The organism is Enterobacter sp. T1-1 (assembly GCF_000710795.1).
Lineage (GTDB): Bacteria > Pseudomonadota > Gammaproteobacteria > Enterobacterales > Enterobacteriaceae > Enterobacter > Enterobacter cloacae.
In genome coordinates, this window is sequence record NZ_JALW01000014.1 from 1 (window position 1) to 57671 (window position 57671).

The 57671-nt window shown below is 55.6% G+C and carries 57 protein-coding genes (1 of these 57 running past the window's edge); 22 read left to right on the forward strand and 35 right to left on the reverse strand.

The features are described from left to right. From AK59_RS0106495 to fpr, 4 genes are all read left to right on the forward strand, one after another. On the forward strand, positions 1-834 hold an 834-nt coding region (locus AK59_RS0106495; RefSeq protein WP_029882327.1), incomplete at its 5' end, for an MIP/aquaporin family protein. Between the two features lie 21 nt (positions 835-855). Beyond that, positions 856-2364 (forward strand): glycerol kinase GlpK, encoded by a 1509-nt coding sequence (gene glpK / locus AK59_RS0106500; protein WP_020686906.1) that lies wholly within the window; start codon positions 856-858, stop codon positions 2362-2364. A 165-nt stretch (positions 2365-2529) separates the two neighbouring features. Then, on the forward strand, positions 2530-3540 hold the full coding sequence (gene glpX, locus AK59_RS0106505; protein ID WP_029882328.1) for a class II fructose-bisphosphatase: 1011 nt from the start codon (positions 2530-2532) through the stop codon (positions 3538-3540). A gap of 96 nt (positions 3541-3636) precedes the next feature. Then, positions 3637-4383, forward strand: a complete 747-nt coding sequence (gene fpr, locus AK59_RS0106510; protein ID WP_013099320.1) for a ferredoxin--NADP(+) reductase — start codon at positions 3637-3639, stop codon at positions 4381-4383. Here fpr and AK59_RS0106515 read toward each other — a convergent pair whose 3' ends face one another. Further along, positions 4384-4803: a DUF805 domain-containing protein gene (locus AK59_RS0106515; RefSeq protein WP_020686904.1), complete on the reverse strand. Its 420-nt coding sequence runs from the start codon at positions 4801-4803 to the stop codon at positions 4384-4386. Between the two features lie 112 nt (positions 4804-4915). Between AK59_RS0106515 and AK59_RS0106520 the strand changes: the two genes are divergently transcribed. Together AK59_RS0106520 and tpiA are read left to right on the forward strand one after the other, a co-directional pair. Continuing rightward, positions 4916-5512, forward strand: coding sequence for a DUF1454 family protein (locus tag AK59_RS0106520; protein ID WP_029882329.1), 597 nt, complete (start codon positions 4916-4918; stop codon positions 5510-5512). Positions 5513-5623: 111 nt separating this feature from the next. Beyond that, the gene (gene tpiA, locus AK59_RS0106525) at positions 5624-6391 is read left to right on the forward strand and encodes a triose-phosphate isomerase (RefSeq protein WP_003862019.1); all 768 of its coding nucleotides are present in this window, start codon (positions 5624-5626) and stop codon (positions 6389-6391) included. Between the two features lie 47 nt (positions 6392-6438). On the opposite strand, the gene AK59_RS0106530 is transcribed toward tpiA, so the two are convergent. The 6 genes from AK59_RS0106530 to cpxP form a co-directional block, all read right to left on the reverse strand. Then, entirely contained in the window at positions 6439-7743 is a 1305-nt protein-coding gene (locus AK59_RS0106530) for an SLC13 family permease (RefSeq protein WP_029882330.1), read from the reverse strand. Positions 7744-7816: 73 nt separating this feature from the next. Beyond that, a complete protein-coding gene (locus tag AK59_RS0106535; protein ID WP_020686902.1) occupies positions 7817-8560 on the reverse strand; it encodes a CDP-diacylglycerol diphosphatase in 744 nt (247 codons plus the stop codon). Between the two features lie 110 nt (positions 8561-8670). After that, entirely contained in the window at positions 8671-9660 is a 990-nt protein-coding gene (locus tag AK59_RS0106540; RefSeq protein ID WP_013099326.1) for a sulfate ABC transporter substrate-binding protein, read from the reverse strand. Positions 9661-9895: 235 nt separating this feature from the next. Continuing rightward, on the reverse strand, positions 9896-10858 hold the full coding sequence (gene pfkA, locus AK59_RS0106545; protein ID WP_013099327.1) for a 6-phosphofructokinase: 963 nt from the start codon (positions 10856-10858) through the stop codon (positions 9896-9898). Between the two features lie 174 nt (positions 10859-11032). Beyond that, positions 11033-11926 (reverse strand): CDF family cation-efflux transporter FieF, encoded by an 894-nt coding sequence (gene fieF, locus AK59_RS0106550; RefSeq protein ID WP_013099328.1) that lies wholly within the window; start codon positions 11924-11926, stop codon positions 11033-11035. Between the two features lie 153 nt (positions 11927-12079). Next, entirely contained in the window at positions 12080-12586 is a 507-nt protein-coding gene (gene cpxP, locus AK59_RS0106555; protein WP_013099329.1) for a cell-envelope stress modulator CpxP, read from the reverse strand. A 150-nt stretch (positions 12587-12736) separates the two neighbouring features. Here cpxP and cpxR point away from each other — a divergent pair, with 150 nt between their 5' ends. Then, positions 12737-13435, forward strand: coding sequence for an envelope stress response regulator transcription factor CpxR (gene cpxR, locus AK59_RS0106560; protein WP_003862004.1), 699 nt, complete (start codon positions 12737-12739; stop codon positions 13433-13435). Beyond that, positions 13432-14805 carry an envelope stress sensor histidine kinase CpxA gene (gene cpxA / locus AK59_RS0106565; RefSeq protein WP_013099331.1) on the forward strand — a complete coding sequence of 458 codons (1374 nt, stop codon included), beginning with the start codon at positions 13432-13434 and terminating at the stop codon, positions 14803-14805. Before cpxR ends, cpxA begins: the two co-directional genes overlap by 4 nt. A 98-nt stretch (positions 14806-14903) precedes the next feature. On the opposite strand, the gene yiiM is transcribed toward cpxA, so the two are convergent. Together yiiM and sodA are read right to left on the reverse strand one after the other, a co-directional pair. Continuing rightward, positions 14904-15578, reverse strand: a complete 675-nt coding sequence (gene yiiM, locus AK59_RS0106570) for a 6-hydroxyaminopurine reductase (protein WP_029882331.1) — start codon at positions 15576-15578, stop codon at positions 14904-14906. A gap of 66 nt (positions 15579-15644) precedes the next feature. Further along, the gene (gene sodA, locus AK59_RS0106575; protein WP_003861999.1) at positions 15645-16265 is read right to left on the reverse strand and encodes a superoxide dismutase [Mn]; all 621 of its coding nucleotides are present in this window, start codon (positions 16263-16265) and stop codon (positions 15645-15647) included. Between the two features lie 288 nt (positions 16266-16553). On the opposite strand from sodA, the gene rhaT reads away from it, so the two are divergent. Beyond that, complete coding sequence (gene rhaT, locus AK59_RS0106580) at positions 16554-17588, forward strand: L-rhamnose/proton symporter RhaT (RefSeq protein WP_013099333.1); 1035 nt, start codon at positions 16554-16556, stop codon at positions 17586-17588. On the opposite strand, the gene rhaR is transcribed toward rhaT, so the two are convergent. After that, on the reverse strand, positions 17589-18437 hold the full coding sequence (gene rhaR, locus AK59_RS0106585; protein ID WP_029882332.1) for an HTH-type transcriptional activator RhaR: 849 nt from the start codon (positions 18435-18437) through the stop codon (positions 17589-17591). A 73-nt stretch (positions 18438-18510) separates the two neighbouring features. Then, complete coding sequence (rhaS, locus tag AK59_RS0106590; RefSeq protein ID WP_029882333.1) at positions 18511-19347, reverse strand: HTH-type transcriptional activator RhaS; 837 nt, start codon at positions 19345-19347, stop codon at positions 18511-18513. Between the two features lie 301 nt (positions 19348-19648). Between rhaS and rhaB the strand changes: the two genes are divergently transcribed. The 5 genes from rhaB to rhaM all read left to right on the forward strand — a co-directional run bounded on the left by rhaB (position 19649) and on the right by rhaM (position 24827). Then, positions 19649-21118, forward strand: a complete 1470-nt coding sequence (gene rhaB / locus AK59_RS0106600) for a rhamnulokinase (protein ID WP_029882334.1) — start codon at positions 19649-19651, stop codon at positions 21116-21118. After that, on the forward strand, positions 21115-22374 hold the full coding sequence (gene rhaA / locus AK59_RS0106605; protein ID WP_029882335.1) for an L-rhamnose isomerase: 1260 nt from the start codon (positions 21115-21117) through the stop codon (positions 22372-22374). The genes rhaB and rhaA overlap by 4 nt, the downstream gene beginning before the upstream one ends. A 116-nt stretch (positions 22375-22490) precedes the next feature. Further along, positions 22491-23321 carry a rhamnulose-1-phosphate aldolase gene (gene rhaD / locus AK59_RS0106610; RefSeq protein WP_029882336.1) on the forward strand — a complete coding sequence of 277 codons (831 nt, stop codon included), beginning with the start codon at positions 22491-22493 and terminating at the stop codon, positions 23319-23321. 46 nt (positions 23322-23367) lie between these two features. Further along, a complete protein-coding gene (gene fucO / locus AK59_RS0106615) occupies positions 23368-24516 on the forward strand; it encodes a lactaldehyde reductase (RefSeq protein WP_029882337.1) in 1149 nt (382 codons plus the stop codon). Continuing rightward, positions 24513-24827: an L-rhamnose mutarotase gene (rhaM, locus tag AK59_RS0106620; RefSeq protein WP_023620508.1), complete on the forward strand. Its 315-nt coding sequence runs from the start codon at positions 24513-24515 to the stop codon at positions 24825-24827. The genes fucO and rhaM overlap by 4 nt, the downstream gene beginning before the upstream one ends. A gap of 15 nt (positions 24828-24842) precedes the next feature. Here rhaM and AK59_RS0106625 read toward each other — a convergent pair whose 3' ends face one another. The 9 genes from AK59_RS0106625 to AK59_RS0106665 all read right to left on the reverse strand — a co-directional run bounded on the left by AK59_RS0106625 (position 24843) and on the right by AK59_RS0106665 (position 36320). Then, positions 24843-25541, reverse strand: coding sequence for a fimbrial biogenesis chaperone (locus AK59_RS0106625; RefSeq protein WP_029882338.1), 699 nt, complete (start codon positions 25539-25541; stop codon positions 24843-24845). Next, positions 25538-26848, reverse strand: a complete 1311-nt coding sequence (locus AK59_RS0106630; RefSeq protein ID WP_029882339.1) for a fimbrial protein — start codon at positions 26846-26848, stop codon at positions 25538-25540. Before AK59_RS0106630 ends, AK59_RS0106625 begins: the two co-directional genes overlap by 4 nt. Positions 26849-26863: 15 nt before the next feature. Then, positions 26864-29368: a fimbria/pilus outer membrane usher protein gene (locus AK59_RS0106635; RefSeq protein WP_029882340.1), complete on the reverse strand. Its 2505-nt coding sequence runs from the start codon at positions 29366-29368 to the stop codon at positions 26864-26866. A 30-nt stretch (positions 29369-29398) separates the two neighbouring features. After that, positions 29399-30121: a fimbrial biogenesis chaperone gene (locus AK59_RS0106640; RefSeq protein WP_029882341.1), complete on the reverse strand. Its 723-nt coding sequence runs from the start codon at positions 30119-30121 to the stop codon at positions 29399-29401. 52 nt (positions 30122-30173) lie between these two features. Further along, entirely contained in the window at positions 30174-30716 is a 543-nt protein-coding gene (locus AK59_RS0106645) for a fimbrial protein (protein WP_029882342.1), read from the reverse strand. A 504-nt stretch (positions 30717-31220) separates the two neighbouring features. Then, a complete protein-coding gene (locus tag AK59_RS0106650) occupies positions 31221-32486 on the reverse strand; it encodes an MFS transporter (RefSeq protein WP_029882343.1) in 1266 nt (421 codons plus the stop codon). A 44-nt stretch (positions 32487-32530) separates the two neighbouring features. Beyond that, a complete protein-coding gene (locus tag AK59_RS0106655; protein WP_029882344.1) occupies positions 32531-34654 on the reverse strand; it encodes an alpha-galactosidase in 2124 nt (707 codons plus the stop codon). Between the two features lie 104 nt (positions 34655-34758). Next, positions 34759-35853 (reverse strand): LacI family DNA-binding transcriptional regulator, encoded by a 1095-nt coding sequence (locus tag AK59_RS0106660; RefSeq protein ID WP_257625402.1) that lies wholly within the window; start codon positions 35851-35853, stop codon positions 34759-34761. Beyond that, positions 35772-36320 carry a helix-turn-helix domain-containing protein gene (locus AK59_RS0106665; protein ID WP_013099345.1) on the reverse strand — a complete coding sequence of 183 codons (549 nt, stop codon included), beginning with the start codon at positions 36318-36320 and terminating at the stop codon, positions 35772-35774. The genes AK59_RS0106660 and AK59_RS0106665 overlap by 82 nt, the downstream gene beginning before the upstream one ends. Before the next feature lie 101 nt (positions 36321-36421). Between AK59_RS0106665 and AK59_RS0106670 the strand changes: the two genes are divergently transcribed. Continuing rightward, entirely contained in the window at positions 36422-37081 is a 660-nt protein-coding gene (locus AK59_RS0106670) for an AzlC family ABC transporter permease (protein ID WP_013099346.1), read from the forward strand. After that, positions 37081-37404, forward strand: a complete 324-nt coding sequence (locus AK59_RS0106675) for an AzlD domain-containing protein (protein ID WP_020686891.1) — start codon at positions 37081-37083, stop codon at positions 37402-37404. The genes AK59_RS0106670 and AK59_RS0106675 overlap by 1 nt, the downstream gene beginning before the upstream one ends. A 39-nt stretch (positions 37405-37443) precedes the next feature. Here the strand turns inward: AK59_RS0106675 and AK59_RS0106680 are convergent, their stop codons facing one another. The 7 genes from AK59_RS0106680 to fdhD form a co-directional block, all read right to left on the reverse strand. Beyond that, entirely contained in the window at positions 37444-38034 is a 591-nt protein-coding gene (locus tag AK59_RS0106680; protein WP_029882345.1) for a hypothetical protein, read from the reverse strand. Further along, positions 38025-40454 carry a fimbrial biogenesis outer membrane usher protein gene (locus AK59_RS0106685; RefSeq protein ID WP_029882346.1) on the reverse strand — a complete coding sequence of 810 codons (2430 nt, stop codon included), beginning with the start codon at positions 40452-40454 and terminating at the stop codon, positions 38025-38027. Before AK59_RS0106685 ends, AK59_RS0106680 begins: the two co-directional genes overlap by 10 nt. Positions 40455-40474: 20 nt before the next feature. Further along, positions 40475-41158: a fimbria/pilus chaperone family protein gene (locus AK59_RS0106690; protein ID WP_029882347.1), complete on the reverse strand. Its 684-nt coding sequence runs from the start codon at positions 41156-41158 to the stop codon at positions 40475-40477. 74 nt (positions 41159-41232) lie between these two features. Continuing rightward, on the reverse strand, positions 41233-41928 hold the full coding sequence (locus tag AK59_RS0106695; protein WP_029882348.1) for a DUF1120 domain-containing protein: 696 nt from the start codon (positions 41926-41928) through the stop codon (positions 41233-41235). Between the two features lie 81 nt (positions 41929-42009). After that, positions 42010-42708, reverse strand: coding sequence for a DUF1120 domain-containing protein (locus AK59_RS0106700; protein ID WP_029882349.1), 699 nt, complete (start codon positions 42706-42708; stop codon positions 42010-42012). A gap of 402 nt (positions 42709-43110) precedes the next feature. Beyond that, a complete protein-coding gene (locus tag AK59_RS0106705) occupies positions 43111-43323 on the reverse strand; it encodes a DUF1471 domain-containing protein (RefSeq protein ID WP_013099352.1) in 213 nt (70 codons plus the stop codon). A 114-nt stretch (positions 43324-43437) separates the two neighbouring features. Beyond that, positions 43438-44274: a formate dehydrogenase accessory sulfurtransferase FdhD gene (gene fdhD, locus AK59_RS0106710; protein WP_029882350.1), complete on the reverse strand. Its 837-nt coding sequence runs from the start codon at positions 44272-44274 to the stop codon at positions 43438-43440. A gap of 383 nt (positions 44275-44657) precedes the next feature. Between fdhD and fdnG the strand changes: the two genes are divergently transcribed. Genes fdnG through fdhE form a run of 4 tightly spaced genes read left to right on the forward strand, consistent with a single transcriptional unit; the run spans position 44658 to position 50181 of the window. Beyond that, a complete protein-coding gene (gene fdnG / locus AK59_RS0106720) occupies positions 44658-47708 on the forward strand; it encodes a formate dehydrogenase-N subunit alpha (RefSeq protein ID WP_086527976.1) in 3051 nt (1016 codons plus the stop codon). 12 nt (positions 47709-47720) lie between these two features. Then, positions 47721-48623, forward strand: coding sequence for a formate dehydrogenase subunit beta (gene fdxH / locus AK59_RS0106725; RefSeq protein ID WP_014833793.1), 903 nt, complete (start codon positions 47721-47723; stop codon positions 48621-48623). Then, positions 48620-49255 carry a formate dehydrogenase cytochrome b556 subunit gene (fdoI, locus tag AK59_RS0106730; protein WP_013099357.1) on the forward strand — a complete coding sequence of 212 codons (636 nt, stop codon included), beginning with the start codon at positions 48620-48622 and terminating at the stop codon, positions 49253-49255. Before fdxH ends, fdoI begins: the two co-directional genes overlap by 4 nt. Further along, positions 49252-50181 carry a formate dehydrogenase accessory protein FdhE gene (gene fdhE / locus AK59_RS0106735; RefSeq protein WP_029882351.1) on the forward strand — a complete coding sequence of 310 codons (930 nt, stop codon included), beginning with the start codon at positions 49252-49254 and terminating at the stop codon, positions 50179-50181. The genes fdoI and fdhE overlap by 4 nt, the downstream gene beginning before the upstream one ends. A 39-nt stretch (positions 50182-50220) precedes the next feature. On the opposite strand, the gene AK59_RS0106740 is transcribed toward fdhE, so the two are convergent. Further along, on the reverse strand, positions 50221-50592 hold the full coding sequence (locus AK59_RS0106740) for a type II toxin-antitoxin system VapC family toxin (RefSeq protein WP_080292722.1): 372 nt from the start codon (positions 50590-50592) through the stop codon (positions 50221-50223). 2 nt (positions 50593-50594) lie between these two features. Next, complete coding sequence (locus AK59_RS0106745) at positions 50595-50837, reverse strand: ribbon-helix-helix domain-containing protein (protein ID WP_020686881.1); 243 nt, start codon at positions 50835-50837, stop codon at positions 50595-50597. 199 nt (positions 50838-51036) lie between these two features. Here AK59_RS0106745 and AK59_RS0106750 point away from each other — a divergent pair, with 199 nt between their 5' ends. After that, the gene (locus tag AK59_RS0106750; RefSeq protein ID WP_029882353.1) at positions 51037-51954 is read left to right on the forward strand and encodes an alpha/beta hydrolase; all 918 of its coding nucleotides are present in this window, start codon (positions 51037-51039) and stop codon (positions 51952-51954) included. A gap of 12 nt (positions 51955-51966) precedes the next feature. On the opposite strand, the gene fabY is transcribed toward AK59_RS0106750, so the two are convergent. From fabY to AK59_RS0106780, 6 genes are all read right to left on the reverse strand, one after another. Beyond that, complete coding sequence (fabY, locus tag AK59_RS0106755) at positions 51967-52908, reverse strand: fatty acid biosynthesis protein FabY (RefSeq protein WP_013099362.1); 942 nt, start codon at positions 52906-52908, stop codon at positions 51967-51969. A 44-nt stretch (positions 52909-52952) separates the two neighbouring features. Then, positions 52953-53390 carry a D-aminoacyl-tRNA deacylase gene (dtd, locus tag AK59_RS0106760; protein ID WP_013099363.1) on the reverse strand — a complete coding sequence of 146 codons (438 nt, stop codon included), beginning with the start codon at positions 53388-53390 and terminating at the stop codon, positions 52953-52955. Continuing rightward, complete coding sequence (locus AK59_RS0106765) at positions 53387-54268, reverse strand: virulence factor BrkB family protein (RefSeq protein WP_029882354.1); 882 nt, start codon at positions 54266-54268, stop codon at positions 53387-53389. Before AK59_RS0106765 ends, dtd begins: the two co-directional genes overlap by 4 nt. After that, entirely contained in the window at positions 54262-54861 is a 600-nt protein-coding gene (yihX, locus tag AK59_RS0106770; protein WP_013099365.1) for a glucose-1-phosphatase, read from the reverse strand. The genes AK59_RS0106765 and yihX overlap by 7 nt, the downstream gene beginning before the upstream one ends. Positions 54862-54980: 119 nt before the next feature. Continuing rightward, positions 54981-55781 carry a DeoR/GlpR family DNA-binding transcription regulator gene (locus AK59_RS0106775; RefSeq protein ID WP_020686879.1) on the reverse strand — a complete coding sequence of 267 codons (801 nt, stop codon included), beginning with the start codon at positions 55779-55781 and terminating at the stop codon, positions 54981-54983. Positions 55782-55815: 34 nt separating this feature from the next. After that, positions 55816-56712 (reverse strand): sugar kinase, encoded by an 897-nt coding sequence (locus AK59_RS0106780; protein WP_029882355.1) that lies wholly within the window; start codon positions 56710-56712, stop codon positions 55816-55818. Between the two features lie 155 nt (positions 56713-56867). Here AK59_RS0106780 and yihU point away from each other — a divergent pair, with 155 nt between their 5' ends. After that, a protein-coding gene (gene yihU, locus AK59_RS0106785; protein WP_029882356.1) for a sulfolactaldehyde 3-reductase crosses the window boundary here: on the forward strand, positions 56868-57671 show its 5' portion. 87 nt of this gene lie beyond the right edge of the window; 804 of the gene's 891 nt are visible here — the first part of the coding sequence; the start codon lies at positions 56868-56870; its stop codon lies off the right edge, out of view.

A 57671-nucleotide genomic window follows, 5' to 3' on the forward strand; every position in this document is an offset into this window, starting at 1 on the left:
TCAACCTTAAAAGGCCAGTGCATTGCCGAGTTCCTTGGTACCGGGTTGTTGATATTCTTCGGAGTGGGCTGTGTTGCTGCACTGAAAGTGGCGGGTGCCAGTTTTGGTCAGTGGGAAATCAGTATTATCTGGGGTCTGGGTGTGGCGATGGCCATCTACCTGACTGCAGGGGTTTCTGGCGCACATCTTAACCCGGCGGTGACCATCGCACTGTGGCTGTTCGCGTGCTTCGACGGACGCAAAGTTGTTCCTTTCATTATTTCTCAATTTGCCGGCGCGTTTTGCGCAGCGGCGTTAGTTTACGGGCTTTATTACAATCTTTTCATCGACTTCGAACAGACGCATCATATGGTGCGCGGCAGCGTCGAAAGTCTGGATCTGGCAGGTATCTTCTCAACGTATCCAAACCCGCATATCAATTTTGTGCAGGCGTTCGCAGTTGAAATGGTGATTACCGCTATTCTGATGGGCGTTATCCTGGCGCTGACCGACGACGGAAACGGCATTCCGCGCGGCCCGCTGGCACCTCTGCTGATTGGCCTGCTGATTGCGGTGATCGGCGCATCCATGGGCCCGCTGACCGGCTTCGCGATGAACCCGGCGCGTGATATCGGACCAAAAGCGTTCGCCTTTATCGCAGGCTGGGGCGACGTGGCCTTCACCGGTGGCAAAGACATTCCTTACTTCCTGGTTCCGCTGTTTGCGCCGGTTGTCGGGGCTGCGCTGGGTGCGTTTAGCTATCGCAAATTAATTGGTCGCCACTTACCGTGCGACACCTGTGTGGACGAGGAGAAAGAGACGACTTCTACCGCACAACAAAAAGCTTCGCTGTAATCTGACTACGGGACTTACACCATGACCGAAAAAAAATATATCGTTGCGCTCGACCAGGGCACCACCAGCTCCCGCGCTGTCGTAATGGATCATGACGCGAACATTGTCAGCGTGTCACAGCGTGAATTTGAGCAAATCTATCCTCGTCCAGGCTGGGTAGAGCACGACCCGATGGAGATCTGGGCATCGCAAAGCTCCACGCTGGTCGAAGTGCTGGCGAAAGCCGATATCAGTTCTGACGAAATAGCCGCGATTGGTATTACCAACCAGCGTGAAACGACAATCGTCTGGGAACGTGAAACCGGCAAGCCAATTTATAACGCCATCGTCTGGCAGTGTCGTCGTACGTCAGAGATTTGCGAACAGCTGAAGCGCGACGGTATGGAAGAGTACGTCCGCAGCGCCACGGGCCTGGTGGTCGACCCGTATTTCTCGGGTACCAAAGTGAAGTGGATCCTTGACCACGTGGAAGGTTCACGTGAGCGTGCAAAACGCGGCGAACTGCTGTTCGGTACCGTCGATACCTGGCTTATCTGGAAGATGACCCAGGGTCGCGTCCACGTCACGGACTACACCAACGCCTCGCGCACCATGCTGTTCAACATCAACACGCTGGAGTGGGATGATAAGATGCTGGACGCGCTGGATATTCCACGCGCTATGCTGCCAGAAGTACGTAAATCTTCTGAAGTGTACGGTCAGACCAACATCGGTGGTAAAGGCGGCACGCGTATTCCTATCGCCGGTATCGCCGGTGACCAGCAGGCGGCGCTGTTCGGCCAGCTGTGTGTTAAAGAAGGGATGGCGAAAAACACCTACGGTACCGGCTGCTTTATGCTGATGAATACCGGCGAGAAAGCGGTGAAATCAGAAAACGGTCTGCTGACCACCATCGCCTGCGGCCCACGCGGTGAAGTGAACTATGCGCTGGAAGGTGCGGTGTTCATGGCGGGTGCATCCATCCAGTGGCTGCGCGACGAAATGAAGCTTATCAGCGATGCGTTCGACTCCGAGTACTTCGCCACCAAAGTGAAGGATACCAACGGTGTGTACGTGGTACCTGCATTTACCGGTCTGGGCGCACCGTACTGGGATCCGTATGCACGCGGCGCGATTTTCGGCCTGACGCGTGGCGTGAATTCTAACCACATTATTCGCGCCACCCTGGAATCTATCGCTTACCAGACGCGCGACGTACTGGAAGCGATGCAGGCTGACTCCGGCATCCGTCTGCACGCTCTGCGCGTGGACGGCGGTGCGGTCGCGAACAACTTCCTGATGCAGTTCCAGTCCGACATTCTGGGCACCCGCGTGGAACGCCCGGAAGTGCGCGAAGTGACCGCGCTGGGTGCGGCGTACCTTGCGGGTCTGGCGGTCGGCTTCTGGCAGAATCTGGACGAGCTGCAGGAAAAAGCGGTTATCGAACGTGAATTCCGCCCTGGCATCGAAACCACCGAGCGTAACTACCGCTACAGCGGCTGGAAGAAAGCGGTGAAACGCGCCCTGGCGTGGGAAGAGCACGACGAATAATACACAGTTCACCCCCTCACCCCGGCCCTCTCCCCAAAGGGGAGAGGGTGTTTTTAGTCCCCTCGCCCCTTTGGGGAGAGGGTTAGGGTGAGGGGCCATTCAGACCGCACCATCTCCACTCTGTGATAAACTTCGTGCAATTCCTTTTGATTGCACGAGTACCTCATGAAACGTGAACTTGCTATCGAGTTTTCCCGCGTTACCGAAGCCGCTGCCCTGGCAGGCTATAAATGGCTTGGCCGTGGCGACAAAAATACCGCCGACGGTGCGGCTGTCCATGCCATGCGCATTGTCCTCAATCAGGTCAATATTGACGGCACTATTGTGATCGGCGAAGGCGAGATCGACGAAGCGCCAATGCTCTACATCGGTGAAAAAGTGGGTACCGGCAAAGGCGATGCCGTGGATATCGCCGTCGACCCGATCGAAGGCACACGCATGACGGCGATGGGTCAGGCCAACGCGCTGGCCGTGCTGGCCGTGGGTGATAAAGGCTGCTTCCTCAACGCACCGGATATGTACATGGAAAAGCTGATTGTCGGTCCAGGCGCGAAAGGCGCCATCGACCTCAGCCTGCCGCTGGAAGAGAACCTGCGTAATGTCGCCAGCGCGCTGAACAAGTCGCTGAGCGAACTCACCGTCACCATTCTGGCGAAACCGCGTCACGACGCTACCATCGCGCAGATGCAAAAGCTGGGCGTACGCGTGTTTGCCATTCCGGATGGCGACGTGGCGGCCTCCATTCTGACCTGCATGCCAGACAGTGAAGTGGATGTCCTGTACGGGATTGGCGGCGCGCCGGAAGGCGTGGTCTCTGCTGCGGTGATCCGCGCGCTGGATGGCGACATGCAGGCCCGCCTGCTGCCTCGTCATGAGGTCAAAGGCGACAACGAAGAGAATCGCCGCATTGGCGAAGATGAGCTGGCGCGCTGTGAGGCAATGGGTATCGAAGCCAATAAAGTCCTCGCACTTCACGAAATGGCCCGCAGCGACAACGTTGTTTTCTCCGCGACCGGCATCACCAAAGGCGATCTGCTGGATGGCATCACCCGCAAAGGCAACATGGCGACCACGGAAACGCTGCTGATCCGCGGTAAATCGCGCACCATTCGTCGCATTCAGTCAATTCACTATCTCGATCGTAAAGACCCGGACGTACAGACGCACATTCTGTAAAACCGTTTGATCGATAGAGCTTTCCAGCCCGAATGGGCTGGATATCTTCATCACAAATACGGAAGATAGATCCGAGAAACAGCACAGGAGAAGATCATGGCGGACTGGGTAACAGGTAAAGTCACTAAGATAAAATTCTGGACCGATGCGCTATTTAGTCTCACCGTGCACGCCCCCATCCATCCGTTTACGGCCGGACAGTTTGCCAAACTGGGGCTGGATATCGACGGCGAACGCGTGCAGCGCGCTTACTCGTACGTCAACGCGCCCGATAATCCGGATCTCGAGTTTTATCTGGTTACCGTCCCGGACGGCAAACTTAGCCCGCGCCTGGCGGCGCTTAAACCCGGTGATGATGTCCAGATTGTGAGTGACGCAGCAGGTTTCTTTGTGCTGGACGAAATTCCGGACTGCGAAACCCTGTGGATGCTGGCAACCGGCACGGCCATCGGCCCCTATCTCTCCATTCTGCAGTACGGCAAAGACCTGGAGCGGTTTAAAAACATCGTGCTGGTGCATGCCGCGCGTTACGCCGCAGACTTAAGCTATCTGCCGCAGATGCAGGAGCTGGAGCGGCAGTATGCCGGAAAGCTGAAAATCCAGACCGTGGTAAGCCGCGAAACGGCAGCAGGTTCGCTGACCGGCCGCGTGCCGGCATTAATTGAGAGTGGAGCCCTGGAAGAGGCCGTTGGCTTGCCGATGCGTGCCGAAACCAGCCACGTGATGCTGTGTGGTAACCCGCAGATGGTACGGGACACTCAGCAGCTTCTGAAAGATACCCGGCAGATGACGAAACACCTTCGCCGCCGACCGGGTCATATGACCGCCGAACACTACTGGTGATCAGCGGTATTTCACCTCAAGGGTGTCTTTACCGTATTTGTTTTCGCTCTGGGTGCCGATGAACGCACCCAGATCGATAACCATCATCACAAAGATAATGGTCGGTAGCAGTCTGCCCACCACCCAGGGGAGGATGGACGGAAGTATTGACCAGTTCCCGGCGACCAGCATCCACGCCAGAATAATCAGAAAAGCCCATGCACCGGAACGACCGCGATCGTGCAGGCGTTTCACCACTACGGCTGCGGTTGGCCACAGTAAACAAACTAGCGCAAACGCCGCGGTTTGCGTGCTCAGCCATGCGTTATAGGCCACAAAAAACAGAAGCAGCATGGCGATAATCCACGTCGCCATCCAGATCCAGAAATCACGGCGTCCAATACGCCCTTTGAATGAAAACAACCACTGCTGTATGGTCATGTAAGGTTCCTTATTATCATATCGTGCGCATTTTACCCTGGAGTTGTGACCTTTTGACAAGCCGACCAGATATCGATTTAATCATGAGCACTTACGGCCAGGGACAATGTTGATGAAAAATTCGGCACACCTTCTTTTCCTGTGTTTCGCGATGCTGAGCGCCGGTCTCCCCCTGCACGCCGCCGAACCCCCTGCTCCGACAACCGCGCCCTACCTCCTGGCGGGTGCGCCATCGTTCGATCAGTCCATCAGTCAGTTTCGTGAAACGTTTAACAAAACCAATCCAACGCTGCCGCTGGATGAATTTCGCGCCATTGATGGCGCTCGCGATACTCCAAACCTGACCCGTGCCGCCAGCAAGATTAACGAAAACTTGTACGCTTCCACTGCGCTGGAGCGCGGTACGCTAAAAATCAAAAGTATGCAGATCACCTGGCTGCCGATTCAGGGGCCAGAGCAGAAAGCCGCCAAGGCGAAGGCGCTGGAGTACATGAGCGCGGTGCTGCAGGCATTTACGCCCGCACTGACAAAAAAACAGAGCCAACAAAAGCTGCAAAAACTGCTGGTTACGGGTAAAAACAAGCGCTATTACACCGAAACCGAAGGCGCGGTGCGCTATGTGGTGGCGGATAACGGCGAAAAAGGCCTGACCTTCGCTGTTGAACCGATTAAGCTGGCACTATCTGACGCACTCGGAGGGGCGAATTAATGACAAAAAGCAAAGCCTTTCGAGGGAAAATCTCTATACTGATTCACAGACCATGCTGCCCGTCAGGGTGGCCATATTCCTTAATTCGCTTATTTAGCGTGGAGAATTGAAATGCGACATCCTTTAGTGATGGGTAACTGGAAACTGAACGGCAGCCGCCACATGGTAAACGAACTGGTTGCGAACCTGCGTAAAGAGCTGGCTGGCGTGACTGGCTGCGCGGTTGCTATCGCTCCGCCGGATATGTACCTGGATCTGGCTAAACGTGCCGCTGACGGCAGCCACATCATTCTGGGCGCACAGAACGTTGACGTTAACCTGTCTGGCGCATTCACCGGTGAAACCTCCGCTGAAATGCTGAAAGATATCGGCGCCAAATACATCATCATCGGCCACTCTGAGCGTCGCACCTACCACAAAGAATCCGACGAGTTCATCGCGAAGAAATTTGCGGTGCTGAAAGAGCAGGGTCTGATCCCGGTTCTGTGCATCGGTGAAACCGAAGCAGAAAACGAAGCAGGCAAAACGGAAGAAGTGTGCGCACGTCAGATCGACGCTGTGCTGAAGACGCAGGGCGCGGCAGCATTCGAAGGCGCGGTTATCGCTTACGAGCCAGTCTGGGCGATCGGTACCGGCAAATCTGCAACCCCAGCGCAGGCTCAGGCGGTTCACAAATTCATCCGTGACCACATTGCGAAAGCCGACGCGAAAGTGGCAGAGCAGGTCATCATCCAGTACGGCGGTTCCGTAAATGCCTCTAACGCGGCAGAACTGTTCACCCAGCCAGACATCGATGGCGCGCTGGTTGGCGGTGCATCCCTGAAAGCTGACGCTTTCGCGGTGATCGTTAAAGCGGCAGAAGCGGCTAAACAGGCGTAATGCTGTTGTGGCGGGTGGCGCTTGCGCTTACCCGCCCTACAAAATCGCTACAAACGACCTAAAACGCTAAACCACAGATAATCCAGCGGCAGCAGCACCAGATACGTGGCAATTGCCAGCGCCAGACAGAGCACCATCCCCGCCCTTGCAGGCACCTTTCCTAAGCCCATCGCCACCACTATCGGCGACGCCTGATACGGCAGCAGCGGCGTGGAATAGCCCAGCACCTGAATCATGATGACAGACAGTAGCGGAAAGCCCGTCGCCTCTGAAAAATTCTGCGCCAGCGTGGTATAGAGCGCCGGAACACCGTTAGCCGTCATAATAAAGTTCAGTGCCGTGGTGATCCCGGTCAGCGCCAGGAAACTGGTGAACGGTCTGTCGGCGTCCAGCGGCATTATCTTCAGCAACGCCTCCCCCACCGCCGGACCGATACCGGTTTGCGTCACCACAATGGCCAAACCGAGGATGCCTGCCACATAAATACAGGTGCGCATATTCACCCCCGCCGAGAACTCTTCTCCGGTGATAAAACCTACGCGTGGCAGCATCACAATGACCGATGCCGCAAGTCCGGTCCATGCCGGCCCCACAGCGTGCCAGCTCTCCGTCACCCACATTCCCAATACCACCGCCAGCAGCCAGGCAAGGCGTTTTTCATCACGCCCCATCGGTTCAGCAGGTGCCAGATCCCTGGGCGGCTTCGGGCTACCGGGGAATAACCAGCAGATTAAACCAATCAGAATCAACCCTTTGAGAATACCGAGCACGGGCGTGTGCAGCAGCAGATAAGGCACGTAGTTCAGATGAATACCGTATGATCCCTCTGCCGCGCCGCTCATCACCAGATTGGGAACGTTGGCAGGCAGGATGGTGGCCGAAAGCTGGAAGGTGCCGAAACCAACGGCCAGCGCCAGGCCAAACCAGGCGCGCGACCCGTCGGCAATACCGGCACGTTTTGCCATCGCGGCCACGATGGGCATCAGCAGCGCGATACGCCCCATGTTCGACGGCATCACAAACGCCAGGGCATAACTCAGCAGAACCACGCTGGCCACCATTAGCACCCAGGAGTCGGTAAGCCGGGCGGAGAGCGCCCGTGCAGCCCTGTCAGCCAGACCGGTTTTCCGGATTGCCACACCAAGCACAAAGCCGCTGAACACCAGCCAGAAGGCAGACGAGGCAAAGCCGCCAAAAATGACCTCCGGCGGGGCAATTCTGGCGGTCATCGCTGCCGTGAAGAACAGCAGCGCGGTAATGAATTCCGGCAATAGCGACGTCGCCCATAACACAATGGTGACGCCGACGATCGCTGAGGGCACAAACAGAGGGTGGGTTAACCAGAGCGACATGCCTGTCTCCTGTCGTTTTTTTCAGCAAGTCTACGGCGACAGGCAGGACGAGTAAACGCTATTTATGGTGGGGTCACTTCAGGATATCGCATTGATGATCCTGCAATTCCTCAGCCGACGCGCGGTTAAGCATCAGCAGATTACGTTCGGTTGCCAGCAACACAAACGAGCCATCAGACTGCTGGGCCATCGCCAGCGCGAAGCGCCCCATATGGTCACGCGCTTCCGGCAGCTCTTCCGCCAGCATCATAAACGGACTCCGCTGCACCAGCTCGTTCTCCGTCACCCGGCGAGCGAGATATTCATGTCCTTCCAGTCCACCGGGAAGGGGCAGCCATTGGGTGCTGATTTGCCCCTGCGCGGCATTGAGCTTCTCGCGCACGTCCGGGCGCAGGCAGGAGATGTGGATATGGAAATGATTCTGCGTGCGGCCCGTGGGTGAGTTGATGGTCAATGAAATTGCGCTGTCTGGCACCTCGGATCCGTGCTTCATGCTCATAAAGCTACGGGCCTGCCATGCCAGCCAGAAGAAGTTCGGTGTTTGAGGCTTTGTCAGAAGTGGGCTTTCGGTGCCGTTGATGCGGTAGGTGGGCATCAATAAGTACTGCAGCGGACCGTTGCGATCCTTGAACACCACATAGCCCGCGTCAGGTTTCACCTGTGCACACGGCGCCGGATTGCGGTGCTGGATCTGATTCGGCACACACTGGTCCAGCACGATGTGACGCAACGCATTCGGATTACCTGCTTTCATCCAGTACACGCCACCCGCGGCAAGGGCGATAACAATCAGAATCAGTAAGATAATTTTTTTCACAATGCGTTCCCTGTTTTCGATAGAGGCCAAAGAGTAACGCAAAATGATGACCAAATAAAAAACCCGGCGGATTTCTCACACCGGGTCACCGTGTCGTTCGTTACAAAAGCCTAGCGTTTGCTGATCTGATCGAATGTACCGCCGTTAGAGAAGTGGTCTTTCTGGGCTTTTGTCCAGCCGCCAAACTCATCATCAATGGTGAAGAGCTTCAGTTTGGGGAAAACGCTGTCGTATTTCTTCGCAACCGCCGGATCGCGTGGGCGATAGAAGTTTTTCGCCGCAATTTCCTGGCCTTCTGGCGAATAGAGATACTTCAGGTAGGCTTCCGCCACCGCTTTGGTCCCTTTCTTATCGACCACTTTATCCACCACAGAAACGGTCGGCTCGGCGAGAATAGATTCGCTCGGGGTCACGATCTCGAATTTGTCTTTACCCAGTTCGTTGGTTGCCAGCAGGGCTTCGTTTTCCCAGGCAATCAGCACATCGCCAATGCCGCGCTCTACGAAGGTATTGGTGGCGCCACGTGCGCCGGAGTCGAGCACTTCAACGTTTTTATACAGCGCTTTGACGAACTCCTGAGCCTTGGCCTGATCGCCATTGTTGTGATGCAGGGCATAGCCCCAGGCTGCCAGGTAATTCCAGCGTGCGCCGCCGGAGCTTTTCGGGTTCGGCGTGATGACCGATACGCCAGGTTTAACCAGGTCGTTCCAGTCATGGATCTGTTTCGGGTTGCCTTTACGCACCAGGAAAACGATGGTCGAAGTATATGGCGCGGAGTTATCCGGCAGGCGTTTGATCCAGTTTTTGTCGATGCGGCCACGTTCGGCAATTGCGTCCACATCGTAGGCCAGCGCCAGAGTCACCACATCCGCTTCAATGCCGTTGATGACGGAGGTCGCCTGCTTACCAGAGCCGCCATGAGACTGGCGAACCACCACGTTGTCGCCCGTTTCCTGTTTCCAGTGTGCCGCAAAGGCTTTGTTGTACTGCTCGTACAGCTCACGCGTCGGGTCGTATGACACGTTCAGTAACTGGATGTCCTTAGCCAGAACGCTGGTCGATGCCAGCAATAATGTTAAACCCACGCCCCATTTATTCATCGCCCAGCTCTCATGTGTAGTGTTTTGATGAATGCAGCGTGCCAGAAACGGAATTGATGATTAAAGAATAAAAAAAGATTGGCTATAACTTTGAGGAATAAAAAAGTGGATGAGTGGCCTGATGCCCTCACCCCAACCCTCTCCCACGGGAGAGGGCGCAACCATAAAAAACGGTAACCCTGGGGTTACCGTTTTGCATTTACCTTGCCGCCACCCGGCACAATACAAACACCGATCAGTACAGTTTTTTCGCGCAGTCCAGCCAGTCACCTTTGAACGGACGCTTCATGTTTTCGATGGCGTCGATGATGTCATGGTGAACCAGTTTTTCGTTCTGAATACCGACGCAACGACCGCCGTGACCCTGCAGCAGCAGTTCAATGGCGTACGCACCCATGCGGGAAGCCAGGATACGGTCGTATGGACCCGGGGAACCACCACGCTGGATGTGACCCAGAACGGTCGCGCGGGTTTCGCGTTTGGTTTCTGCTTCGATGTACTTCGCCAGCTCATCAACATCACAGATATGCTCGGTGATCGCGACGATGGCGTGTTTCTTACCTTTAGCGATACCGGCTTTGATTTCTGCAACCAGATCTTCACGGCTGAATTCCACTTCCGGAACCACGACGAACTCACAACCGCCCGCGATAGCCGCAGCCAGGGTCAGGTCACCACAGTAACGGCCCATCACTTCAACGATGGAGATACGCTGGTGAGAAGAAGAGGTGTCACGCAGACGGTCAATCGCTTCCACAACGGTACCCAGGGCGGTGAAGTAACCGATGGTGTAGTCAGTACCTTTGATGTCGTTGTCGATGGTGCCAGGCAGACCGATGCACGGGAAGCCCATTTCAGTCAGACGTTTTGCACCCATGTACGAACCATCACCACCGATAACAACCAGTGCGTCGAGGCCGCGTTTTTTCATGTTCTCGATAGCCACTTCACGCACGTGTTCGTCGCGGAATTCCGGGAAGCGCGCAGAACCGAGGAAAGTACCACCGCGGTTAATCATGTCAGATACGCTGTAACGGTCGAGCTGAACCATACGGTCTTCATACAGACCCAGATAACCATCATAGATACCAAAAACTTCCAGACCTTCCGTCAGCGCTGCACGAACAACCCCACGAATTGCCGCGTTCATGCCCGGCGCATCACCGCCGCTTGTCAACACACCGATTTTCTTAATCATGACTACCTCTGAACTTAGGAATGCAAAATTGAAATCTGTTGCCGGAAGAAACTTGTCGACCAACGAATACTGCAAATAGTATATCAACCACTTCTAGCTGAATTGATTCAGGTCAGACCAAATGGCGGTAATTTATACACAAAATGCTGGCCTGGCTCACTTTTTTACAACGAATTACGAAAGCCCAACATAACCGGGTACAACCGAGCAGGGATCCTGGTGAATAATGACGTCTGACCCAGGAAAACGCTGCAAAATCGCCTGCTCCACCTGCTCAGCAATAACGTGAGCCTGAACCAATGGCAGGTTGTCTTCCATTTCTATGTGAATCTGAATAAAGCGGGTCGGCCCTGACTGCCGCGTACGAAGATCGTGAGCACCACTGACACCCGGCCAGGAGGTCACGATAGTATAAATTTCATCGCGTTCTGCGTCGGGGAGCGCACGGTCAAGAAGCGATTGCACCGCGTCATACCCCATCCGCAAAGCGCTGTATAAAATATAGATGCCAATCCCTAACGCAAATAACGCATCGGCCCGATGCCAGCCATACCAGGCCAGACCGAGCGCAATAAGAATAGCGCCATTCATCATAACATCAGACTGATAATGAAGCATATCCGCCCGTACAGCCTGACTTTGCGTTTTTCGAACCACCCAGCGCTGGAACGTTACAAGAACAAGGGTGCATATAAGTGCAGCCACAGTCACCACCACGCCCACGCCGGGATCGTTCATGGGTGATGGCGAAACAAGATGCTGAATGCCGGTTAAAAACAGAAACAGCGCAGAGCCGGAAATAAACATACTTTGCGCCAGCGCCGCCAGCGATTCGGCTTTGCCGTGCCCGAAGGTGTGCTCTTCATCCGCCGGTTGCAGCGAGTAACGTACCACCAGCAGGTTGGTCAGCGAGGCGGCAATATCCATCAGCGAGTCCACCAGCGCCGCCAGAATACTGACCGAGCCCGTGTACCACCACGCGAATATTTTGATGACCAGTAAGCTTGAGGCCACGACCGTCGCGGCAATGGCGGCCCGGCTGACCAGTCTTCCATAGGATTGATTCATAAATACTCCTGTCATGCCATGCCGCTAGTATAACGGAAGGTTACGGAGTCAAAGGATGAATAAACGGTTAACACATCAGAATGAAGGGCAAAAAAAACCCCCACATCATGTGGGGGAAGACAGGGATGGTGTCTATGGCAAGGAAAACAGGGTTTACTGGTTACTACGGGTACTGCTATTGCTACTGAAAAGCGTCGTTTCTGAGCTTCGCTGCATCCGTGCAACCTTACGCAATTGGTCCATACGTTGCTGATGTTTCTGGTTCAAAACCGCTTGCTGCTCGGGCGACAACAGGTGGAACATCTGGTTGCGAACCTTCGCCATCTCTACCTGGCGGGCAACCTGCTCCTGTGCCATTTTTTCTGCCTGAGCACGTACAGCGTTTTCGTCAAAATTTTCTGCGGTGACAAGGCGATGCATTGTCTCCATTTCGCTAACATTAACAGGGGGCTGATCGTGTCGTGCCCTCTGCATCAGATCTCGCATCTGTTGACGCTGATGTTCGGTTAAACTTATGCCGTCAAACATATGGCTTTGGCTGCTGTGCTGCGCGATGCCCTCTTGTGAGGACGCGTTATCGCCGATGATAGCTACAGCGGCCTGGCTAAACGCACTGAACGCCAGCGTTGAGGCCATGACGGCAGCGGTAACTTTGCGCATCACTTGCTCCCAAAATCTTTCATGTCGCGATTCAACGAGAGACAGTCTACGATTCAGGCTGCAAACATGCGTCAGGGGGTGTAAAACAACGTAAAGTCATGGATTAGATAGCCTTGATGTCGTAATTTCTGCCTCGGAGGTATTTAAACAATGAATAAAATCCTGTTAGTTGATGATGACCGAGAGCTCACATCTCTTTTAAAGGAGTTGCTCGACATGGAAGGTTTCAACGTTCTGGTCGCCCATGATGGCGAGCAGGCGCTGAGTCTCCTTGACGACAGCATCGATCTACTTTTGCTCGACGTCATGATGCCGAAGAAAAACGGCATTGATACGCTGAAAGAGCTTCGCCAGACACACCAGACCCCCGTTATCATGCTGACCGCACGCGGCAGCGAACTAGACCGTGTACTCGGCCTTGAGCTGGGTGCGGATGACTATCTACCGAAGCCGTTCAACGACCGCGAACTGGTCGCCCGTATTCGCGCTATCCTGCGTCGTTCCCACTGGAGCGAACAGCAGCAGAATACTGACAACAGTTCACCGACGCTGGAAGTGGACTCCCTGAGCCTCAATCCGGGTCGTCAGGAAGCGAGCTTTGACGGTGAAACGCTGGAGCTGACCGGTACCGAGTTCACGCTGCTGTATCTGCTGGCGCAGCACCTCGGCCAGGTGGTATCGCGTGAACACTTAAGCCAGGAAGTGCTGGGTAAACGCCTCACGCCGTTTGACCGCGCCATCGATATGCATATCTCGAACCTGCGCCGCAAACTGCCGGAGCGTAAAGACGGTCATCCGTGGTTTAAAACCCTGCGTGGTCGCGGCTATCTGATGGTTTCCGCTTCATGATAGGAAGCTTAACCGCCCGCATCTTCGCCATCTTCTGGCTGACGCTGGCACTGGTTTTAATGCTGGTTTTGATGTTGCCAAAACTCGACTCACGCCAGATGACGGAGCTTCTCGACAGCGAGCAACGTCAGGGCGTGATGATCGAGCAGCACGTAGAAGCCGAGCTGGCAAACGATCCGCCAAACGATTTGATGTGGTGGCGCAGGCTGTTTCGCGCTATCGACAAATGGGCACCTCCCGGACAACGCCTGCTGCTGGTGACCAGCGAAGGCCGAGTGATTGGCGCGGATCGCAATGAAATGCAGATCATCCGCAACTTTATTGGCCAGGCGGATAACGCCGATCATCCGCAGAAGAAAAAATATGGTCGGGTTGAGATGGTGGGCCCTTTCTCAGTCAGGGATGGGGAAGATAACTACCAGCTCTATCTGATTCGCCCGGCGAGCAATTCCCAGTCCGATTTTATCAACCTGCTGTTTGACCGTCCGCTTCTGCTGCTGATTGTGACGATGCTGGTCAGTTCTCCACTGCTGTTATGGCTGGCGTGGAGCCTGGCAAAACCGGCGCGTAAGCTGAAAAACGCCGCCGACGAAGTGGCGCAGGGTAACCTGCGACAGCACCCTGAGCTGGAAGCCGGACCGCAGGAGTTTCTTGCCGCCGGGGCCAGTTTCAACCAGATGATCACCGCTCTTGAGCGCATGATGACCACGCAGCAGCGGCTGCTGTCGGATATCTCGCACGAACTGCGTACGCCGCTCACGCGGCTCCAGCTGGGCACCGCACTGCTGCGTCGCCGCAGCGGTGAGAGCAAAGAGCTGGAACGTATCGAAACCGAAGCCCAGCGTCTGGACAGCATGATCAACGATCTGCTGGTGATGTCGCGCAATCAGCAGAAAAACGCGCTGGTGAGCGAAACGGTGAAAGCCAATCAGCTGTGGCATGAAGTGTTAGACAACGCGGCGTTCGAAGCGGAACAGATGGGTAAATCGTTCACCGTCAACTTCCCGCCGGGGCCATGGCCGCTGTACGGTAACCCCAACACGCTGGAGAGCGCGCTGGAGAATATCGTGCGTAACGCCCTGCGCTACTCGCATACGAAGATTGAGGTGGCCTTCTCGGTGGATAAAGACGGTATCACCATCATTGTGGATGACGATGGTCCTGGCGTAAGCCCGGAAGATCGCGAGCAGATTTTCCGTCCGTTCTACCGCACCGACGAGGCGCGGGACCGTGAATCTGGCGGTACCGGGCTGGGTCTGGCGATTGTTGAAACCGCTATGCAGCAGCATCGCGGCTGGGTGAAAGCCGACGACAGTCCGTTGGGCGGGCTGCGGTTAACGCTGTGGCTACCGTTGTATAAGCGCGCGTAATCCCCTCACCCTAACCCTCTCCCCAAAGGGGAGAGGGGACTGCTCGGTGCGGTTTTTTCACCCTCGCCCCTTTGGGGAGAGGGCCGGGGTGAGGGGCACTATTTACCCCACAATCTCCGCGAATTATCCTCAATCTGCCGACTAGTGCGGCGTTTCTGCATCGTTCTTGTCCAGCTGGTGGATAACCCTGCCGCCGACAGCAGCCGATGATATTGCTCGTCATCAAACGGCATATGCCAGGCAATGGCACAAGCGTCATACACCGACACATCGCTCAGGCGCGACACCAGCTCCAGCGGCGCATCCGCAGACACCTGCCCCGCCAGCACCACCCGGTACAACCAGCCGGTTTTGCCCGCGCTCTGCAGCCGTGCGGACATGTCGTTAATGCCGAAATGGAAGTTAAGCTTGAAGCATGGCGAGCGCGGTTGCGTTACCTGAATCAGGGCATCACCCCAGCGGAAAATATCACCGATGAAGACGTTCTTCTCCGTCAGCCCTTCGGTGGAGAGATTCTCACCGAACGCGGGGGCGACGAACAGGTCCGCCTGTTCAGGGAATTCGGTTATCCAGTATTGATAATGCTCGCGCGGATAGTGGCACAGCGCGCGTTCGGGCCCGCCGTGGATTTTCTTCTCGGCCTGCTCGTCGCCCGCAAGCCCGAGCTCGGTTAACGTCAGCTCTCCGTCGACCTGCACTTTGCCGATGGCGCTCGGGCGGCTGCCGTCGTATTCCCTTACCTTGCCTGTAAACACATTCACCGGGTAATGCATCTCTACTCCTTCAGATACAAAAAAAGCGAGTCAACAGACTCGCTTCTCACAGGCATCAATGCAACCTTATTTTTTCGCGGCGAAACGCGCTGCAGCTTCGTCCCAGTTCACCACATCCCAGAAGGCTTTGATGTAGTCCGGGCGACGGTTCTGGAACTTCAGGTAGTAAGCGTGTTCCCACACGTCCAGACCCAGAATTGGGAAACCAGATGCGCCAGAGATCGCTTCACCCATCAGCGGGGAGTCCTGGTTTGCGGTAGAAACGACCGCCAGTTTGTCACCTTTCAGAACCAGCCACGCCCAGCCGGAGCCGAAACGGGTTGCAGCCGCTTTTTCGAATTCCGCTTTGAAGTTATCAACAGAACCGAAGTCGCGCTCGATAGCCGCTTTCAGGTCGCCCTGCAGGGTGGTACCGGTTTTCAGGCCTTTCCAGAACAGGCTGTGGTTAGCGTGGCCGCCCGCGTTGTTACGCAGTACGGTTTTCTTGTCCGCTGGCAGCTGGTCCAGTTTGGTGATCAGCTCTTCAACAGGCAGGTTAGCGAACTCTGGCAGGCTTTCCAGCGCAGCATTCGCGTTGTTCACATAGGTCTGGTGGTGTTTAGTGTGATGGATTTCCATCGTCTGCTTGTCGAAATGCGGTTCCAGTGCGTCATAGGCATACGGCAGGGATGGCAGTGTATAACTCATAATCCTCTCCATTAGTGTCGGGCGGCACAGCTGTTAATGCCGCGTAAGCAGTTGGTTCATTATAGTTAATTAAATGATATTGAAAATGATTATCAATGCCGTAGTTTTTATAAGGTTATTCGGGTTTTGCCAAATGACAAAATTGTGAGTCTGCTCACCCGGTTAACGTGCTGATTGCCATTCAGAACCAAAGTGCGGCAACCTTCTGAAGGTTCCTGAACCGCCTAATTTTTACACTCATCAAGTCGGGGGGAAGCCACCGGCTATAAAAACGATGAGGACGTAAAAATGAATCATGCGATTACGATGGGTATCTTCTGGCATTTGATAGGCGCAGCCAGTGCAGCCTGTTTCTATGCCCCGTTCAAAAAGGTGAAAGGGTGGTCGTGGGAAACCATGTGGTCGGTTGGCGGTACCGTCTCCTGGCTGATTTTGCCGTGGACCATTAGCGCCATGCTGCTCCCGGATTTCTGGGGCTACTTCACCTCCTTCAGTGCCTCCACCCTGCTGCCGGTGTTTCTGTTCGGTGCGATGTGGGGCATCGGCAACATCAACTATGGCCTGACCATGCGCTACCTCGGGATGTCGATGGGTATCGGCATCGCAATTGGCATTACCCTGATCGTCGGCACGCTGATGACGCCCATTCTTAACGGCAATGTCGATGTGTTGCTCAACACCAAAGGCGGGCAGATGACGCTGCTGGGCGTGCTTGTCGCGGTGATCGGCGTGGGTATCGTCACCCGTGCGGGTCAGCTGAAAGAGCGCAAGATGGGCATCAAAGCCGAGGACTTTAACCTGAAGAAAGGGCTGCTGCTGGCAGTGATGTGCGGCATCTTCTCGGCGGGCATGTCGTTCGCCATGAACGCCGCAAAACCTATGCACGAAGCGGCCGCCGCGCTGGGCGTCGACCCGCTGTACGTGGCGCTACCAAGCTACGTAGTGATCATGGGCGGCGGCGCGCTGGTAAACCTCGGCTTCTGCTTCATTCGTCTGGCAAAAGTGAAGGATCTGTCGGTAAAAGCCGATTTCTCACTGGCAAAATCCTTAATCATCACCAATGTGCTGCTGTCGATGCTGGGCGGCCTCATGTGGTATCTGCAGTTCTTTTTCTACGCCTGGGGTCACGCCAGCATTCCACCGCAGTACGACTACATAAGCTGGATGCTGCACATGAGCTTCTACGTACTGTGTGGCGGACTGGTTGGGCTGGTACTGAAGGAGTGGAATAACGCCGGGCGTCGTCCGGTGGGCGTCCTGAGCCTGGGCTGCGTGGTGATCATCATTGCCGCTAACATTGTCGGCCTCGGCATGGCGAACTGATTACGCTGCCTTTCGACTGCGATGACGCCACTGAACCGGCGTCATCCCCACCTCGCGGTTAAATACCACCGAAAAGTAATTACTGTCCTCAAACCCGCAGCGCATCGCCACCTCACTGACCATCAGCTCCGTATGCTTCAACAGATACTGGGCGTGGCAGATGCGCAGCTGGCGCAGGTAGTGGTTCACCGTCATCCCCGTCTGGGTGCGGAACTGCTGGCGCAGCGCGCGCTCGCTGCACTGCTCCTGCTCGCAGAATTTTTCCAGCACAAAACTTTTGTTCAGGCTGCCCGCAAGCCGGGCGATCAGCTTGTCCAGCAGCGCTTCCTGAACGGTCGCGGAGGGGTTATCGGTAGCGTAACGATGGCGTTTGAGAGTCATGACCAGCTGGGCGAACAGCAGTTCCGCCATCGGGTTTGCGACCGGATCGTGCTTCTGGCTCTCCTGCTCCAGCTGGGAGATCGTCTGGCGCACCTGCGCCATACCGCTGCTGCTCAAGCGCCAGTGGGGTTCGCCTCTGGCATTGAGAAAACCGGGGATATGGGCCGCCCAGTCGACGTTCAGTTTGAGCCTGTCCGGGCAGTAGATCACGTTCTGCAACACCAGATCGTTAACCGAGGCGTAGGCGTGTTTGTCTTCGGCGCGAATGTAAAACAGATCGCCACGCGTAATGCGGTAGGGCCTGTCATTAAGGATGTGTAAGCCGTTGCCGCGCCACACCAGCACCAGCTCACAAAATTCGTGGGTATGCTCGGCAAAGACATTTTGCGGGTAGCGGTCGGCCACCGCGACGGCCTGACTCGCGGAGGCAAAAAAATCATCTTTGCGAAGAATTAACTGAGCGGCCACACCACAACCTCTACGGTGAATAACCGGACATTATTAGCCTTTTTGCGGCAATAAAACGGTGATTGCCTTCGCGTTACTGGAGTGAAGCATCCTTCCCCTGACGGATATCGCGCGGCGACCAGCTAAACTCGCGGCGAAAAAGGGTCGAAAAGTGATTACTGTCGCCGAAACCGCAGCGATAGGCGATATCCGTGACGCTTTCATCGGTATGACGTAAAAGATGACGCGCCTTAATCAGGCGCAGGCGATTGAGGTAGCGCTGGGGCGTCAGCCCGGTGTGTTGCTTGAGCTGACGATGAAGCGTGCGTAACGACAGCGAAAACTCATCCGCCAGCGCTTCCCAGCACACGTCCTCGGCGAAATGGTCCTCCAGCCAGGCCATCAGCTGGTTCAGCCGCGCGTCGTTATTTGCCAGCCCTTCCACCAGAGAGCTGCGACGCAGCAGCACCAGCAGCTGCATAAACAGCAGCTCGCGGGTGGCAATGGCATGGGTCTCCTGCCCGTCCTCGCTCTGCTCCAGTTGATTCACCAGCTGGCGCACCTGCTGCAACGTGGACTGATTCACCCGCCAGTGAGACGGGTAGTGCCCATCCTGCTCCTGAGGCAGGAGCTTGTTCAACCCCGACAGAAACTGGAACGCGTCCGGCGAACGATAGAGCACGTTGGTCAGGCACAGATTGTCGGTATGTTCATACAAATGCCTGTCGTGATCGCGCACGAAGCACACCATACCGCCGCTGATGGTGTACGGCTGGCCGTTAAAGACGTGAATGCCTGTCCCATGCTCGACAATCACAATTTCATGAAAATCATGATGATGTTCAGGAAACGCAGCCTGCGGGAGCCGTGGCTCAATCGCGACCGGAGACGTTCCCGACGGGAAAAAATCGACGCTGTGCAGTACGGTCATAACGGCCCCCACCAATGAGAAAAGTTCTCAAAATAGTAATTAAGGCCTTCCACACTCACCTTAAATTTTTGACAGCAAACATCGCAAAAGCTGTCCATTTTTCAAGAAACAGACGGAAAAATCGGGAAATGCGGTCAGCGTCACATTGCCCGAAAACCCCGCCCTGACTGGAAATTGTGAACTCCCTCACGTTCATCTTTGCTTTCTTGCCAGCGCGAGATTCGGGCTGTCAGTGACGAGAAGGTGGTCTTTTCTTCCCTTTTTTACACTCAGCACCAATGACTTAAGAAGGGACCTGACCATGACTTTTCGCCATTGTGTGGCTGTCGATTTAGGCGCATCCAGCGGCCGCGTAATGCTCGCCACCTGGGACTGCGGCAAGCGCACACTTACGCTTCGCGAAATGCACCGTTTCGCCAACTGCCTGCAAAAACAGGACGGTTTTGATACCTGGGATATTGATGCCCTGGAAGCGGAGATCCGCACCGGGCTGAACAACGTCTGCAACGACGGCATTCGCATCGACAGCATTGGCATTGATACCTGGGGGGTGGACTACGTTCTGCTCGACAGCCACGGCGACCGCGTCGGCCTGCCCGTCTCGTATCGCGACAGCCGCACCGACGGGCTGATGACACAGGCCATCGCGCAGCTTGGCAAGGACAACATCTATGGCCGCAGCGGCATTCAGTTTCTGCCCTTTAACACGCTGTATCAGCTGCGCGCGCTGGTTGAGCAGCAGCCGGAGCTGGTCAAAAAGGTGGCGCACGCGCTGCTGATCCCGGACTACTTAAGCTACCGGCTGACCGGCAACATGAACTGGGAATACACCAACGCCACCACCACGCAGTTGGTCAACATTAACACCGACAGCTGGGATGAAATCCTGCTGGCCTGGACCGGCGCTTCGCCTTCCTGGTTCGGCACGCCGACCCATCCGGGTAACGTAATCGGTTACTGGATTTGCCCGCAGGGGAATGAAATCCCGGTGGTCGCCGTCGCCAGTCACGACACCGCCAGCGCGGTGATTGCATCTCCGTTGGCCGGTAAAGACGCGGCCTATCTCTCTTCCGGCACCTGGTCGCTGATGGGCTTTGAGAGCAAAACGCCGTACACCAGCGACGCCGCGATGGCAGCAAACATCACTAACGAAGGCGGTGCCGAAGGCCGCTACCGCGTGCTGAAGAACATCATGGGGCTCTGGCTGCTCCAGAGGATGCTGAAAGAGCAGCACATTGCCGACCTGCCTGCGCTTATCGCAGAGACCGAAAAGCTGAAGGCCTGTACGTTCCTGATCAACCCGAACGACGACCGCTTTATTAACCCGGTGCATATGAGCGCCGAAATCCAGGCCGCCTGTTTCGAAGCCGGGCAGCCGGTGCCTTCCCGTCCTGCCGAGCTGGCGCGCTGCATTTTTGACAGCCTGGCCCTGCTCTACGCGGATGTTCTGAGCGAGCTGGCAAGCCTTCGCGGCAAACCGTTCAGCCAGCTGCATATCGTGGGCGGCGGCTGCCAGAACCAGCTGCTGAACCAGCTCTGCGCCGATGTCTGCGGCATCACCGTGGTGGCGGGTCCGGTGGAGGCCTCAACGCTCGGCAACATCGGTATTCAACTGATGACTCTGGACGAACTTTCAGACGTCGACGAATTCCGTTCGGTGGTCACCGCGAATACCCGCCTGACCACCTTTACCCCTAATCCCTGCCATGAAATTGCCCGCTACCGGGCGCAGTTTCAGCAAAAACGACTGACTAAGGAGCTTTGCGCATGACCACTCAACTTGAACAAGCCTGGGACCTGGCTAAACAGCGTTTCGCCGCCGTCGGCGTGGATGTCGACGCGGCGCTGCGCCAGCTCGACCGTCTGCCGGTCTCCATGCACTGCTGGCAGGGCGATGACGTCGCCGGCTTCGAGAACCCGGGCGGTTCTCTGACGGGTGGCATTCAGGCGACGGGTAACTACCCGGGCAAAGCGCGCAACGCCACCGAACTGCGTGCGGATCTGGAACTGGCGCTGAGCCTGATCCCGGGGCCCAAACGCCTGAACCTGCACGCGATCTATCTGGAGTCCGACGAGCCGGTGGCGCGTAACGCAATCAAACCGGAGCACTTTAAAAACTGGGTGGAATGGGCCAAAGCCAACAAGCTGGGTCTGGACTTTAACCCGTCCTGCTTCTCGCACCCGCTGAGTGCGGACGGGTTTACCCTTGCGCATGCCAACGACGAGATCCGTCAGTTCTGGATCGACCATGTTAAAGCTTGCCGCCGCGTCTCGGCCTGGTTTGGCGAGCAGCTTGGCACGCCGTCGGTGATGAACATCTGGATCCCGGACGGCATGAAAGACATCACCGTCGACCGTCTCGCCCCGCGTCAGCGCCTGCTGGCCGCGCTGGATGAGGCCATCAGCGAAAAACTCAACCCGGCGCACCACATCGATGCGGTGGAGAGCAAGCTGTTCGGCATTGGCGCGGAGAGCTATACCGTCGGCTCGAACGAGTTCTACATGGGTTACGCCACCAGCCGCCAGACCGCGTTGTGCCTGGACGCCGGTCACTTCCACCCCACAGAAGTGATCTCCGACAAAATCTCCGCCGCTATGCTCTTCGTGCCGCGCCTGCTGCTGCACGTCAGCCGTCCGGTGCGCTGGGACAGCGACCACGTGGTGCTGCTGGATGACGAAACCCAGGCGATTGCCAGCGAAATCATCCGTCATGACCTGTTTGACCGCGTGCACATTGGCCTCGACTTCTTTGACGCCTCCATCAACCGCATCGCGGCATGGGTGATCGGCACCCGCAATATGAAAAAAGCCCTGCTGCGCGCGCTGCTGGAGCCAACCGCAGCGCTGAAACAGCTGGAAGCAAACGGTGACTACACCGCGCGCCTGGCGCTACTGGAAGAGCAGAAATCCCTGCCGTGGCAGGCCGTGTGGGAGATGTACTGCCAGCGTAACGACACGCCGGCAGGCAGCCAGTGGCTGGAAAACGTGCGGGCGTATGAGAAAGACGTGTTAAGTCAGCGCGGGTAATTTTGCCCTCACCCTAACCCTCTCCCACAGGGAGAGGGAACTTTTACCCCCTCTCCCTGTGGGAGAGGGCTGGGGTGAGGGATTTCACCTCACCGCGATAACTGGAAAAGAAAACTATGCAGACCATCACCACCTCCTGGTTCGTCCAGGGCATGATCAAAGCCACCTCCGATGCCTGGCTGAAGGGCTGGGACGAGCGTAACGGCGGCAACCTGACGCTGCGCCTGGACGACGCGGATATCGAACCCTACACGGCCGATTTCCACCAGAAGCCGCGCTATATTGCCCTGAGCCAGCCCATGCCGCTGCTCGCCAATACGCCGTTTATCGTCACCGGTTCCGGCAAGTTCTTTCGCAACGTCCAGCTCGATCCAGAGGCCAACCTTGGCGTGGTGAAAGTGGACAGCGACGGCGCGGGCTACCACATCCTGTGGGGCCTGACCGATGAGGCGGTACCCACCTCTGAACTGCCGGCGCACTTCCTCTCGCACTGCGAGCGCATTAAGGCGACCAACGGCAAAGACCGCGTGATCATGCACTGCCACGCCACCAACCTGATCGCCCTGACCTACGTGCTGGAAAACAGCTCTGACTTCATCACCCGCAAGCTGTGGGAAGGCAGCACCGAGTGTCTGGTGGTCTTCCCGGACGGGGTCGGCATTCTGCCGTGGATGGTACCGGGCACCGACGAAATCGGCCAGGCGACCGCCAGAGATATGCAAAAACATTCGCTGGTGCTGTGGCCGTTCCACGGCGTCTTCGGCAGCGGCCCTACGCTTGATGAAACCTTCGGCCTGATCGACACCGCCGAGAAATCCGCTGAAGTGCTGGTAAAGGTTTATTCCATGGGCGGTATGAAGCAAACCATTACCCGTGAAGAACTTATTGCGCTCGGCAAGCGCTTCGGCGTAACCCCGCTCCGTTCAGCGCTGGAAATATATGCATAAACCCTCGCTGACCGAACGGTCCGGGCGATAGTTAAGGAGAATTATCATGAGCTTTATGTTGGCACTGCCAAAAATCAGCCTGCACGGCGCGGGCGCTATTGGCGACATGGTCAGGCTGGTGGCGAACAAACGGTGGGGCAAAGCGCTGATTGTCACCGACGGCCAGCTGGTGAAGCTGGGCCTGCTGGACAGTCTTTTTACCGCGCTGGATGCGCACCAGATGTCATATCAGCTGTTTGACGCGGTCTTTCCCAACCCGACGGAGGCGCTGGTGCAAAAAGGCTATGCAGCATACCGGGACGCGGAATGTGATTATCTTATCGCCTTTGGCGGCGGCAGCCCGATTGATACCGCCAAAGCGATTAAAATCCTCACCGCCAATCCGGGTCCGTCCACCGATTATTCCGGCGTCGGCAAGGTGAAAAACCCGGGCGTGCCGCTGGTGGCGATCAACACCACCGCAGGCACGGCGGCGGAGATGACCAGCAACGCGGTGATTATTGACTCCGCGCGTCAGGTGAAAGAGGTGATCATCGACCCGAACATCATTCCGGATATCGCCGTGGATGATGCCAGCGTGATGCTGGATATTCCTGCGTCCGTCACTGCCGCAACGGGAATGGATGCGTTAACGCACGCCATTGAAGCCTATGTGTCCGTTGGCGCGCACCCGCTGACCGATGCCAACGCGCTGGAAGCAATTCGCCTGATTAACCTGTGGCTGCCCAAAGCGGTCGACGACGGTCATAACCTGGAAGCACGCGAGCAGATGGCGTTTGGTCAGTATCTGGCGGGCATGGCGTTTAACAGTGCTGGCCTCGGCCTCGTGCATGCCCTGGCGCACCAGCCGGGCGCGACGCACAATCTGCCGCACGGCGTGTGTAACGCCATCCTGCTGCCGATCATCGAAAACTTTAACCGCCCGAACGCCGTAGCACGGTTTGCTCGCGTGGCGCAGGCGATGGGCGTCGACACGCGCGGCATGAGCGACGAAGCGGCCAGCATGTCAGCGATTCAGGCGATTCGCGACCTGAGCGCCCGCGTCGGCATTCCGTCCGGCTTCAGCCAGCTTGGTGTCACCAAAGCCGATATCGAAGGCTGGCTGGATAAAGCCCTCGCCGACCCGTGCGCGCCATGCAACCCGCGCACCGCCAGCCGCGACGAGGTGCGCGAGCTGTATCTGGAGGCATTATGATCCGCAAAGCCTTTGTGATGCAGGTAAACCCGGACGCGCACGAGGAGTACGCGCGTCGCCACAACCCCATCTGGCCCGAACTGGAAGCGGTGCTGAAGGACCACGGCGCGCACCACTACGCCATTTATCTCGACCGGGAACGTAACCTGCTGTTTGCCACCGTAGAGATTGAATCGGAGGAGCGCTGGAACGCGGTCGCAAATACCGACGTCTGCCAGCGCTGGTGGAAACACATGCGTGATGTAATGCCGTCGAACCCGGACAACAGCCCGGTGAGTACCGGGCTGGAAGAGGTGTTTTATCTGGCGTGATAGCTTCGCCACTGTTTACTGCACGGGATAGCGATGTATTTCGCGATTCCCGTTGTCGTCGATGATGTCCACCTGCACCCTTTCAGCCTGATGGTGCGTTCCCGGCTCCAGCGGATAACGTTTCTCGCTAAACGGGGCAACCATCATATCGGGCTGTTGCCGCGCGCGAAGCAGCGAACCTGAAGAGTCCAGCGCAAGTTCAGCAAACGAGACAAAATAGGGCGAGGCGTTATGACAGAGAAGATCGCCACCCTCCAGGCGAAACGTTAGCTGTTTTAACGCCGTGTCCGGCTGCCCTAACCCGCGCGGGCGCCAGAAAATTTTCATTTGTGTGTTCATGGTTAGCACCATGCTTTGCTCCTGCTGCGTAACCGGAGGGATTTCATACAAATTGAGCCAAAAGACGGACTCCCTGTCAGCAGGTAACGGCATGTTATTGTAGACCAGCCGCAGCCCCTGCCCGCCATCCGGAGACAGGCGAAACACCGCCGGAATAGCAACAAAGGGAGTTTTTACGCTGCCCGGCGCGGCGTTAACATCGCCGTGATCTACCCAGCTTTGCACCACCACAGGCCAGGCATTAGCGTTCACCAGCATCAGGCTCTTTTGCGTTTCCCCTTCTTTAAAAATGACCCGCGTAGCGGCGGCCACCAGCCCCGCAGAAGCAGAGGCGGACAGGCAAAGGCAAAACATCAGGAGGAGAATCCGCATCATTGCACTTTTACCCAGACGTAAGCACGCGCATCCACCCGGCCAGGCGTAACCTGCATTGCCGGTAAACGCGTCAGAAAGGCATTGAAATTAATCAGATATTCACTCACGCCATCACGGTTCGATACCAGAGTGGCACCGGCGCGTACCGGGTACCAGCCGCCGCTGTTGCCCGTGGCGCATCCACCGGCCGTTGAACAGCGATCCCAGCCCAGAAACTGGCGGAGCACGCCGTCGCTGGCATTGGCGATCTGAATACCGACCCCGCTGGCGATATCGCTCTGCCCGTAATTCTCGGACAGCAGATGACTCACTCCGCCGCTGCTGTTCACCAGCCCCAGCGATTGCGCGGCCTGATAGCTGGCATATGAAACCTGTAGCCCAAGCGCCGTTTGCGAGGTGGCGACACCGCTCACCGCCGCGTTTTCACACCGCACACTCACGGTAAACGGCGAGCGGGCCTGTTGACCGTTTTCCAGTTCCGCCCGTGAAATCGTCGGGAAAACAACTACCGGTGTAACATTTTTTGCCACGCAGGTGGCTGTAGTGGTAAGCGTGGAAGCAGGCGCCGTGCCCATGTTCATCGCCATCCAGTTATCGTACCACCAGCCGGTATAGATAAACGCCGAGTCGCCGGTATCACAATAAGCAATGTTTCCACTGCCAGGCGAACAAAAGGCGACATAACCATTGGGCTGATTACAGGCGGAATAGCTGCCGCTGCTTTTCGGCGTCCCGCAGTAGCTGCTCGGTGCGCCCGAAGCAGGGGTAATGGCGCTGACGCGAATTGCATCAGCACGGATCGGGCTAAAATCTTTAACCCGAATATTTATCTTTTTACCGTCTGCCGATACGGCATAACGGGTCATTGGGATCCGCTGATAGTTGCGGGTGAACACCGTCCCGGAATTGACGTGAGTTAAACGCAGGCCAACGTAGTTAAACCATGTGCCGTACACATTGGGATTACCGTCAGCCATTCCCATATCCCAGTATCCCCCGCTGCGATCGTCACCATTGGTCATGATAACTTCATAGATGTTATTCGCATCGGTGATATCACACACATACAAGACGCTGTCGGGTCCTTTATAGAGCGCGTTATCTGAGAAATTAAACACCGTGCTCGCCAGCACCGTGCCCACTGGCTGAATATCAACAGACGTGAGATTGATATTGCCAAGACCAATCCCGACGCCCTGGGCGTCGTTTGTTGTTTTCACGAAGTCGGGGCCTTTTTGACAGACCGCGCTGGCCCCGGCGCTCAGCAGGCACAATCCCGCAGCCAGTAATATACGAATCTTTCCCATCAGTTCCTCCGGACGTTAACGGCAGGGCAGACTTAAAACAGATAACGGCTCCGACGTGGTGGGACGTTGCCACTGGATCTGACAACGCTCCTGTACGCTATCGCCCCATCTGACCTGCAGTCGTCCTTTTTCATCGGCCGCACGAAAATAGATTTGGTTAGCCTGTCCGACCATCCCCACGCTGTTGTCGTATTCGTCATACACCGCTGCGCCCATCGGTATTGCGCTACCGTCAGGACGTTGAGCCGCAATCAGCATCGCCTGCCCCTGCAACGTCACGAAGCGTAGCCGCACCATTGCCCCGGCATAGGGCGCAACACGCTGCGTGGACGTTTGCAGTTCCGCATCGTCACTCATCTCCTGAGGATCTAATCCAACCGTATTGAACTGGTAAGGCACCAGCGCTGGTGCCAGCGCGTAACCAAACGCATTCACCCGTGCTCCCTGGCCGCCCATAACCTGTGCCCCCGTTGCGCCAGGCGCCTCAACCAACGCAAACGTGTCCCCAAGATATGGACCGGGCGTGATACCGCCGCGATGCGCCACCAGCGCCCCCTGAACGGAGGCCGATGCCTGCCAGTACGTACTGGAGGTTGACCACGAGGCACCGCCGTTGGCCCACGGGAAGTTTTTACGCACGTTCGCCCCCCAGACGGCGCGATCGCCGTGTTCATCAGCGGCATAGTTCAGGCTATAGCTCAGCGGATCGCGCTCGCCGTACATCCCACTCAGGGTGGATTGGTAACCACCGCTTTCATCGTCAGCGCGGTTGGCGCTCAGCGACAGCGTTGGTGAATAGCGGTTATGGCCCAGAGGAATGGAAAAGGAGAGTGACCAGAGGGTTTGAGTGTCAGCCTGCCAGCCGGTGTCGGCAAAAAGGCTGCCGCTGGCAGGAGAGACGCGTCGCGTGCGAGCGGCGGTAACGTTCACCGAAATGCCCCCGTCGAAGGTCTTGTTCCAGCTCGCCTGCATCTGCTTGTCGCGGCTTTTGCCATCACGATAATCCTGTGATGAGAGCGATATGGCCAGATTCCCCAGCGCGTTGAGGGACTGGTTAGCCGACAGTTCCAGCCGCGTGCGCTGCTGATAAGTGGACGACTGCCACTCCTCGCTGCTCTGACGCGCCGCCCGTGCGCCGAACACATCGTACAGCTCGGCAAATCCACGGGTGGAGTAGCGGTAGCCCGCCAGCGCAACCGACGTGGAGGTCTGCGAGAAATATTTGCTGTAGTTCAGGCGGAACATCCATCCGGTCTGGTAATCGTCGTCAAGCTGGCGAGCGCGGGAGAACGTTCCGTCCATACCCCAGGCCCCCAGCGACGAACTGTAGACGCCACCCAGCATAAATGATTGATACCCGTCCGCCAGCTGATTGCCCAGGTTTAAGGTCAGCGCATTGCTGATGCCTTGCCGCCAGACCAGCTCGCTGAACAGGTCATCATCTCCCACATCCCGCGCACGGCCCACCGTGGCGGCATAGTCAAAAAGCCCGGCGCGCAATGATTCCGCCAGCGCCGAGAACGGAACCGTAAATGTGCTCTCGCTACCGTCCGCTTCACGCACGGTAACGTTCAGATCGCCTGCATAGTGGGTTGGATAAAGATCATCAATAACAAATGCCCCTGGTGCCACGGTCGTTTCATAAAGCGTGGTATTGCCCTGCTGGATGGTCACTTTAGCGTTAGTACGGGCGATTCCGCGCACCACTGGCGCATAGCCGCGCTGCGAGTCAGGACGCATGCGGTTATCAGAGGTGAGCTGGATGCCGCTGAAGCCCATGCCCGAAAAAAAACGGCCATCTGTATAACCTTCTCCCAGCATAATTTCGCTCTTCAAAGGGAGAAGCGCACGCTGTAGATAGCGACGGGAGGTTGTCCAGCGGCTCCCTGTATCGGTGTCATAGTTAAGGGAGGACTGTTCGCGATAGCGCCACAATCCAAGATTGGCCCCGCCGTTGAGGTTAAGAAAGGTTGAGTCCGAGCTGTCGTTGCCGCCCTGCTTCTGGCTAACGTGATACTGGTTAACCATATAATTCAGGAACAACATAGACTCTCCGGTCTCCAGAACCTCTTCGGGAACGCTACCTCGGGGGGGCGCATCCAGCAGCGCCTGCGGGACAGAGAAATCAATACGCATTTGCGACAGCGCGAGGTTAAGCGCCACGCCGTCGAAAACGTCGTCTTCTGGACGATAGCAGGCCGTGCCTGGCGTTTTCGATAATGCTTTTAACCCAATTTTGTTCAGCGTCTTCCAGGTAAAACAGGGTGAAGTACGGCTCCCGTCATCGCTAAACACAATGTCATCCCGGGCGACGGGCAGACCGTTGACATACAGATCCAGCGGATACACGCCAGGTTTAACCATGGTGTCCTGATTCAGCTGGCGAATATCGCTGTTGCTTAACCCGGTATCGCGCAGCAGCGTGGCGTCAAAATAGTAATCCTGCTTTGCAATGGTGTCAGTGACGCTAAACAGCGTGACCGCCGCCATCAGCAGCCTGGATCGGGAATATCGGAACATAACATTCTCCCTGTTAAAGTTCCTCACACGCTAACGGGGCAGCGAAAAGGTATGGCCCACCGCAGTGCCGTAATCGTTAATTGCATAAAGCGTTAGGGTCGTTGCCTGGGATTCAGGGAGCGACCAGCGGGTCGAGCCAAACGGTGGCAGCGTGACCGACTCCCCGACAGCGATCGATTTTTGACCCTGCGTCAGGACGGCGTTACGGATGTTGATATACCAGGGCGTTGGATTCGTCAGATTCAGCGCGCGGCCCTGTCGGCTCAACCGGAGCGACGAAGGTGCCTGGTTGGCTTCGCCCTTCAGGCCTGCCGGACGATAAAAAATCTTCAGCCGACTTTTAATTAACAGCGACAGGCGGTTACGTTCGGTATCGTCCGCTTTTACCGCGGGGAATTGCAGATAATTAAACCAGAACAACGACTCTCGATCGGCCGGAAGCGGCTGGCCCGTAAATTTAAGGCGTAGCGCCTGCCCGGCATTCGCATTCATACGGAAAATTTGCGGCGTAGCAATAAAAGGGGCATCGGCGGTTTCAGGCGTTGATTTCGGATTGTCTTTATCCATCCAGACCTGAATCAGCATGGGGGTACTCCCCTCATTGGTAAACTCGACTATTTTTTCTTTTGCGGCAGCAGAATAAATAATTCGATTCCCTTTTAATATTACCGTGGCGGCTGCCCGCTCTATTCCAGCCAATAAAAAAGCGCATGACAAAATAGTCATCCATAACGTTCTGCTGACGTATTTCATATCTTCAACCGTCAAGAAAATAAGCGCCGCCAGACGCGGCGCTTAAAAATGCTTATAAATAGGTCACCGCAAATTGCGCACTGGCTTCTACTGCACCGGAAGTGGCACTGCCGGCCGTAGAATAATAACGAGCGACCATATCAAACGTAACCGTATCAGCACCGCCGTCACCGCCTACCGTCTTCTGTGAGGTTTTGGCTTCACCGCTGGTGAAGTCCAGCGCGGTCGTGCCTTCCAGAAGCTGGATCGCAACGTTGGTGGCCGGGCTGGAGGCCGCAATATTCGACAGGTTAGTTCCGTCAATATTGTTGCTGACGAAACGCGCAGCTGCTTTGCCGGTTACCGACGTCGCACTTACATCGCAGCCGCTAAGGGTCACAGAGAAGGGGGTATCCCCTGCGCTGGAGCCCGCCGATGCGAGGGTGCTTTTACTGACGGTTGGCAGCAGAACAACAGGATAAGAATCTGTGCCATTAATTTTAATGGAACACGTTTGATCGCTAACTTCACCAAGGAAACGAACGGTATTATCAGCAGACGCAACGCCACTGATTCCAACGGATAAAATAAATGCCGCTATAATTTTCGTTTTCATTGCTCTTTCTCCAGGAGGTATCCCCTTACCGTAATATAAGGGGTATACATTTTTATAAAGGAATGTCTTAAAGCAAAAATACCCCCTGTAAAATTAGATGTAAAGATATTACAAAAAGCGACAAACAATAACATCGCCACGGATGTTTCTAAAAAAAACGAAACACATATTCATGAAATAAATATATTTGAGAGATGAATTGATCGTTTTTTCTCCATAAAAAATGTCCGAAAAAAGATAATCAGATGAAAATCAAATAAATGGTCGAAATTGGCTAAAAAAAAGGAAGTATTGTTTTAATAATTAGATTTACTTAACAGCATTTTAAATTTTATTTAAATATTAACTTGAAATAAATCAGCTGAATGCATTGCATGCGTAAAATAAAAATTAATTATTATACGGTAAGTTATATTTTAGGAATTATGCCCGAAAAACCGTTTGAAAAATAAACACATTTTACGGGTGCAATAACGCACTGCCGCATTCGCGGCAGTGTGATGACTAAATGACCTCCGCCGTGTTACTGCGCTGAGCTATCTCCTGCCTGCTGCTCAGCGTAAACGCCGACACCACCGTAATTGCCAGCACGAAGCAGCCCAGCATCAGATACGTCTCCTGGAAGCCGATCCGGTCATACATATTTCCGGCAAAGGCGGAGAGGAAAATGGCCGCTGACTGTTTGGCAAACTGGAAGCCAATCAGATATATAGTGGCCGAGAGTCGCGTATCAAACACGCCGGTGATGTACTTGAAGGCTCCCACCAGCAGGAACGGGACCTCCAGCGCGTGCAGCATTTTCAGGGCGATGACCTCCACGGCGGTGGTGGCAAACGACGAGCCGATGATGCGCGTCGCCATAATCAACCCGGCGATCAGCAGCGTATTTTTCGCCCCAATACGGTTAATGATCCACGGCGAGCAGAACATAATAATGGCGTTACAGATCTCCCCCGCCGTCGTCGCGAAACCAAAGGCGCGAGTGCCCTCCTGCGGCGTGGCGAAGAAGGTTTTGAAGAAGGTGGCGAACTGCTGATCAAAAACGTCATAGACGCAGGCCACGCCAATCACGTACAGAATAAACATCCACATTCTGCGCTGACGGAACAGGTTAAAGACCGTTTTCGCGGTGATCTGCGGCTGGTTGGCCCCCAGGGCATTCATCACCTGTGCCGTCTGATTGGGCTTCGGCTTTGCGACCATCAGCAGCAGCATCAGCAACAGCGCCGCCGCCGATCCCATCCAGAAAACGTATGACGGATCGATACCAAACAGGATGCCCCCCGTTGAGGCGCACAGCCCCCAGCCGAGGCAGCCGAACATGCGCGCCTTGCCGTATTCAAAGGCGCTGTTGCGGCTCACGCGTTCGATATAGGCCTCAATCGCCCCGGACCCGGCCGAGAAAACAAAGCCGATATACAGCCCGCCGCTCAGCGCACCCAGCCAGATGTTGGTTTTCAGCAGCGGCGCGAATACGTACAGGAAGAAAGGCGCGAACAGAAAGAGCAGTACAGAGATAATCCACAGCAGATGCTTTTTCAGCCCCAGCTTGTCCGAAATCACCCCCAGCACCGGCTGGAAGGCGATAGCCGACAGCGAAATGCAGGAGAAAACAATGCCGGTATGGGTTTTGTTCAGGCCGATGATGTCCGACAGCCAGATAGGCAGGAACGGAAAGCAGGTGGCCATGATGAAGAAGTAGAGAAAGAAGAACAGCCCGAAGATCCAGAAGTTAGGGTTGTCTTTGTGGGTACAGGTTGTTGTGTTCATTATTTTTATCCTCAACGGAGGGCCAGTTTCCCGGCCCGTCACCCTTACACGCGTTCCACACCAATCAGAATGGCGGTTTCCGGATCGAGAATCGGCAGCGCAATACCCGCCTGCATCAGCCACTCACCGTTCACCGTTTGCGGTGTCTCCATCCATGCCGGCAGCTTGCGCATGGTGTGCCCGCCCTCTCCCGTAATCTGAATATTCGGGTGATCGAGCAGCGAGATACGGTACTGCGCGCTGGCCTCCAGCCCCGGCATGCGCAGCGGCATCATCAGGGTGTAATCCGGCATCGCGAGCTGGCTGACGATAAACAGTCCCTGCGACTTGTCTTCGCTCACGATCCCCTGTGCCAGCGTGGTGGCGTCCGGCATATCCACGCGCCACTGGGTGCCGTGGTGGATCACCTCGCGCCACTGCTTGTGCAGCGCAGCGTAATGGCGATAACCTTCGCGCTCTTTCTCATCGACGGTGAGCGGATCCAGCTCCAGCCCCATATGGCCAAACAGCGCCGTCAGGCCGCGGAAGGCAATGCTGTGCTGGCGAAACGTCGCGTGGCATTTATGATGACCGATATGCGCGCCCATCACCTCCGGCGGGAAGAAGTAGCTCATGCCGCGCTGAATAGCGTTGCGCTCCAGCGCGTCGTTGTTGTCGGACGCCCAGAAGCGATGGCAGCGGGTCAGCACCTCGTAATCGATTCGTCCGCCACCTGAGGAGCAGGATTCAAATTCAATATGCGGGAAACGCTCGCCCAGCACATCTAAAAGTCGATAAAACTGGCGGGTCTGCGCGTCGGCGGCGGCTCTGCCGATATGGCCAGGCTGCACCAGCTCGCGGTTCATATCCCATTTCACATAATCAACCGCATGCTCGCCCAGCAGCCAGCTCATGCGCTCCACCAGGTAATCAAACGCTTGCGGAATGTTCAGGTTGAGCACCAGCTGATGACGTCCTGTGGCCTGCCGGTAGCCGGGCAACGCCAGAACCCAGTCGGGGTGCGCGCGGTAGAGATCGGAATCCGGATTGATCATCTCCGGTTCAATCCAGATGCCGAACTCCATGCCGAGTTTTTTGACGTGGTCGATCACTGGCCGCAGGCCGTTCGGGTATTTTTTCTCATCCAGATACCAGTCGCCCAGCGCAGCATGGTCGTCGTTGCGCCCTTTAAACCAGCCGTCGTCGATGATAAAGCGTTCCACACCCAGCGCGGCCGCCTCGTCAGCCATACGCATGATGTAGTTCGGATCATGGTTGAAGTAGATCCCCTCCCAGGTGTTGAGATGGACCGGACGCGGTTTGTTTTCCGGGAAACGGATGATGTTGTCGCGCAGGTAGCGGTGAAACTGCTGGCTCATGCCGTTCAGCCCGTGCGCGGAGTAGCTCGCATAAAGGCGTGGCGTCCAGAGCGTTTGTCCCTCTTCCAGCGCCATCTCCCCTGGCAGGTAGAGCGCTTCCGCTTGCAGATAGCGACGGCCATCGGTTTTGGCTTCAGCGCGAAGGCGATGGTTGCCGCTCCAGCCCAGATGCACGCCCCAGACGTCGCCGTGCATTTCGCTGAACGACGGCGTGCCTGAAATGAGCGCCGGGAAGTGTTCGTGAGACGTTCTACCCCGGCGGTTCTCAATCACAAAGCTGTCATGCTCCAGCATGACGCGGTGCGGCTGGAATTCACGGATCCAGCGTCCGTGGAAGGCCATCACCTCCCGGGCGCGCTCCGCCACGGGCAGCGTGACGGCAAAACGGTCAACCTGCCACGCCTGCGATTTCAGGTTGGTTACGCCGTGCCGCACGACCAGCACGCCGCTGGCGTCCAGCGCCAGCTCGCTGGTCAGGCGCAGGCCCGCGTGTTCATCTTCTGCCGTTATCGTCAGGGTTTGTCCCTGCTGCTGCACGTCGGTGGTGCTGAAAACCGGGGAACCATCCAGCCCCTGCCGGTGCCCCTCAATGCCCGGTGAACCAAACAGGCCGTGTCCAGGTTCAGCCATCAGCGTAACCGGGGAATCCACATCGAGCCTGCCGTTAGCCACCGGGCGTTCGAGCGTAGCGGCATCCTGCGGCGAAAAGTGCTGAAGGTGCGGCCCCCAGTAGAGAATTTCGGCAAACGGGTGCGTTTTTATCACCACGTCTACCGTGTTGCTTACGAGTCGAAAAACGGAATCTTGCATCAAACATCTCCAGTCATCGGGATGTCCTGAGTGTTGATCCGAAACGTTTCGGATACAAACCAAAACGTTTCGGATCTGTGATCGGCTTTGGAATTTTGTGTGGTTTACGCCGTCTGGCCTGGGGAGAATTCCGGCTGCCAGAGCACCTGAAGAGTGTCGATGTCGTCGCCGTTAATCAGCTGGCGCACCATATCGGCAATCTGTTTCCCGACGCCCTGACGGGTAGACTGGATCACCGCCGCCACGTCGATATCGACGATGCTGTCCTGGGGCAAACCGTCGTAGACCACCAGCGATACGGCATTTTCGCCGGTTAGACGGCCAAGCTGTGCCAGCGCCATTGCCGCACCGTCGCCGTGGGTGTTGCAGTCGGTGATGATGGCCGTGGGGGGTTGCGGCAGAGAGAGCAGCTCTTTTGTTGTGGCGTAGCCGACCCGGCGGGAAGGCGGCATGGCGCGCAGCCACTCGCTGGACAACCCGGCTTCACGCAGCGCATCCAGATATCCCTGGCGACGCTGGGTGATGAACGCCTGGTTGTTACTTTCGCCAAGCAAAGCAATACGCTGATGGCCTTTTTCGATCAGCCAGCGGGTGGCCTGATACGTACCGGCGTAGTTGTCAAAATCAAACCATGCATAGGGCTGCGGCAGCTGACTGCGTCCGAGAGCCAGAAAGGGGAATCCGGCAGCCTGAAGCTGCTCCAGGCGCGGATCGTGATCCAGCGTGTGCGCCACAATCAGCGCATCCACGCGACGGCTTTGCACCATGCGCATATAGCTGTGTTTATCGGCCAGATCGTCATCGGCAATCAGCAGGAGATCGATTTCATGTCGCGCCAGTTCGTGGCTAATTTCGCCGACCATGTCCATAAATACGCTGTTATTGAGCGGAACAGGATGTACCGGGAAAACCAGCCCCACCGCGTCGATCTTGCCCATCTTCAGGCGACGGGCAAAGGTATTGGGCCGATAGCCGCGTCGCTGGGCTTCCGCTTCCACGCGGGCGCGCGTCTCGCTGGAGACGTCGTCATATCCGTTGAGGGCACGACTGACGGTGGTAACCGAAAGCCCCAGTTCTTTGGCTATAGCTTTAAGCGACATGCGTTTCCGTTTCCTGGTTAATTTTGTTCCGCCACCAGTAGCGCGTAGGTGTCTGGCTCCAGGGCCTTGAAGATATGCGGCTCGTCGGCGGGATAGCAAATGTAATCCCCTGCCTCCAGCACCTCAGCGGCATCAAGCAGACCGACCAGCGCCCGGCCCTGGGTCACAATAATATGTTCAACTGACCCCGGTGAATGGGGCTGGGAAATACGATCGGCACCTGGCTGGGTGATGAGCAGGTAGACATCGCGCCGTGCGCCCGGGGGGCATGCCGCCAGCAGAATGGCTTCGTAATTGGCCTGCCCGGCGACCACTTTTGTGCCTTCACCGCGGCGGATCACCTGCGTGGTCGGCTGCTGCGGCTCCAGCAACCGTGCAAAGGGAATATCCAGCGCCACACAAAGCGACCACAGCGTCTCAAGGCTGGGATTGCCATTGCCGGACTCCAGCTGCGAAAGTGTGGATTTGGCGATACCGGCACGGCGGGCAATTTCCGCCAGTGAAAGTCCGGTTCGCAGGCGTTCTCGCACCAGACTTTTGGCGATCACGCTGATTGGCTGCGTCATAAACGGCCTCTTGTTCTATAAATCGAACGATTCGTTCATCTTGTAAACCGAATCTGATCCGTTCATTATAATGGATACACGTTCGATATGGCTAAAATTGTATGAAACGTTCTCTCTCTTGCCTGAAAGGCGACACCATCAAAGCAATTATCCTCGTTTGCCTCGCCGTTGGCGTGGTGGGGATGTCATACGGCTCGCTGGCGATGGCCTACGGTTTTCCGCTGTGGGTACCGTTTGTACTGTCTATTACCGTGCTGGCGGGGGCCTCGGAGTTTATGTTTATCGGTATCGTGGCGAGCGGGGGTAACCCACTGGCGGCGGCCGCAGCCGGGCTGCTGGTGAACGCCCGCCATGTGCCGTTTGGCGTTACGGTGCGCGAGCTGGTGGGTAAACGCGGTTTAAGCTTTTTGGGCTGCCACATCATGAACGACGAAAGCGTGGTGTTTGGGCTGTCGCAAAAAACCCCGGAGCAGCGCAAAACGGCCTACTGGCTGTGCGGCCTGGGCGTTGCCATCCTCTGGCCGCTGGGTACCCTGTTGGGTGCCATGGTCGGAAAACTGTTGCCGGCCCCGGAAACCATCGGGCTGGACGCGGTATTTCCGGCCATTTTGCTGGCCTTAGTGGTTCCGGCGTTTAAAAACCGCACCACGCTTATCCGCGCCTGCAGCGGCGCCGCCCTGTCGCTGGCCGCCGTACCGTTCGCTCCGGTGGGCTTACCGGTACTGCTCTCTTTACTCGGTCTCGCCGCGAGGAAAAAATAATGGAAAACATGACCCTCTTTATCCTCGGTATCGCCATTCTGTCAGCAGGGACCTATCTGATGCGTCTTGGCGGGGCGAAACTGGGTAGCCGACTGGCGCTGTCCGAGCGATCTCAGGCGCTGCTGTCGGATGCGGCAACGGTGTTGCTGTTTTCCGTTGCGCTGGCGACCACCTTCTATGAAGGGGAACACTTCGCCGGGATGGCGCGGGTGCTGGGCGTGGCGTTTGCGGTGTTTCTGGCCTGGCGAAAAATGCCGTTAATTGTGGTGATCGTGGCGGCGGCGGTCGTTACGGCGCTGCTGCGTCTGGCGGGAATGGCATAAAAAAGCCCGACAGCACGCGTCCGTCGGGCAAGGCGGCGTTTACTGCGCCGCGAGGGTAACGTAATTCACCGTCAGCATTTCTTCGAGCTCCGCCGTGTTGCCGATCCTGAACGCGTTATCGTTGAGATAAGTGACCACCGAGAGCGTAACGACCAGCTGTTTGCCCGCCACCTCGCTGCCGTTCACCGCCACAAGCGACGTATCCGGTGGCAGCGTAACCTCCGCTGCACCCGCGGTAACCTGCGCCGCGCCGCGCGGCACGGCCGCCAGCTGCACGGCACCATTATCCATGCGGGCCTCTTTCGCCGTGATTTTCAGGACACCGTTGTCGCTAAAGCGATACGCTTTATTTCCACGGGCCGGGCCGTCCACCTGCAGACGGATCTTGCGCGCGTCCGGGCAGATCACCGACACCTGGATCTCACGCTCTGACGAGGCATAACCCCGGTACGTTTTTCCGCCAATATCCGTGCTGACCTCGCGCATCGCCTCCCGACGCAGCAGACCATTATTGATACTCTTTACTGACGAAACCACCTGACACTCTTCTTCTGCCAGGACGGAGGGAGCATGGCTGAGGGCGACGCAGGCCAGCAGCAGTAAACACGTGCGATGAATAATCAGAGACATTTTCCGTTTATCTCCTCGTAGAATTGAGTGGGATCCGCTTCCGGCAAGGTGAAACTCAGCGTGCAACGGCCAGTATCCTGCTTCGCATACAGCGTCTGGCTGGCGGAAATATCATTCAGGAAAATGATGCCGTCTTCCGGTGCTGAGGTGATGTACTCCCCTTTCCCGTTCACGACAGAGACGCCTTTCGGTAACGGCGTGCCGTCCGCGCGCGTAATGTTCAGCAGCACGCGGCGCTGGCTCAGCGTGGTGAACTTCCAGTGAGCAAATGCTCCGTGGGAGGCCTTCAGCGACGCATGACCGTTGCTGACGTCCACATTGCCCGGCAGGCTTTGGGTATCTATTTCAACCGTACTTTCGCTGAACGGTGTCAGGGCGGGCACAACCGCTCTGCCCCATTTGTCCGTCCAGACATTACCGCGCGGGGTACCTATCGCCACCCCGGCAACGGGCTTGTCCAGCGCCACAACCGCATAGGTATCTGTTACCGGATAAGGTGAGAAGGTGACGCCATCACCGTGCGCGACAATGCCGCCGCTCAGTGCGATCGAGGAGTTACGGTTACTTTCATTGTCACCGCCAATCCCCAACGCGAGCGTGGTGTAGTGCAGGTTACTGTTCAGCGAACCATCCCAGTTGGTTACGCTGTCATCGTGATCCTGAGAGACGCCCACCGTGTAGGTGTTTTCATCGTTAAATGACCCCATGGCGCGGGTCCCGTAAGAGGTTTTGCCCTCGTTTTCACGGTACCAGCTGTTGGTGGACACGCCGGTGCGGCCCAGCGGCACAGAGACGTTCACATAAAACATATCGCTGTCGTTGGTGTACTTATCACCGTGGCTGATGTCTGATTCCCAGTTTACGCTGACGTTAAAATAGCGGAACGACCGCGACCATGACGAAATGATGCGGCGGCTGTCATATTCGCTGTTCCAGGTCTGGTTGTTGTAATAGCTCAGAGAGAAACGGCCCAGCGTCGGGTTCGACCAGCTCACGCCAACGTTGGTGTCGTATTTCGTGGTCGAGTAGTCATCGTCATCGCTGTATAACTCCTGCATTTCACGATACTTCGGCGTACCGTAGCTCCCACCAAGGGACAGGCCGAGCCCCCACGGTAAGGCGTAACCGAGATCCAGCGTGGTTTTATTACCGTCGGTTTGCGAGAGGTTATCAATGGAGCCGAGAAAACCCAGCGAGGCATACATATGCTGCATCGGCACGGTGTCAATGTTGGCGGAGAAACCGTAATAGTGGTTATCTGCCATCACCATGCCGGCGAGAAAGTTCATCCGGTTGTTAATGGACCAGCCGTTTGATGCGGCGACAATCCACGGCTGCGTAAAGTTTGTCTCCATGTCCTCTGCACGCCCGACGGCCAGTGAAAACCCCGGCGCACGGCCCACGTGGTTGCTACGGAAGGTGCTGGCGGAAACCGTAAAATGGCTTTCGCTGCCGTCGGTTTCTGTCACCGTGACCTTTAAATCCGTGTTCAGGTTAGCAACCGGCACATCGCTTAAGGTGAACGGCCCGGCTGGCACCAGCGTGGAGAAGATCAGCTGTCCACCCTGGCGAATGTCCACGCGCGCCTGGGCGTTGCGGGCAATACCACTCACCTCAATACCGCTGCTGTAGCCCGGCAGGAGAGCGTTATCCGGCATCATCTGTACGCCATAGATGCCGGGGATACTGAAGCGGCTGTTGGCGATGTTAATTTGCCCCCCCTGCACCATCACGCCGTAGTCGGTAAAAGTGCGCTGTGCATAGGTGTAGAGCGAGTCGCTCTCGAACGACATGCCGCTGCCGTCGCTGATAAACTGCGAACTGCGCACAATCCAGTCGCCTGCGTTAAAGCCAAATTCAAACGAAGACTGAAAGCGATCGGACTTATCACCATCAAAGTCGTAATGGGTGCCAAACATGGAGTAGTTCAGCATAGCCGCGCGTCCGCCACGCACGTCAGCCACCTGGCGGCCACTTTCCGGGTTAATGGCCTCCGGCGGAACAACCAGTGAAATTTCGTCTACGTCTGGAGAAGTGACGACCGTTGCGTTTTTCCAGTACTGGTGAATTGAAGGGCACGTTTCACGCTTGAGTTTTTTATATAACCCGGCGGCGTCCAGAAATTCCCCATCAATACACGGAAGACCTTCATCATTAAATTTCACGGGCATAATGCCGCGCTTTTTGCCGTTAATCAGCACGGTGACATTATGGTAACCCGGCATGAATCGCGGGGCGACGGCATAATAGTCAGCAATAGCCGGATCGAGGCCATTCTCTTTTAACGCCTGGGTATCGAAAAACGCTCTTGCCAGCTCCATAGCGGGCACTGCCGTTGGCAGAATTTCTGCACGAATTCCGAATGCCACCGCGCTCAGGCAAAATGCCAGCGCACCTGTTTTACAGGGGGAAATTTTCATGGCCACTCCGTCGGGTATTATTATTTTACTTCAGCAACGTAAGAACTGGCTTTATAGCCAAAGCGGGTAGCAGGATATATTTCTACCTTGTTATTCTGCCCGGATATTTTGTTTTCTGACGTCGCTATCATCGTCTGGCCGGGAAGAATATAGCTTTTGTCAAATTTGACCTTAATTCGTGACGGTAATAATGTGGCGTTTTGCTCCATACGCACCACATAAGGCGTATCGTTTACCACCGTCAGGTTGCCATTTTTAATCTGCCAGCGCAGATCTTTCCACGGCTCCATATTCACGTCGAGACCCGCCGGGTGAATAATGACCGGGAGATTCTGGCTGAACACCATTTTCACTTTATTCTGCTCTCGTTGCGGAATAGTGGAAAAAATAACGCGTTTTAAGTGTTCTGTTTTTAATTTTTCCGCGCTGTCTTTTAAGACAAAGCGGACACGCTGCGTTTTACCGGCATTTACACGCACCACCGGTTGAGTGACAATAACACCGGGTGTGGGATCGTCCGGTAAATCGACAATACGGGTATAAAGAAGCTGGGCGGTATCGTCGCTATTTTTCACATCCATGCTCGCTCCCCGCTCGTCTTCGTTGATTAACAGCAGGGAAGTATCTGGCACCATACCGGCGGCAAATGTCTGCAACGACGAAAGCAGGCAAACGCAGAGCAACGTTTTTTTAGAGAGAATCATAATATTAGTCCGTTAATATTGATGGAGACTGCTCCCCTAATCAGAGGAGCAGTGAATTATCAGCACTGTGATAATCAGAGGTAAACCAGCTCAACGTTGGTTAAACCGTCCAGCGTCACTTCATCCGTGATATTTAAATCGTTGGTTGGGTTAATTGTGGCTTCAACAGCAACCTTAAAGTTGATCTTACTTTGTGCTGAAAGCACACCACTAGAACGATCCGTACCAAATCCATAAATTTCACGATTATCACTGGTGATTTGCATATACTCATAACCTTTATATGACCAGCCGTTACCGCCATCTAAACTAAACATCGGATAAAGTGAGTCACCCGCATCGTTGGTATTAGCACCTTTAGTGTTAAATAACGCTAATGCATAGGCACCAATTTTTTTACCGTTATACATTCCCAGACCAAAGGTAAACGCTGGGGAGCCATATAACGTCTTCATCGCGATAAGATCTGTTGGGGAAGAGTCGTCACGCGCATCGGTAAACTTCACCGCAACACGCGTAGCTTCTTCACAGGTAATGGTAACGGGTATTTCTTTCGTTTCCGTCAACGGGGTTACACTTGTCGAGTTGAGGGAGGCCACTTTCATGGTGCCAAAGTCAGCAATACCGCCACCGCTTGGGAAGGCTGGGGTGCATGATGATGGAAGGATTTTTCCTGTTACTTTAATATCAATGCTTTGTGCAGCCATAGCTGTATTAACCGACATGGCTAACGCTGTAACCAGCATTGTTTTTTTGATTAGAGCGCTCATCTAATTTCCTTAGCACTATATTGATGAATAATGCTCCCATAACCTGAATTGAGGAGCGGTGAGTTATCAGCGATGTGATAATCAGAGATAAACCAGCTCAACGTTGGTTAAACCGTCCAGCGTCACTTCATCCGTGACGTTTAAATCGTTGGTTGGGTTGATTGTGGCGCTCACAGCAACCTTAAAGTTGATCTTGCTTTGAGCAGAAAGCTCGGTACCCGATCTCTCCGTACTAAATCCATATATTTCAGAGTTATTGCTGGAAATTTGCAAATAGTCGATACCTTTAGTGCCCCAGGTTTTACCAGCGTCTACGCTCGACATCGGGTAAAGTGAATCGCCATTAGCGTTGGTGTTAACACCTTGCGTGCGGGGTATCGCTAATGTATAGGCACCAATTTTTTTATCGTTATACATTCCCAAGCCAAACACATAAGCTGGTGTACCTGAAAAACCATTACCCATTTTGATACTTTCTGTTGGGGAAGAGTCGTCGCGCGAATCGGTAAACTTCACCGCAACACGCGTGGCTTCTTCACAGGTAATGGCAACAGGAATTTCTTTCATATCCGTCAGCGGGGTTACAGTTGTCGAGTTGAGGGAGGCCACTTTCATGGTACCGAAGTCAGCCACACCGCCGCCGCTTGGGAAGGCTGGGGTGCATGAGGATGGAAGGATTTTACCTGTTACTTTAATATCAATGCTTTGTGCAGCCATAACTGTATTAACCGACAAGGCTAACGCTGTAACCAGCATTCCTTTTTTGATCAGTGCGTTCATTCAATTTCCTTATTAAGGTGAAATACAAAAGAAAGCCAAATTCCGACATTTGGCCGAGGGTATCGATAAGCAATATTAATTGCCGGAAAATACCAGCATCAATAACCGCTATCAATTGTCTGACCCATCTTTAGGATTTAGACCTGAGGAATTCCTTAACTATTAAGATCAATTATTTGAAATATGAATGCAAATAGCGCCAGCGGCTTAAAAGCATTGAAGGGAATTATGTTATCGACAGTCTTATCAGACAAATTATTTAAGAGGGTTATTTAACGATAAGCGTTAAACAGGAATAACGATTGAGAAGGGAGGGGAGATTTCGCCTTTGCAAGCGAGAAGCAGGATGAGTTTTTTACACCCGTCCCCGCTCCGAAGAGCAAGGGACAGTGGCAACACAACTTATTTGTTCAGTTCAGCGGTCATATGTACGCGGTTACCAGAGAATGCCTGAGTAATTTTGTAAGAGGACGCGCCCGCTTCCTGAGCCTGAGCGGCGATTTTCGCTTCTGCGCCATCCAGCGTGGAGGCGGAAGCGGTGACAGTCTGTGCAGCGAAAGAACCGAATGAAGCAGCCAGAGCGATTACAGCGACAAAAGTTTTGATGCTTTTCATGATATAAACCCTTTCGTTAAGTTGTTTAGGTAAGGCACCGTGCCTTGATGAGATAAATACTAGACCTCATAACCGACAACTAAAAGCGGAAGGATTTGTTATTATCATTCAAAATTACTGATCAACAATTAAACGCTGAGGATGCGTGTAAACGGTAGCCCTTCCCGGTTTGCAGAAGCCGACCAGCGTCAGGTTACAACGCTCTGCCACCTCTACCGCCAGCGTCGTCGCCGCCGAGACCGCAAACAGGATTTCGACGCCGCACATCGCAGATTTTTGCACCATCTCGTAGCTGGCGCGGCTGGAAACCAGCGCTGCGCCGTGCTGCCAGAGATCGCTCTCCCGCGCCCGACGCCCCATCAGTTTATCCAGTGCCACATGACGTCCCACGTCTTCATGCCCACCGGCGATCTCGCCTGATGGCAGAACCCATGCCGCCGCATGCGTACAGCCGCTCAACTGACCGATGGGCTGCACGTCGTTGAGGTGGGCAAGCGCGTGGTCGAGGTTGGCCAGATTGAAGGTCTGCGTAAAGGGCAACGGCGCGACCGGTTTGCCGATATCGTTCAGTTGCTCAACGCCACAGACGCCGCACCCTGTTCGCCCAGCCAACGCACGACGACGCTCCTTCAGCCCCATAAAGCGACGGCTGGAGAGTTCGATCTGCACTTCCAGACCGTTGCAGGCCTGAACCACATCCATGCCGTAAATGTCCTGCGGATGCGCAATGATGCCTTCCGAGAGCGAAAACCCGATGGCGAACAGTTCAAGATCTTTTGGCGACGCCATCATCACAACGTGCGAGATGCCGTTGTACACCAGGGCGACGGGAACTTCTTCCGCCAGAAAATCGGGCGTGGCGTGGGTAATGTGAGGGGGTCGATGTACCGACAGCTCCACAATGCCTGCTGGCAGCGGTGACGAGTGGGTAGCACGGTTTTGTTTAGACACAACGGTTTTCCTGAACAACCACGGAGGTGAGCCTGCTATTGCAGCATAAACCACAGGCCTTACGCATAGTATGGATCAACTTTTCAGCACCCAACCGCCTCAAGTTTACCTACTCATTCTGGAGAGGTGCAACCGGCGCCATGCTACACCCCTGTAACATGCGGGGTTAATAATGTGATTGATATCACACTTTATAATCAACACGGTGATAATACGTTCACTTTGTATTAACGCCATTGGAACAGGCGTACCGACATTGTGGTATTCTGGTGATATCCCCCGGAGAAATGAGGGATTAACGCAAATTTTTCTCCTTTGCGGTCATTATTCAACCGCGAAGTCAAAACTACATATGTAAGCAATGTCGAAACAAGGAGTGACCCATGCAGGTCAGCAGAAGGCAGTTCTTTAAGATCTGCGCTGGCGGTATGGCAGGCACCACGGCAGCGGCACTGGGCTTTGCGCCTGGCGTAGCGCTGGCGGAAACGCGGCAGTATAAACTGCTGCGCACCCGTGAAACCCGTAATACCTGTACGTACTGCTCTGTCGGTTGCGGGCTGTTAATGTATAGCCTCGGCGACGGTGCTAAAAACGCCAAAGCGTCTATCTTCCACATTGAAGGCGACCCGGACCATCCGGTCAACCGCGGCGCGCTGTGCCCGAAAGGGGCCGGTCTGGTGGACTTTATCCACTCCGAAAGCCGTCTGAAATTCCCGGAATATCGCGCGCCTGGCTCTGATAAATGGCAGCAAATCAGCTGGGAAGAAGCATTTGACCGCATCGCTAAACTGATTAAAGAAGACCGCGATGCCAACTTTATTGCGAAGAACGCCGACGGCGTGACGGTCAACCGCTGGCTCTCGACCGGGATGCTGTGTGCATCGGCTTCCAGTAACGAAACCGGCTATTTAACCCAGAAATTCACGCGCGCACTCGGTATGCTCGCGGTCGACAACCAGGCGCGTGTCTGACACGGACCAACGGTAGCAAGTCTTGCTCCAACATTTGGTCGCGGTGCGATGACCAACCACTGGGTCGACATCAAGAACGCCAACCTTATTGTGGTGATGGGCGGTAACGCCGCTGAAGCGCACCCTGTCGGGTTCCGCTGGGCGATGGAAGCCAAAATCCACAACGGTGCGAAACTGATTGTGATCGATCCCCGCTTTACGCGTACAGCGTCAGTGGCGGATTTCTACACCCCTATTCGTTCAGGTACTGACATCACTTTCCTGTCAGGCGTATTGCTGTACCTGATGACTAACGAAAAATACAACCGCGAATACACCGAAGCCTATACCAACGCCAGCCTGATCGTGCGTGAGGATTACCACTTCGAAGATGGCCTGTTCAGCGGTTACGATGCCGAAAAACGCAAGTACGACAAAACCAGCTGGAACTACGAGCTGGACGAGAACGGCTTTGCGAAGCGCGACACCACCCTGCAACACCCGCGCTGCGTGTGGAACCTGCTGAAAGAGCACGTTTCTCGCTATACGCCGGACGTTGTTGAGAACATCTGTGGTACGCCAAAGGCTGACTTCCTGAAGGTCTGCGAGCTTATCGCCGAAACCAGCGCGAAAGACAAAACCGCGTCGTTCCTGTATGCCCTCGGCTGGACGCAACACTCCATTGGTGCGCAGAACATCCGTACCATGGCGATGGTTCAGCTGCTGCTCGGCAACATGGGGATGGCAGGCGGCGGCGTGAACGCCCTGCGCGGTCACTCCAACATTCAGGGTCTGACCGACCTCGGCCTGCTGTCACAAAGCCTGACAGGTTATATGAACCTGCCAAGCGAGAAACAACCGGACCTGCAAACCTACCTTACAGCCAGCACGCCAAAACCGCTGCTAGAAGGCCAGGTGAACTACTGGGGCAACTATCCGAAGTTCTTCGTCTCGCTGATGAAAGCCTTCTACGGCGACAAAGCGACGGCGGAAAATAGCTGGGGCTTTGACTGGCTGCCGAAGTGGGACAAAGGTTACGACGTGCTGCAGTACTTCGAGATGATGCACCAGGGTCAGGTCAACGGCTACATTTGCCAGGGCTTTAACCCGGTCGCCTCGTTCCCGAACAAGAACAAGGTTGTCGAGTCTCTGTCGAAACTGAAGTTCCTGATTACCATCGACCCGCTCAACACCGAGACCTCGACCTTCTGGCAGAACCACGGTGAATCGAACGACGTCGATCCGTCAAAAATTCAGACCGAAGTGTTCCGTCTGCCATCAACCTGCTTCGCGGAAGAGAACGGTTCTATCGTCAACTCTGGCCGCTGGCTGCAGTGGCACTGGAAAGGTGCGGACGCCCCGGGCATCGCCATGAACGACGGCGAGATCCTGGCCGGTATCTTCTTACGCCTGCGTAAGATGTACGCGGCAGAAGGCGGCGCGAACCCGGAACCGGTTCTGAACATGACCTGGAACTATTCGACGCCGGAGAATCCATCCCCGGAAGAAGTGGCGATGGAGAGCAACGGTAAGGCGCTGGCGGACGTTATCGACCCGGCCACCGGTACCGTGCTGGCGAAAAAAGGCGATCAGCTCAGCACCTTCGCGCACCTGCGTGATGACGGCACCACTTCAAGCGGTTGCTGGATCTTTACCGGTAGCTGGACGCCGAAAGGCAACCAGATGGCCAACCGCGATAACGCTGACCCATCGGGCCTTGGCAATACGCTGGGCTGGGCTTGGGCATGGCCGCTGAACCGCCGCATTCTCTATAACCGTGCCTCCGCTGACCCGCAGGGCAACCCGTGGGATCCGAAGCGTCAGCTTCTGAAATGGGACGGCGCGAAATGGGGCGGCGTGGATATTCCGGACTACAGCACTGCCGCACCAGGCAGCGATGTCGGGCCGTTTATCATGCAGCCTGAAGGGATGGGACGCCTGTTTGCCATCGATAAAATGGCGGAAGGGCCGTTCCCGGAACACTACGAGCCGTTTGAAACGCCGCTGGGTACTAACCCGCTGCACCCGAACGTGGTCTCTAACCCGGCTGCCCGTATCTTTAAGGGCGACTTTGAAGCGCTGGGTAAAAAAGACAAGTTCCCGTATGTGGGCACCACTTACCGTCTGACCGAGCACTTCCACTACTGGACCAAGCACGCGCTACTTAACGCCATCGCGCAGCCGGAACAGTTTGTGGAGATCGGCGAGAAGCTGGCGAACAAGCTCGGCATTGCCCATGGCGATACCGTGAAGGTCTCCTCCAACCGTGGCTATATCAAGGCCAAGGCGGTAGTGACCAAGCGTATTCGCACGCTGAACGTACACGGTCAGCAGGTGGATACCATCGGTATTCCGATTCACTGGGGTTATGAGGGCGTGGCGAAGAAAGGGTTCATTGCGAACACCCTGACGCCATTCGTCGGTGATGCGAACACGCAGACGCCGGAGTTTAAGGCCTTCCTCGTGAACGTGGAAAAGGTGTAACGGAGACGACTTATGGCTTATCAATCTCAGGACATTATTCGTCGTTCCGCGACTAACGGTTTCACGCCCGCGCCTCAGGCGCGGGACCACCAGCAGGAAGTGGCGAAGCTTATCGATGTTACCACCTGTATCGGCTGTAAAGCCTGTCAGGTGGCCTGTTCAGAGTGGAACGACCTCCGTGACGAAGTGGGTCACAACGTCGGGGTGTACGACAACCCGGCCGACCTGACCGCCAAGTCCTGGACGGTAATGCGTTTCTCTGAAGTGGAGCAGAACGACAAACTGGAATGGCTTATCCGCAAAGACGGCTGTATGCACTGTGCGGATCCGGGCTGCCTGAAGGCGTGTCCGTCAGAAGGGGCTATCATTCAGTATGCCAACGGCATTGTCGACTTCCAGTCCGAGCAGTGCATCGGCTGCGGCTACTGCATCGCGGGCTGCCCGTTTGACGTGCCGCGACTGAACCCGGAAGACAACCGCGTCTACAAATGTACGCTGTGCGTTGACCGCGTGAACGTTGGCCAGGAGCCAGCCTGCGTGAAAACCTGTCCAACCGGCGCCATTCACTTTGGCTCCAAAGAGGATATGAAAACGCTGGCGGCCGAACGCGTGGGTGAACTGAAAACCCGTGGTTACGATAACGCTGGCCTGTACGATCCGGCCGGTGTGGGCGGTACGCACGTCATGTACGTGTTGCACCATGCCGACAAGCCGAATCTGTATCACGGCCTGCCGGAGAACCCGGAAATCAGCGCCACCGTGAAGTTCTGGAAAGGCATCTGGAAACCGCTGGCAGCGGTAGGCTTTGCTGCCACCTTCGCAGCGAGCATCTTCCACTACGTCGGCGTCGGTCCGAACCGCGCGGAAGAGGAAGACGACAACCTGCATGAAGAGAAAGACGAGGTGCGCAAATGAAAAAACGTGACACCATCGTGCGCTACACCGCGCCGGAACGCATCAACCACTGGGTCACCGCCTTCTGCTTTATGCTGGCGGCGATAAGCGGGCTGGGGTTCTTCTTCCCGTCCTTCAACTGGCTGATGCAGATACTGGGTACGCCACAGCTGGCGCGCATCCTTCACCCGTTCGTGGGTGTGGTGATGTTTGCCTCGTTTATCATCATGTTTTTCCGTTACTGGCACCATAACCTAATCAATCGGGATGATATCTTTTGGGCGAAGAATATTCGTAAGATCGTCGTCAACGAGGAAGTGGGTGACACCGGGCGTTATAACTTCGGCCAGAAGTGCGTATTCTGGGCGGCGATTATCTTCCTGGTCCTGTTGCTGGTGAGCGGCGTGATCATCTGGCGTCCGTACTTTGCGCCTGCTTTCTCAATCCCGGTGATCCGATTCGCGCTGATGCTGCATTCATTTGCCGCAGTGGCGTTAATTGTGGTTATCATGGTGCATATTTACGCCGCCCTCTGGGTGAAAGGCACCATTACCGCGATGGTGGAAGGATGGGTAACCAAAACGTGGGCGAAGAAACATCACCCGCGTTGGTACCGTGAAGTCCGCCAGAAACAGGAAAAGTCATCTGAATGAGTATTCGCATAATCCCGCAAGATGAGCTGGGGTCGAGCGAGAAACGCACGGCGGAATATATTCCGCCGTTGTTATTCCCCAGACTCAAGAACCTCTACAACCGCCGTGCAGAGCGCCTGCGCGAGCTGGCAGAGAACAACCCGCTGGGCGATTTTCTGCGTTTTGCCGCGCTGGTTGCCCATGCGCAGGAAGTGGTGCTGTACGACCACCCGCTGCAAATGGATCTGACTGCGCGCATCAAAGAAGCCAGTGAGCAGGGCAAGCCGCCGCTGGATATTCACGTCCTGCCACGTGACAAGCACTGGCATAAGCTGCTGCATTCTCTGATTGCCGAGCTGAAGCCCGAGATGAGCGGCACCGCGCTGGCGGTCATTGAGAACCTGGAAAAAGCCTCCGATCAGGAGCTGGAAGAGATGGCGAGCGCGCTGTTTGCCTCTGACTTCTCGCTGGTCAGCAGCGATAAAGCGCCGTTTATCTGGGCTGCGCTGTCGCTCTACTGGGCGCAAATGGCCAGTCTGATCCCCGGTAAAGCGCGCGCCGAATACGGCGAAGCGCGCCAGTTCTGTCCGGTGTGTGGCTCAATGCCAGTCTCCAGCATGGTACAGATCGGCACCACCCAGGGGCTGCGCTACCTGCATTGCAACCTGTGTGAAACCGAGTGGCATGTGGTGCGCGTGAAGTGTAGCAACTGCGAGCAGACCCGCGATCTGAACTACTGGTCGCTGGAAAATGAAGACGCGGCGGTAAAAGCTGAAAGTTGCGGCGATTGCGGTACGTATCTGAAGATTCTGTATCAGGAGAAAGACCCGAAAGTTGAAGCGGTGGCCGACGATCTCGCCTCGCTGATTCTGGACGCCAAAATGGAGCAAGAGGGCTTTGCCCGTAGCTCTATCAACCCGTTCCTGTTCCCGGGTGAAGGGGAGTAATCTCCTGTAATAGTGCCGGGCGGCGCAAGCTTGCCCGGCCTACAGTTGATAAGGCGTAACGACCTCATCAATACCCGAAAAATCTTTCGTATTTCGAGAAATCAACGGACATTTTCTGCTCTGGGCTGTGGCCAGAATGATGGCATCAGGCAGTTTCATTCCATGTTTTTCACGCAGTAAAACGCTTCTTTCCGCGATATCCCGAGACACATCAATAATTTCGAAAGCGCCCATCACGGCTGCCGTTTTCGCTTCATGACCATGCCTGCGTGCGCCCACCATCACCTCCATCCAGGTAATTAAGCTAATGGCTCGATGTGACGCGGCATGATCAATCGCATCCGCAGCTTCGACACGGTTGTTGAAGAGATCAATGAGAATATTGGTATCAAACACGGCCATATTGTTCACGATCACCATTCCTCACGCAGCTTACGTTCATACTCCAGCCCGTCTTCTTTCTTGTCTCCCCACAAGCCAAGCGCAGCGCGGATAACAGACGAACTCTGCTGGTCGAGATACAGCTCTATCGCCTCCCGTAGCAGCTCAGCGCGCGGCTGATTTCGCAGTTGCTTGAGGTTATCCAGCCGTTGAATCACGTCATCAGATAAATCGATCAGTATTCTGCCCATATCCAGTTCCGCCAAAACACTCATATATCACCCTAGTATATCATCTGCGGTTAATTTTCAGGCAAAATACACCTTATCAATTTAGGGTTAAAGGGCATTTTTTCGAGAGTAATCAATTTTGCGAGCCGCTTTCCATATCGTTCGCATCCTCAGATTTCGCTGTTTTCATCTGCATTAAATCAGGCTATAAATCTGTATATACATACAGCAAAAGGACATCACCATGGCACTGGAAAAGGGTATTGATAGGCTTGTGCAGGATTTTATCGCTGCAGGCCGACCTGGCGCGCGTAAGCAGAGTATTGATGACCGGAGAGCCGGATATGTAGCCAGCACTGTACTTGCCGGCGAGACCGAAACCCGCGTGCAGGTTGAAACGCTTGTCATTGATGGCCTTACCTTTCGGGTATTTTCGCCTCTCAATGTCTCTGAAACGTTACCTTGTGCCCTCTACTACCATGGCGGTTGTTTTGTCAGCGGTGGGTTTGCAACCCATGACAATCAGCTCCGCCAGCTGGCGTATTACGGTCAGTGTCGGGTGGTTGCGGTTCAGTACAGGCTGGCACCGGAGCATACCTTCCCCGCTGCGCATGATGATGCAGAGAGAGCGGCGGAGCTTGTCTGGCAACATGCAGAAAAAGTCGGTGTGGATAAAAACCGGATTACGCTTTGTGGTGACAGTGCAGGCGGCCATCTGGCACTGGTCACCGCGCTGCGGCTCAAGGCTAAAACACAGTGGAATCCGGCCCAGCTTATCCTTATCTACCCTATGCTCGACGCCACAGCCAGCTTTGCAAGCTACACCCATAATGGGCAGGACTACGTTATCACGCGCGATACGCTGCTGAGTGGTTATGACATGTACCTGGCAGAGACAGACCGCCGGACCCCTGAAGCCAGCCCACTCTGGCGGGATGATTTCAATGGCCTGCCGCCGGTGCATATTATTACCGCCGAGTACGATCCGCTATGCGACGAGGGTCAGGCACTTTATCAACATATGACAGAACAAGGGGTTATTTGCACAGCGCAGCATTGGCTGGGTGTCATCCACGGCTTCTTCCAGCTTGCCGGCGTCAGTCCATCAGCGCGAGATGTTCTTCGGGACATCGCCTGGCGGATCAACTCCGCCCGGCGATAACATCGGGGAACCTTACTCCTCCTCGTTCCCGCCCTCTTCATACGCGCCAAACGGCTTCGCAGGCAGAACGATATAGGTGCCTTCAAACACCGCGCCTGGGGTTTCATCGCCAAAGAGTTCAACCTGCATCTGTACACGGGCTTTGCGACCGCGCGCCAGGCGGTCGAGATCGCCCCCCAAAGAGCCGAGATCGGCCACGGCGCTCGGTTTGCCGCTTATGGGGGCGCTGTAGCGAATATGGGCATCAGCCAGAATGATCGTGCCGCCAAGGTGGCGTTCACGCAGCATCAGCCAGATAAGCCCCCAGCCGGTGAGCGTGGCGAGCGAAAACAGGCTGCCGGCAAAGAGCGTGTGGTGTGGGTTCTGATTGCCGGTTTCCGGCATGGTGGTAATGAATTTTTGCCCGGTGTACTGCTGAATACGCACCCCCATCTTTTCACTCAGAGGGATGTGCTGATACCAGGCCTGCTGAAGCTGTCCGCACCAGTCCGCGCGGTGGAGAATATCATCCAGCGTGGCGATGGGTTTAATCATCAAAAAGTGGCGAATCGGCGTGGTTTGCGGGGTCGTAATTTCCCCCTGATTAACAAAACCGAGTTTGGCGAAGAACTCAACAGCATCTTCGCGGGCGCTACAGGTCACGCGCTTAACGCCTTCCTGACGGGCCACGGACTCCAGGGTCATCGCCATCAGCGTACCTAACCCTTTGTCCTGCACGGAGGGATGGACCGCCATAAAACGAATAGAGGCTTCGTTATCGGCATTAATATACAGACGCCCGACGGCAACGAGGTTACCCTCTTCGTCCATCACCATCTGATGATGTGCCATGGCGTCCCAGGCGTCGCGTTCAGACCCTTTAGGCTGATGTAATGGCTTGCGCAGCATTTCCCAGCGGAACTGGTAATAGGCTTCTAACTCTTCTTCCGTTTGCGGTACTCGAAGGTGATACATAGCTGTACTCTCTCTTGTTACCCGCGGCCACGCCGCCAGTTGGCTCATACCTGGAGCCAGAATGTGACGGGGCCATCGTTCACCAGCGATACCTGCATATCTGCAGCAAATCGTCCGGTTTGCGTATTCATTTCCTGTTGGCGACAACGCTCAACAAAGTACTCGTAAAGCGCTTCTGCCCGATCCGGGGCCGCACCTTTTGAGAAACTCGGGCGCATGCCGCGTTCGGTATCGGCGGCCAGCGTAAACTGGGAAACCACCAGCACGCTTCCGCCCGATTGCTGGACGTTAAGGTTCATCTTGCCTTCCGCATCACTGAAGATACGGTAGCCCAGCACGCGTTCACATAAGCGGTTGGCTTTTTGTTCGTCGTCATCCTTTTCGACACCTAACAACACTAAAAGTCCTGGGCCAATTTCACCCGTCACCTCTCCCTCCACGGTGACGCTGGCACGGGTTACGCGCTGTATCAATGCAATCATGGTTGGTCTGCTTCTTGTTGTTTTTCAGCTTCTGCTGCTTTTTTAAGTTCGCGGTATACGCCGAGAGTGACAGTTATTTCCGCACCAAGCAAGACGATACACCAGGTCCAGTAAACCCAGACAAACAAAATGGGGATCACCGCCAGTACGCCGTAAATGAGCTGATAGGAGGGGAACATGGTGATGTAAAGGGCAAACCCTTTTTTGCCCAGTTCGAAGAGTACCGCTGCCACCAGTGCGCCAACAACCGCATCACGGTTCGGCACGCGCGTGGTCGGCACCACACTGTAGAGCAGCCAGAAAGAGAGCCACGATAAAATCAGCGGGAAGATACGCAACACGTTATCAATGGCACCGTTGAGATCGCTGGCCCAGCGCAGGGAGAGCAGATAGGAGCTAATCGCCAGGCTCGCCCCCGCCAGCAGCGGGCCGAGAGTTAAAATCATCCAGTAAACAGCAAAGGAATAGACCTTCGGGCGGACTTTTTTACTCCGCCAGATTGTATTAAGCGCACTGTCGATGGAGTACATCAGCAGCAGCGCGGTGACGATAAGCCCGCACGCCCCCACTGCCGTCATCTTGCTGGAGTTTGCGACAAACTGTTCAATGTAGTTCTGGATCACATCGCCAGTGGCAGGAATAAAATTCGCAAAGACGAAGTGACGCAACTGCAGGCTGACCTCTGCAAACATGGGAAAAGCGGAAAAAAGGGCAAAAATAACCGCCACCAGCGGTACCAGGGAGAGCAACGACACGTAGGCGAGGTTACCCGCCAGCGTGGTCATGTTGTCCTCATCAATACGGTGCCAGAGGAGTTTTAGCCAGGCCCTGAGCGGGCGAGTATGGTGCGTGGCTTTTAGATGAACGGTTTTTAGCATAACTGCTTCGCAAAGTAGTTCGGTATCGTCTCTTTTCCGGTCACCAGAATTGACGTAATACCCAACTGGTTAGCTCCCTCTATATTATCGGCATTGTCATCGAAAAAGACCGCATCGGACGCGGAGAATCCTTCCGCTTGCAGTACCGCCTGATAAATCCGCGCTTCGGGTTTACGCATCCCCATCTCTTGCGAGAGGTAGATTTTATCTGCTGCGGCCTTAACTTCTGGATATTCTTCAGGCCAGAACGTGGTGTGCAGGCGGTTGGTGTTCGACAGCACGACGACCCGGTGACCCTGCTCGCGAAGTTTATGCATGATGTCGATAACCTCAGGGCGGATAGCGACAAATACAGCCTGCCAGCCGTGGGAGAACTGTTCGTAGCTTAACGGCAGATCCATTTCATGGCACAGACGTTCAGCAAACACTTCGTCGCTGATCTCACCCCGTTCATGCTGATGGAATGTCTCGCCCATGGCGAAACTCTGTTTTAACGTCGCCAGCGGGACACGGCTAAAATCGCTCCATGCGCCCAGCACCCGATTGAAATCGATATCGACGATTACATTTCCTAAGTCAAAGATATAAAGCATGTTTATCTCCTGCTCGCCGTGGAAAAGTAACTGTAGCGGGAAAGATAAGGTTTGGCTATGCGCCAGATTCAGCTTAAAGAAAGGAACGGCCCGAAGGGATTTTCGGGCCGTCAGAGAGGTTATCCAGCCTGCTGCTCGTCGCCTGTGCTGACTTCGACAACTTCTACCTTGCTGAATTTGAGATGGTTATGTAGCGCAGAGCCGGGCAGTTCATCGGTAAAGAGCGCCGTTGCCTGCGCCACGTTGCCAATTTCCACGGCGGCAGAGGCGGTGTATTTCGTATGATCGGCCGCCAGTAAAATATGTCTGGCGTGAGCCATCATCGTTTTCACCACGCTGGCTTCATTGACGTCAAACTCCATCATCGCGCCGTCGTGTTCAATCGCCCCCACGCTGGTCACCAGATAATCCGCCCGAAAGCCAGACACGAACGCCGTCGCCGCCGGACCGATAATGCCGCCGTTATGTGGACGCAGCGTACCGCCGGGCACCATCACCTCAAAACGCGGATTTTTATAGAGGATGTGTGCCACCCGCAGACTGTTAGTGATGATACGCAGATGGTTATGGTTGAGCAGCGCACGGGCCACGTGCTCCACGGTCGTGCCAATGGTGATGAAAATAGTGGAACCATCAGGAATATAGTCGGCAATTGCTTCGGCAATCGCCCGCTTCTCTTCAGTCAGCGACACTTCGCGCTGCTCAAAGGCCGTGTTCACCACGCTGGATGCCCTGCCCGCACCGCCATGATGTCGCGTAATCAGTCCCTGTTCGCTCAGCTTGCGGATATCCCGGCGCACGGTTTGCGTCGAGACGTCCAGCAGCTGCGCCAGTTCATCAATGTTCATATATCCGCGATCGGCTATCAGCGTCAGCAGCTGATCGTGACGCGGGTTGCCGGTCAGTTCGGTAAGGCTCATGGGCTGTCCTCTGAAAACCATCACGCCCCGCATTTTATACAAAAAGTGACAAAAAAGAGCGGGTTTGATCACAGTCGGGTATACCTGCGCGACCGCCGGGCTGAGTACATTTCAGCGCGGCGACGGCGCTGGCGAAACGCACGGCTTGCGCTGGAGATAACCGTTGCGCCAGGCTGACCGCCAGGGCACCGTGGAAAACATCCCCCGCCCCGGTGGTATCAACCACCTCGACCTCAAAACCCGGCTGATGGCACTGGACACCGTTCTCCAGCCAAAAGCAGCCGTCCCGGCCCTGCGTGACATAGACATGTCCATTTGTGAGCGTTTGTGCTTTTTTAAGCGCACCTTCCGTTTCCTCAAGATGGCTTACCCGACGCAGCCCCGGCGCGGAAAAGGCAGCATGATCGCTGAGGGCGATAAGTTCCGCGATGTCCTGAGGGGTTGTATCCGCATCGAGCAACGTGGGGACGCCTTGCTGGCGGGCAAGGGTAAACGCCTGCTTCGCCCCTTCATGCCAGCGCACATCGGCTAAAACAATGTCCCATTGCGAGAAGTCGATGCCCTGCAGCCAGTCTGCCGCAGCGGGAAGATCGGGGCTGGGATAGTTCGCGATGATGCGTTCCCCGCTGCCGTCCACCAGCACCGCCGATTGTGACGAGCGGGCATCTTTCACTATGCGCGTGTAGCGGGTGTTCACCCCCAGGGATTCCAGCTCCGCAAGCAGCCTTCTGCCGGTATCGTCGTCACCCACCCGGCCAATAAAATCCACGGATGCCCCCAGTTTTGCCGCCGCCACCGCCGCAGTTGCCGCCGGGCCGCCGCCCACTTCCGTATAGTCTTTTGCGACATATTTCCCACCTTCTTTTGGTAAATCATTGAGATACCAGATGCGATCCAGCACGGTTATGCCGACACAAACGATGCGAGTCATGGTGCTTCCTTCTGCAATTTCTGATGCCTTCATTTTAATTTCATCAAATGTTTAAAAAGTGACCCCTGTCAATTTTTTGACTATAAATTACAAATACGATCAAAAACAGACAACATAAACGCGCAAAAATTGACACGATATGACAGGAGAGAGGCATGTCAGCAATCGCATTTATCGGTTTAGGGCAGATGGGCGCGCCAATGGCGAAGAATCTGTTGAAGCAAGGTCACCAGCTTCAGGTCTTTGATGTGAACCCGCAGGCGGTTCAGATCCTGGTGGAGAGCGGCGCGAAGGCGGCGGCAACGCCCGCGCAGGCCGCAACGGATGCCGAGTTCGTCATTACCATGCTGCCCAACGGCGACCTGGTGCGCAGCGTGTTGTTTGGCGAACACGGCGTTTGCGAAGGCTTATCTCGCGACGCGCTGGTGATCGATATGTCGACCATTCATCCCCTGCAAACCGACGCGTTGATCCACGACATGGCCGGGCGTGGCTTCAGCCTGATGGACGTACCTGTCGGGCGCACCTCAGACCATGCCATCGCCGGCACGCTGCTCCTGCTGGCAGGCGGCACGGCGGAGCAGGTTGAGCGCGCCACCCCCGTCTTAATGGCGATGGGCAATGAGCTGATTAACGCCGGCGGGCCGGGCATGGGCATCCGCGTGAAGCTTATCAATAACTACATGAGCATTGCGCTAAACGCCCTGTCCGCCGAGGCGGCCGTGCTGTGTGAAGCGCTCGGTCTCTCCTTTGAGGTGGCGCTCAAGGTCATGAGCGGCACGCCTGCAGGTAAAGGCCATTTCACCACCTCCTGGCCGAACAAGGTGCTGAAAGGGGATCTTTCACCCGCCTTCATGATCGACCTTGCACATAAAGATCTGGGGATCGCCCTGGACGTGGCCAACCAGCTCCACGTTCCGATGCCGCTGGGCGCGGCTTCCCGCGAAGTTTACAACCAG

Excerpts from the sequence above, each read along its gene's own strand:
- AK59_RS0106540 (WP_013099326.1), bottom strand. The coding sequence starts at position 9,660 with ATGAATAAATGGGGCGTGGGTTTAACATTATTGCTGGCATCGACCAGC.
- dtd (WP_013099363.1), bottom strand. The coding sequence starts at position 53,390 with ATGATTGCATTGATACAGCGCGTAACCCGTGCCAGCGTCACCGTGGAG.
- AK59_RS0106680 (WP_029882345.1), bottom strand. The coding sequence starts at position 38,034 with ATGTCTCTGATTATTCATCGCACGTGTTTACTGCTGCTGGCCTGCGTC.
- AK59_RS0106745 (WP_020686881.1), bottom strand. The coding sequence starts at position 50,837 with ATGAGTGTTTTGGCGGAACTGGATATGGGCAGAATACTGATCGATTTA.
- AK59_RS0106695 (WP_029882348.1), bottom strand. The coding sequence starts at position 41,928 with ATGAGCGCTCTAATCAAAAAAACAATGCTGGTTACAGCGTTAGCCATG.
- AK59_RS0106625 (WP_029882338.1), bottom strand. The coding sequence starts at position 25,541 with ATGATGCGGATTCTCCTCCTGATGTTTTGCCTTTGCCTGTCCGCCTCT.
- yiiM (WP_029882331.1), bottom strand. The coding sequence starts at position 15,578 with ATGCATTACCCGGTGAATGTGTTTACAGGCAAGGTAAGGGAATACGAC.
- AK59_RS0106635 (WP_029882340.1), bottom strand. The coding sequence starts at position 29,368 with ATGTTCCGATATTCCCGATCCAGGCTGCTGATGGCGGCGGTCACGCTG.
- AK59_RS0106630 (WP_029882339.1), bottom strand. The coding sequence starts at position 26,848 with ATGGGAAAGATTCGTATATTACTGGCTGCGGGATTGTGCCTGCTGAGC.
- rhaA (WP_029882335.1), top strand. The coding sequence starts at position 21,115 with ATGACCACTCAACTTGAACAAGCCTGGGACCTGGCTAAACAGCGTTTC.
- fabY (WP_013099362.1), bottom strand. The coding sequence starts at position 52,908 with ATGTATCACCTTCGAGTACCGCAAACGGAAGAAGAGTTAGAAGCCTAT.
- AK59_RS0106530 (WP_029882330.1), bottom strand. The coding sequence starts at position 7,743 with ATGTCGCTCTGGTTAACCCACCCTCTGTTTGTGCCCTCAGCGATCGTC.
- AK59_RS0106675 (WP_020686891.1), top strand. The coding sequence starts at position 37,081 with ATGGAAAACATGACCCTCTTTATCCTCGGTATCGCCATTCTGTCAGCA.
- cpxA (WP_013099331.1), top strand. The coding sequence starts at position 13,432 with ATGATAGGAAGCTTAACCGCCCGCATCTTCGCCATCTTCTGGCTGACG.
- fucO (WP_029882337.1), top strand. The coding sequence starts at position 23,368 with ATGAGCTTTATGTTGGCACTGCCAAAAATCAGCCTGCACGGCGCGGGC.
- AK59_RS0106650 (WP_029882343.1), bottom strand. The coding sequence starts at position 32,486 with ATGAACACAACAACCTGTACCCACAAAGACAACCCTAACTTCTGGATC.
- rhaS (WP_029882333.1), bottom strand. The coding sequence starts at position 19,347 with ATGACCGTACTGCACAGCGTCGATTTTTTCCCGTCGGGAACGTCTCCG.
- AK59_RS0106750 (WP_029882353.1), top strand. The coding sequence starts at position 51,037 with ATGGCACTGGAAAAGGGTATTGATAGGCTTGTGCAGGATTTTATCGCT.
- AK59_RS0106665 (WP_013099345.1), bottom strand. The coding sequence starts at position 36,320 with ATGACGCAGCCAATCAGCGTGATCGCCAAAAGTCTGGTGCGAGAACGC.
- AK59_RS0106685 (WP_029882346.1), bottom strand. The coding sequence starts at position 40,454 with ATGAAAATTTCCCCCTGTAAAACAGGTGCGCTGGCATTTTGCCTGAGC.
- cpxP (WP_013099329.1), bottom strand. The coding sequence starts at position 12,586 with ATGCGCAAAGTTACCGCTGCCGTCATGGCCTCAACGCTGGCGTTCAGT.
- glpX (WP_029882328.1), top strand. The coding sequence starts at position 2,530 with ATGAAACGTGAACTTGCTATCGAGTTTTCCCGCGTTACCGAAGCCGCT.
- AK59_RS0106775 (WP_020686879.1), bottom strand. The coding sequence starts at position 55,781 with ATGAGCCTTACCGAACTGACCGGCAACCCGCGTCACGATCAGCTGCTG.
- cpxR (WP_003862004.1), top strand. The coding sequence starts at position 12,737 with ATGAATAAAATCCTGTTAGTTGATGATGACCGAGAGCTCACATCTCTT.
- fdhE (WP_029882351.1), top strand. The coding sequence starts at position 49,252 with ATGAGTATTCGCATAATCCCGCAAGATGAGCTGGGGTCGAGCGAGAAA.
- AK59_RS0106520 (WP_029882329.1), top strand. The coding sequence starts at position 4,916 with ATGAAAAATTCGGCACACCTTCTTTTCCTGTGTTTCGCGATGCTGAGC.
- fpr (WP_013099320.1), top strand. The coding sequence starts at position 3,637 with ATGGCGGACTGGGTAACAGGTAAAGTCACTAAGATAAAATTCTGGACC.
- AK59_RS0106765 (WP_029882354.1), bottom strand. The coding sequence starts at position 54,268 with ATGCTAAAAACCGTTCATCTAAAAGCCACGCACCATACTCGCCCGCTC.
- glpK (WP_020686906.1), top strand. The coding sequence starts at position 856 with ATGACCGAAAAAAAATATATCGTTGCGCTCGACCAGGGCACCACCAGC.
- AK59_RS0106655 (WP_029882344.1), bottom strand. The coding sequence starts at position 34,654 with ATGCAAGATTCCGTTTTTCGACTCGTAAGCAACACGGTAGACGTGGTG.
- fieF (WP_013099328.1), bottom strand. The coding sequence starts at position 11,926 with ATGAATCAATCCTATGGAAGACTGGTCAGCCGGGCCGCCATTGCCGCG.
- AK59_RS0106700 (WP_029882349.1), bottom strand. The coding sequence starts at position 42,708 with ATGAACGCACTGATCAAAAAAGGAATGCTGGTTACAGCGTTAGCCTTG.
- AK59_RS0106780 (WP_029882355.1), bottom strand. The coding sequence starts at position 56,712 with ATGACTCGCATCGTTTGTGTCGGCATAACCGTGCTGGATCGCATCTGG.
- tpiA (WP_003862019.1), top strand. The coding sequence starts at position 5,624 with ATGCGACATCCTTTAGTGATGGGTAACTGGAAACTGAACGGCAGCCGC.
- AK59_RS0106640 (WP_029882341.1), bottom strand. The coding sequence starts at position 30,121 with ATGAAATACGTCAGCAGAACGTTATGGATGACTATTTTGTCATGCGCT.
- rhaD (WP_029882336.1), top strand. The coding sequence starts at position 22,491 with ATGCAGACCATCACCACCTCCTGGTTCGTCCAGGGCATGATCAAAGCC.
- fdoI (WP_013099357.1), top strand. The coding sequence starts at position 48,620 with ATGAAAAAACGTGACACCATCGTGCGCTACACCGCGCCGGAACGCATC.
- pfkA (WP_013099327.1), bottom strand. The coding sequence starts at position 10,858 with ATGATTAAGAAAATCGGTGTGTTGACAAGCGGCGGTGATGCGCCGGGC.
- AK59_RS0106705 (WP_013099352.1), bottom strand. The coding sequence starts at position 43,323 with ATGAAAAGCATCAAAACTTTTGTCGCTGTAATCGCTCTGGCTGCTTCA.
- yihX (WP_013099365.1), bottom strand. The coding sequence starts at position 54,861 with ATGCTTTATATCTTTGACTTAGGAAATGTAATCGTCGATATCGATTTC.
- sodA (WP_003861999.1), bottom strand. The coding sequence starts at position 16,265 with ATGAGTTATACACTGCCATCCCTGCCGTATGCCTATGACGCACTGGAA.
- AK59_RS0106690 (WP_029882347.1), bottom strand. The coding sequence starts at position 41,158 with ATGATTCTCTCTAAAAAAACGTTGCTCTGCGTTTGCCTGCTTTCGTCG.
- AK59_RS0106670 (WP_013099346.1), top strand. The coding sequence starts at position 36,422 with ATGAAACGTTCTCTCTCTTGCCTGAAAGGCGACACCATCAAAGCAATT.
- rhaB (WP_029882334.1), top strand. The coding sequence starts at position 19,649 with ATGACTTTTCGCCATTGTGTGGCTGTCGATTTAGGCGCATCCAGCGGC.
- AK59_RS0106515 (WP_020686904.1), bottom strand. The coding sequence starts at position 4,803 with ATGACCATACAGCAGTGGTTGTTTTCATTCAAAGGGCGTATTGGACGC.
- AK59_RS0106645 (WP_029882342.1), bottom strand. The coding sequence starts at position 30,716 with ATGAAAACGAAAATTATAGCGGCATTTATTTTATCCGTTGGAATCAGT.
- fdxH (WP_014833793.1), top strand. The coding sequence starts at position 47,721 with ATGGCTTATCAATCTCAGGACATTATTCGTCGTTCCGCGACTAACGGT.
- rhaT (WP_013099333.1), top strand. The coding sequence starts at position 16,554 with ATGAATCATGCGATTACGATGGGTATCTTCTGGCATTTGATAGGCGCA.
- rhaM (WP_023620508.1), top strand. The coding sequence starts at position 24,513 with ATGATCCGCAAAGCCTTTGTGATGCAGGTAAACCCGGACGCGCACGAG.